Source organism: Streptomyces sp. iso_384 (assembly GCF_056172905.1).
This window is the reverse complement of record NZ_JBWBTT010000001.1, coordinates 6,070,477-6,128,147: the sequence shown is the minus strand read 5'-3', so window position 1 is coordinate 6,128,147 and position 57,671 is coordinate 6,070,477. Positions and strand designations below refer to the sequence as shown.

Sequence of the window (57,671 nt, the reverse complement as noted above, 5' to 3'; positions counted from 1 at the left end):
GCCGTCCGGAAGGTGCCACTGACCAGCCGGGTCGGCGCGTCCGGCGAGGCGTCCGCCGGGTCCACCGGCACCTCACGCGCCCCCTCGGAGCGGGGGAACAGCTCGTACCACGACCCGAACAGCGCCCGCTCGCGCTCCACCCGCACCGCCAGCGGCTTGGAGCGGGTGACCAGTTCACGCAGCGGATAGCGGGCGAGGACCGCGTCGGCGGCCGGGGTCAGGGCGGCGGCCAGCCGGGCGGCCGCCGGGTGGGCGGTGTCGCGCAGCGCGTCCACCGCGGCGAGCACCGCCTCGCGGCCGTGCTTCTTCGGCACGCCGGCGGCGGCCCGCTCCAGCAGCGCCGCGCCCTCGGCCAGCACCAGGTCCGTGTCGATGCCCGCCGGGATCTTGATCGCGGCGTGGTGCCGCCAGGTGGTGACCGGATCGCTCCAGGCCTCCACCGTGTACGTCCAGCGGCCCTCGGAGGCCGGGGTGATCTCCGCGCCCCACCGGTCCGTGCCCGGCGCCAGCTCGCGCATCGGGGTCCACGGTCCCACCCGTCCGCTCGGATCGCGCAGCACGACATTGGCGGCCACCGCGTCATGGCCTTCGCGGAAGACGGTGGCGGTGACCTGGAAGGTCTCACCGGCGACGGCCTTCGCCGCCCGTCTGCCGCAGTCGACGAGAGGACGGACGTCCAGGACGGGAATACGACCGATCATGGAATCACCTGAGGGCTGGAGGAGCTCGGCGTGCACGGGGGACGGCACGGGCGCGGAGGACCGACCGCGTGTGCCGCGAAGACGGGGATCTGTCCTTTGTAGCTGCTCAGCTGTCTGCTGACGGGCTGTGGGCATGGCCGCTCCTGTCCGCGTTCACTCGAATGGCACTCGAATGGGTGGGTCGCGGGGGTTTCGTGCATGTTTCGGGATGCACGGAGAACGTGTGCGGGCCGGGTCGTGCCGCGTACCGGGGAAGCCTTCCCCGCGTCCGCGGGTGGGAAATCCGGCGCCGTGTTAACTACTCGGTCGTAGCCAACCGCTCGGGAACCGCCGCGCGCGGCGCGCACGCCCCGGTGGGCGCGGGAACCCGAGGCGCCCCCACAGGTTCCGGATACCCGTTCGGCGGCGCCACACGGCAGCCTTCCCTGTGCCGGTGAGGTCCACAAGGCTGCGTACGGGAGAGAAATCGGCCAAACCCCCAGGTGAGCGGTGTGACGGAGGATCACGGGCGAGATGGATGAGGCGCCTGTGAAGCGCCTGCGGAGTGCTCACGGGGCGGCGCGCGGCGATCACTCGCGGACCTGGTGCGCCGTCCGCACGCCGTGGCAGCCCGCCACGGACGGCCGCTACCGTCAGGGGTGACGGAAGGGACGCACATCGTGGTGCGTCCGCTCGGATGCGCAAGCCCCCTGTAAAGGTGGAGTAGTGAAGGCCATTCGTCGATTCACCGTGCGTCCTGTCCTCCCCGAACCCCTCCGACCCCTCCACGACCTCGCGCGCAACCTGCGCTGGTCGTGGCACACCGAGACCCGTGAGCTCTTCCGGTCCGCCGACCCCGAGGGCTGGCGGCCCGCGGACGCCGACCCCGTACGGCTGCTCGGCTCGCTGTCCGCCGGGCGGCTCACCGAACTGGCCGGGGACGAGGCGTACCTCGCCCGCCTGGCCGAGGCATCCGCCGACCTGGCCGAGTATCTCCAGGGCCCCCGCTGGTACCAGGAACAGCGGGCCGCCGGAGCCGAACTCCCCTCCGCCGTCGCCTACTTCTCACCCGAATTCGGCGTCACCGCGGCGCTGCCCCAGTACAGCGGCGGCCTCGGCATCCTGGCCGGCGACCACCTCAAGGCCGCCAGCGACCTCGGTGTCCCGCTCATCGGCGTCGGGCTGCTCTACCGCCACGGCTACTTCCGCCAGACCCTCTCGCGCGACGGCTGGCAGCAGGAGCACTATCCCGTCCTCGACCCCAACGAACTCCCGCTCGACCTGGTCCGCGAGGCCGACGGCACCCCCGCCCGGGTGGTGCTCGCCCTGCCCGGCGGACGCTCGCTGCACGCGTGCATCTGGCTGGCCCGGGTCGGCCGCGTACCGCTGCTCCTGCTCGACTCCGACGTCGAGGAGAACGCGCCGGGCGAACGAGACGTCACCGACCGGCTCTACGGCGGAGGCAGCGACCACCGCCTCCTCCAGGAGATGCTGCTCGGCATCGGCGGGGTGCGCGCGGTGCGCACCTGGTGCCGCCTCACCGGCACCCCGGAGCCGGAGGTGTTCCACACCAACGAGGGCCACGCCGGCTTCCTCGGCCTGGAACGTATCCGTGAACTCATCCCCACCGGGCTCGACTTCGACGCCGCCCTCGAAGTGGTGCGGGCCGGGACCGTCTTCACCACGCACACTCCGGTGCCCGCCGGGATAGACCGTTTCGACCGGCAGCTGATCGCCCGCCACTTCGGCGACGACGGCGAGCTGTCCGGCGTCGGTGTGGAGAAGATCCTGCGGCTCGGCACCGAGACCTACCCCGGCGGCGAGCCGGAGCTGTTCAACATGGCGGTGATGGGCCTCCGGCTCGCCCAGCGCGCCAACGGCGTCTCCACCCTGCACGGGGCTGTCAGCCGGGAGATGTTCTCCGGGCTCTGGCCGGGATTCGACCCCGCCGAGGTGCCGATCACCTCCGTCACCAACGGCGTCCACGCACCGACCTGGGTCGCCCCCGAGGTGTTCCGGCTCGGTGCGGGCCAGGTCGGCGAGGGCCGCGCCCACCAGGTGCTGGCGGGCGGCCCGGTGGCCGACGAGACCTCCTCGCAGGCCGGCACCCCGCGCCGCTGGGACGCGGTGACCGGCATCGGCGACCAGGAGATCTGGGACCTGCGCCGGGATCTGCGCGGACAGCTGGTCACCGAGGTCCGCCGTCGCCTCTACGCCTCCTGGCGGCGGCGCGGCGCGGGCACCGCCGAGCTGGGCTGGATCGACGGCGTCCTCGACCCGGACGTCCTGACCATCGGCTTCGCCCGGCGCGTCCCCTCGTACAAGCGGCTCACGCTGATGCTGCGCGACCGCGACCGGCTGCGGGAGCTGCTGCTCCACCCGACGCACCCGATCCAGATCGTCGTCGCGGGCAAGGCCCACCCGGCCGACGACGGCGGCAAGCGGCTGGTCCAGGAGCTGGTGCGGTTCGCGGACGACCCGCGGGTGCGCCACCGCATCGTCTTCCTCCCGGACTACGGCATGGGCATGGCGCAGAAGCTCTACCCGGGCTGCGACGTCTGGCTCAACAACCCGCTGCGCCCGCTGGAGGCCTGCGGCACGAGCGGGATGAAGGCGGCGCTGAACGGCTGCCTCAACCTGTCGGTGCGCGACGGCTGGTGGGACGAGTGGTTCGACCCGGACTTCGGCTGGGAGATTCCCACCGCCGACGGCTCCGCGGTCGACGAGGACCGCCGCGACGAGCTGGAGTCCAACGCCCTGTACGCCCTGATCGAGGACCGGGTCGCCCCGCGCTTCTACGACCGGGGGGCGGAAGGGCTGCCGGACCGCTGGATCGAGATGGTCCGCTCCACCCTGGTCAACCTCGGTCCGCGGGTGCTGGCGGGGCGGATGGTGCGTGAGTACACCGAGCGCCTGTACGCCCCCGCCGCGCAGTCCCGCCGGGCCCTGGAGCCCGGGGCCGCGCGGGAGCTCGCCCGGTGGAAGGCCGAGGTCCGGGCGGCCTGGCCGGATGTCGCCGTCGACCATGTGGAGTCCGTCACCGACACCGCGGCGGGCGGCTCGGCGGAGCTCGGCGCCACCCTGGCGCTGCGGGTGCGGATCGCGCTCGGCGGTCTGGACCCGGACGACGTGGAGGTCCAGGTGGTCGCGGGCCGGGTCGACTCCGGCGACGCCATCGCGGACGCCCAGACCTTCCCGCTGAAGCCGGCGGGCGGTCAGGACCTGGAGGACCGCTGGCTCTACGAGGGCCCGCTCGCCCTGGACCGGACGGGACCGTACGGCTACACCGTGCGCGTGCTGCCCGCCCATCCGCTGCTGGCCACCAGCGCCGAGATGGGCCTGGTCGCGCTGCCGGCCGAGGCGGCGGGGGAGGGGGCGGGCGTGCTGCTGCGCTGAGCGCGCCCCGGCCGACCCGAGGGGCCCGGCACCCGTGCGGTGCCGGGCCCCTGTGCGTGCTGCGACGGGTTCCTTCGTGCAGTGAACGCAGAACCTTGACGTGTCCATGGAATGGCTTTACGTTCCTGACTCATCGCAGGGTTCATCATGCGGCCCATAGTTCACATACATGAACATCGTGAACTCCCGTGACCCTCCGTCACCACCTCGGTCGGGTCGGGCCGTCGAACCGTCACCGCACCGGAAGGCACCCCACATGCGCACCGGCACCATCCCCCGCGTCCTCGGCACCGCCGCCGCCCTGGCCGCGCTGCTCACCACGGCCCTCGCCGCACCGGCCCTCGCGGAGAGATCCCCGGGCCCGGCGAAGGCCCCCGCCACGGCCCCCGTCACAGCCGCCGCCCCGGCGAACTTCACCCACCCCGGTGTACTCGTCAGCCGCCCCCAACTGGACTTCGTCCGGGGCCGGGTGCAGGCGGGCGCGCAGCCCTGGAAGAGCGCCTACGACCAGATGATGGGCAGCAGGTACGCCTCGCTGACCCGCACCGCCAAGCCCCGCGCCGTCGTCGAGTGCGGCTCCTACTCCAACCCCAACCACGGCTGCACGGACGAGCGCGAGGACGCCATCGCCGCGTACACGCTCTCGCTGGCCTGGTACCTCACCCAGGACAGCCGGTACGCGCGGAAGGCCATCGAGATCATGGACGCCTGGTCCGCCGTGATACAGGACCACACCAACAGCAACGCCCCGCTCCAGACCGGCTGGGCCGGCTCCTCCTGGCCGAGGGCCGCCGAGATCATCAAGTACACCTACAGCGGCTGGCCGAACTCCGGCCGCTTCGGCACGATGCTCCGTAACGTCTACCTGCCGAAGGTCGCAGGCGGCTCCCACTCCAACGGCAACTGGGAGCTGTCGATGACCGAGGCGGCGATCGGGATCGCGGTCTTCCTGGAGGACCGCGCCGCCTATGACAAGGCCGTCGCGAAATTCCGCGGACGTGTCCCGGCGTACATCTATGTGACCGCCGACGGCTCGCTGCCCAAGGTCGCGCCGGGCAGCGGCCTCGACACCCGGGCCGAAGTCATCAACTACTGGCAGGGCCAGTCGACCTTCATGGACGGGCTCTCCCAGGAGACCTGCCGCGATCTGACCCACACCGGCTACGGCATCTCCGCCATCTCCCACATCGCCGAGACCAGCCGCATCCAGGGCCAGGACCTCTACCCGGAGGTCGCCGACCGGCTGCGGCACGCGATGGGGCTGCACGCCAAGCACCAGCTGGGCACGCCCGTCCCGTCCTCGCTGTGCGGCGGCTCGCTCAAGGACCACCTCGGGCCGATCACCGAGGTCGGCTTCAACGCGCTCGCCAACCGTCTCGGTTACGCGATGACCAACACGCAGACGCTGACCGAGCGGCAGCGTCCCGCCGGATCCAACAACCTCTTCGTCGCCTGGGAGACCCTGACCCACGCGAACAACCCCGCCTGACCCGGCGGGACGCGCCATGACGAACGGCCCGGGAGGGGGCGGAACCCCTCCCGGGCCGTTCGGTTCGGTGCGAGTGGATCAGAAGGTGAGCTTGAAGCTGTTGATCCGTCCGGTGTCCTGCCGTGCGACGTCCTGGACCTTCAGCTTCCAGACCCCGTTGGCCACCTCGGACGAGGCGTTGACCGTGTAGGTCTCCACCACGTTGTCCGCGGAGTCGCCGGAGGAGCGGTTCTTGAGCCGGTAGGTGGTGCCGTCCGGGGCCACCAGGTCGACGACCAGGTCACCGCGCCAGGTGTGCGTGATGTCCACGCCGACCTTGAGGGCGCTCGGCGCGTTGCCGGCCACACCGGAGACGGTGACCGAGCTGGTGACGGCCGCACCGGCGTCCGGGATGTTCACCACGGTGGTGTTCTCGAACACCTTGCCGCCCGGGTCGGGGTCGCCGCCGCCGGGGCGGGCGCCCACGTTGATGCCGGCCCAGGCGTGGGCCACGGCCGCGTACTCGGGGCTGGTGGCCCCGTACAGCTCACTGGCGACCGCGAGCGTGCCGGTGCGGGCGGCGGCGTAGTTGGTCGTCGAGGTGAACTTGGTGGTGAGCGCCTTGAACCAGATCAGCGACGCCTTGTCCCGGCCGATGCCGGTGACCGGCAGTCCGTCGGAGGTCGGGGAGTCGTAGCTGACGCCGTTGATCGTCTTGGCGCCGCTGCCCTCGGAGAGCATGTAGTACCAGTGGTTGGCCGGGCCCGAGGAGTAGTGGACGTCGACGTTGCCGATGCCGGAGTACCAGTAGTCCTTGGAGCTGCCGTCCCGGCTGGGCTTGTCCATGTAGCGCAGCGGGGTGCCGTTGCCGCGGATGTCGATCTTCTCGCCGACCAGGTAGTCGCCCTTGTCCTGGGCATTGTTCGCGTTGAACTCGACGGCGGCGGCGAAGATGTCGGACGTCGCCTCGTTGAGACCGCCGGACTCACCGCTGTAGACGAGGCGCGCGGTGTTCGAGGTGACGCCGTGGGTCATCTCGTGGGCGGCCACGTCGATGGAGGTCAGTGGCTTGGCGTTGCCGTCGCCGTCGCCGTACGTCATGCAGAAGCAGCTGTCCTGCCAGAAGGCGTTGACGTAGTTGTTGCCGTAGTGGACGCGGGAGTACGCGCCGACGCCGTCGCCCCGGATGCCGTTGCGACCGTGCACGTTCTTGAAGTAGTCCCAGGTGAGCGCGGCGCCGTAGTGGGCGTCGGCGCCCGCGGTCTCGGCGTTCTGCGGGGTGCCGTCGCCCCAGACGTCGTCCGGGCCGGAGAACAGCGTCCCGGTGCCGGAGCTGCCCCGGTTCAGGTTGTACGTCTTGTGGTTGCCGCGCGTGGTGTCGGTCAGGGTGTACGAGGGTGCGGTACCCAGGGTGACCTGGCCGCTGTACTGCGTGTTGCCGGTCCCGTTGTGGACGGCCTGCCACTCGTACAGCTTCTCGCCCGTGGTGGCGTCCGTGAGCACGTGCAGCTCGTTCGGGGTGCCGTCGTGCTGGAGCCCGCCGACGACGGTCTCGTACGCGAGCTGCGGGGAGCCGTTGCCCAGCCACACCACCTTGCGGGGGGCCTCGCTGGCCTTCTTCGCCTCCGAGCCCTCGGCCTTCGCCGCGCCGAGCGCCTGCTTCTCGGCCGCGGCCGGGGCCACGTCGGCGGTCAGGGCGACGGCCTTCAGCTGCGCGCTGGTCGCCCTCGACGCCTTGCTGACGCCCTCGGTCCTCCCGGCCGCGGACTCCTTGACCACGAGGTCGCCGCCGAGGACGGGGAGGCCGTCCAGGGTGCGCTCGTAGCGGGTGTGCGTCGTGCCGTCGCGGTCCTGGACGACATCGCGGACCACGAGCTTCTCGGTGGACCCGAGGCCGAGTTCCTTGGCGGTGGCCGCCTTGGTGGCGTTCGCCTCGCTGAGCAGCTCGGCGCGCTGGGCGGGCGAGAGCTTGGCGGGCAGGGCGCCCGGGTCGGCCTTGGTGCCGGCGGTGATGCCGCCGAGCGGGGCCGAGGCGGGTGCGGAGGTGGCGGTCGCGGCGCCGGACGGGACGGCGACGGCTATGAGGGCTGCTGCGGCTATCAGAGCGCCGGTCGCGGTGGCGCGACGGCTGGGCGTGGATCTCACGCGGACTCCTTCTGCGAGGGGGGTACCGGCGGCGCTGGACGGGCCGTCCGGACGGTGCAGGCGGTGCGCAGAACGGGGTGAAGAGTGTCAGCAGATGACCGTGCCTGTCAGGAGCGCGTCAATAACTTGGCCGATTCTCGTTCGTTGCCGGAAAGGTCATGTTCGTTAAGCGGACGTTTCGCCGATCATTGCCGCAGTGTTACCGGGCGTTGTGGAGCCCGGTATTCACCGGGTGGTCACAGGTTTCGTGCGCGACGGGCACCGCGCCGTCGCGGGCGGGAAGAGGCGTGATGACCGCCTGATGAGACGACGTCGGGTTCTGGCCAGATCCGCACGCCGGAATGCGCCGGTCCGTCAGGATGCGGCCCGGGGCGGAGCGGAGCGCTCAGGCGGTCGCGTCCGGCGGGTACACCGCGTCCAGGAGGTCGCGCACGAAGCGGTCGAGGTCGTCGAGTCCCGCCGCCGCGAGGGTGCCGGGGCCGTTCGTCAGCAGATGCGGGACCGCCGCGTGCAGGGCGAGGGTGACGACGGCCGCCCGCTGCGGGGTGACGGGCAGTCCGGCGGCGCGCTGGGCCGCCTCGAAGCCCGCGAAGTCACCCCTGGCCATCGGGTCGAGGATGCCGGAGAGCCAGGGCCGGCGGGTCGCCTCGGCCTGGAGCTCCAGCACGGCGAGGAGGCGGGCGCGGCCGGGCCCCGCGACGTTCTCCAGAAGCGAGCGGAAGAGGGCGGTCAGGCCCTCGCGGTCCGTCGGCCCCGGGCGGGCGGCCAACTGCGAGGTGAGCGCGACGTACTGCTCCAGGCAGCGCTCCGCCACCGCGCGGAGCACCGCGTCACGGGTCGGGAAGTAGTTCTTGGTGGTGCCGGGCGGCACCTCGGCGGCCCGGTCCACGGCCCGGTGGGTCAGCCCGCGCCCGCCGTCCCGGGCCAGCACCTCGATCGCCGCGTCCCGCAGCCGGTCCCGCCGGTCCGGATTCACGCGCGCTCCCTCACTCCCGTACCGAGGCCCCTGGCTTCCTCGCTCTCCTTGCCGATGCTACCCCAGCCGTGGTACCACGGATGTGGTGGTTCTTCTGTACCGGCCGGACGGGCTTCGGGAGTGCGACATGACGGGAACGGCGACCGTGGTCGGCGCGGGCATCGGCGGACTGGCGACCGCGATCGGACTCCGCCGCGCGGGCTGGAGCGTGACCGTGCTGGAGCGGCGCACCGAACTGGAGCGGTACGGTGCGGCCTTCGGCATCCATCCCACCGCACAGTCCGCGCTCGACCGGCTCGGTGTCGGCGACGCGCTGCGCGACCACGCCGTCCCCTACCGCGACGCGCACATCCGCACCCCGGACGGAACGTCGATCGCCCGCCTTCCGCTGGAACGCATCGAACGCAAGGCGGGCCGCCCCGAACTCCTCATCTCCCGCCCGTACCTGCTCGACGCCCTGCTCGCGGGCCTCGAAGCCTTCGGCGACGTACCGCTGAAGCTCGGAGAGCGGGTCACCGATGTGGACGCCCTCGCCGCCGGGCAGGACCTGGTGATCGGCGCCGACGGCATCCGCAGCGCCGTCCGCGCCGCCCGCTTCGGCGACCGCAGCGGCCCGCGCGCGGTCGGCACCGTCGCCTGGATCGGCATCGCCGACGTCGAGAGCCCGGTGCACGGCGAGACCTGGGGGAGCGGCCGCTTCTTCGGGCTGACCCCGGTCGAACCGGGCCGCACCAACTGGTACGCCACCGCCCCCGAGGCCACCACCGCCGAGGAGTTGCGCGTCTGCTTCGCCGGCTGGCACGACCCGATCCCGCGCATTCTGGACGCCACCGACCCGGCGGCCTGGATCCGCTACGAGATGCGCCACCTGTACCCGGCGCTGCCCTCCTTCGTCTGCGCCGGCACGGACACCGGGCCTGCCTCCGTCGCCCCCGTCGCCCTGGTCGGCGACGCGGCCCACGCCATGACGCCCAACCTGGGCCAGGGCGCCTGCACCGCGATCCTGGACGCGGACGCCCTGACCCGCGCGCTCGCCGCCGCACCCCCGGGCCCTGCGGGCGTCACCGGAGCCCTGCGCGCCTACGACCGTGAACGCCGCCGCAGCGCCCAGCGGACCGCCTTCGCCTCCCGGGCCCTGCACCGCTTCATGAGCACGGAACGCACCCGGCTGCGCAATGGGGCGGTGCGGCTGCTGCCGGGGTGAGGGGGACGCGCATACGGTCGCCCGAGCGAGGGCGCGCACCCGACGAGCGGGCGCACGCTCGCGTAGGGCGGGTCTCATCTGCGACGGCGGCGACGAGGACAGCGACCCCGTCGTCGACACGAACCTGCGGACCGCGCTCACCGGGCTGCCGTCCAAGGCCGTCGCGGGCAGCGGATTCCACGGCTTCCAGCTGAAGGTGACCAACAAGAGCGACCACGCCTACGACCGCGTCGACATCGGTGTCTTCGCCGCCAAGGTCGACAAGGGGACGTGGAAACGACTCCAGCAGTCACCTCACGCTCCAGTTCAAGGACCCGGAGACGGGCGTCTGGACGGACCTCGTCCTCGACGACGAGGACGAGACCTCCGGCTACCTCGGCTACACCTCCGTCCAGGCCGAGGAGTCCTTCTCCATCGACCTGCGGGTGAGCGTCGCCAAGAAGTCCCCGCCGCGCCCCAGCGGCGGATTCTTCAGCGAGTCCCAGCCGGACACCCCCTCGCGCCTGGCACTGGACGACGCTCTCGCCCGGACCGTCTACGCCAAAACCGCAGCCCTCCTCGGGGTGGCGCCCCTCACGAGGTAGGGCCGGGCCCGGAGCCCGGGTGTCACGCCGGAGTTGGGGCTGCCTCGTCCTGCGGGGTGCGCGGGCCGGGCACCGCGGCCCGGATGGACAGGTCCAGATCGAGGCGGCTGTTCATGTCCGGCTCGAACGCGAGATCCGCTTCACCCGGCTGCGGCAGAAGTGGCCCCGAAGTCCGTGACCGCTCGGCCCACCGAATGGCCATGGGCCGGAAGCTGGTTACCGTGCGGCGTCCATGCGCACAGATCCTTGGAACTGCGTATTCGGTGCGCATCTCACGGGTACGGTGCGCACCGAATCGCGGAACCTGCAGCCCCCCGCTCAGACCAGACTGTCCTTCCACGTCCGGTGCAGCCCCGCGAACCGCCCCGTCCCGCCGATCAGTTCGGACGGCGCGCCGTCCTCCACGATCCGGCCGTGCTCCATCACCAGCACCCGGTCCGCGATCTCCACCGTGGAGAGCCGGTGGGCGATCACCACCGCCGTGCGGCCGTGCAGCACCGTGTCCATGGCCCGTTGCACGGCCCGCTCGCCGGGAATGTCCAGGGAACTGGTCGCCTCGTCCAGGATCAGCACCGACGGGTTCGCCAGCAGGGCGCGGGCGAAGGCAACCAACTGGCGCTGGCCCGCCGAGATCCGGCCGCCCCGCTTGCGTACGTCGGTGTCGTAGCCGTCCGGCAGGGCGGCGATGAAGTCGTGCGCGCCGATCGCCTTCGCGGCGTGCTCGATCTCCTCGCGGGTGGCGTCCGGGCGACCGATCGCGATGTTCTCCGCGACCGTCCCGGAGAACAGGAATGCCTCCTGCGTCACCATCACCACGCCCCGCCGCAGTTCGGCGGTGTCCAGGTCGCGCAGGTCCGTGCCGTCCAGCAGGACCCGGCCCTCGGTCGGATCGTAGAAGCGGGCCAGCAGCTTGGCCAGCGTCGACTTGCCCGCGCCCGTGGAGCCGACGACCGCCACCGTCCGGCCCGCCGGGATGTGCAGGTCGAAGGTGGGCAGCACCTCGCCGCCCGTCCGGTAGGCGAACCGCACCCCGTCGAACGTGACCTCCCGGCCCGGGAGGTCACCGGAGCGCGGCGGCAGTTCCCTGGGGTGGTCGGTCTCCGGGACGTTCGGCGTCTGGGCCAGCAGACCGGCGATCTTCGCCAGTGAGGCCGCGGCCGACTCGTAGGAGTTGAGGAACATGCCCAGCCGGTCGATCGGGTCGTACAGCCGGCGCAGATACAGCACCGCCGCCGCCAGCACCCCGAGCGCCAGCGTGCCGTCCGCCACCCGGTAGGCGCCCCACAGCACCATGCCGGCCACCGCCGTGTTCGCGATCAGCCGCGAGCCGACGACATAGCGCGCCATCTCCAGGATCGCGTCGCCGTTCGACCGCTCGTGGCGGGTGTTCAGCTCGGTGAAGGCGACGTCGTTGCTCCGCTCCCGGCGGAACGCCTGGACCGGGCGGATGCCGTTCATCGTCTCCGCGAACTTCACGATCACCGCCGCGATCGCCGTCGACCGTGCCGTGAACGCGACGGACGCCCGCCGCCGGTACATCCGGACCATCAGATACAGCGGTACGAACGAGAGCGTGGCGATCGCGCCGATGCCCAGGTCCAGCCAGAGCAGCACCAGCGAGATCGACACGAACGACAGGACCACGCCGACCAGTTCCTGGAGCCCCTCGCTCAGCAGCTCCCGCAGCGACTCCACATCGGTCGTGGAACGTGAGATCAGCCGGCCCGAGGTGTAACGCTCGTGGAAGTCGACGCTGAGCGCCTGCGCGTGCCGGAAGATCCGGCCGCGCAGATCGAGCAGCACGTCCTGGTTGATCCGCGCGGCGGCCCGGATGAAGCCGTACTGGAGGATGCCCGCGCCGACCGAGCAGAGCGCATAGCCGACGGCGACCGCGATCAGCGGGCCGTAGTCGTGGTCCCGGAACGCCGGGACCCCGCTGTCGATCGCGTACGCCACCAGCAGCGGGCCCGCCTGCATCGCGCCCTGCTGGACCAGCAGGAGCAGGGCCGCCACCGCGACCCGGCCGCGCATCGGGGCCAGCAGCGAGAACAGCAGCGACCGCGTCGCCCCGGGCGGAGCGGGCAGGTCGTCCCGGTCGAACGGGTCGTCGGAGAGCGGCCGTTCCGGAGCGGGCGGGCTCTTCTTCCGCAGGCCGTCGTCCTCGGCCGCGGGACGTGAGGCGTCGTCGGTGGTCGTGGTCATCGGGCACTGCCCTCCTCGGCGGGGACCTGCCCGACGGCGGCCCGGTGGTCCTCGTGTTCGGCGCCCTCGCGCGTACGGGCCGGATCGCCGGGCTCGGCGCCCGACATCAGCCAGGCGTACTCCGCGTTGTCGCGCAGCAGCTCCTGATGGGTGCCGACCGCGGCGATCCGGCCGCCCGACAGCAGCGCCACCCGGTCGGCCAGCATCACGGTGGACGGGCGGTGCGCCACGACCACCGCCGTCGTCCGCTCCAGGACCTGCCGCAGCGCGGCCTCCACCAGCGTCTCCGTGTGCACGTCCAGCGCGGAGAGCGGGTCGTCCAGCACCAGGAAGCGCGGCTCGCCGACCACGGCCCGGGCCAGCGCCAGACGCTGGCGCTGGCCGCCGGACAGGCTCAGGCCCTGCTCGCCGACCTCGGTGTCCAGCCCGTGCGGCAGCTCGTGCACGAAGTCGGCCTGGGCCACCGACAGCGCCCGGCGCACCTGCGCCTCGTCCGCGCCCGCCGCGCCCATCGTCACGTTCTCGCCGACCGTCGCGGAGAACAGCGTGGGCTCCTCGAACGCCACGGACACCAGCTCCCGCAGCCGCGAACGCTCCATCGTGGCGATGTCCTCGCCGTCCAGCGTGATCCGCCCGCCGGTCGCCTCGTGCAGCCGGGGCACCAGAGCGGTCAGCGTCGTCTTGCCCGACCCCGTACCCCCGACGAGGGCCAGCGTCTCGCCAGGCCGGATGTGCAGATCGATCCCGGCGAGGACCGGCGGCGAGCCCGGCTCGGCGTCCGGGTAGCGGAACTCGACGCCCTCGAACACCATCCCGGCGGCGGTGGCCGGCGCGTCCTCGCGCACGGCGACGGCCCCGGGCTCCTCCGGGACGTCCATCACCTCGAAGTACCGGTCGGTGGCGGTCGCCGACTCCTGGCTCATCGCCAGCAGGAAGCCGATCGACTCCACCGGCCAGCGCAGCGCGAGCGCCGTGGAGAGGAAGGCCACCAGCGTGCCGGCCGACAGCGATCCGTCCGCCACCTGGATCGTGCCGAGGACCAGCGCCGCGCCGATCGCCAGCTCCGGGATGGCGGTGATCAGCGCCCAGATCCCGGCGAGCAGCCGGGCCTTGCCCAGCTCCGTGGTGCGCAGCCGGTGCGACAGCGCCCGGAAGGCCTGCGCCTGGCTGCGGTGCCGGCCGAAGCCCTTGACGATGCGGATGCCCAGCACGCTCTCCTCGACGACCGTGGTGAGATCGCCGACCTGGTCCTGGGCCCGGCGCGCGACCACCGAGTACTTCGTCTCGAACAGCGAGCACAGGATCATCAGCGGCACCGCGGGCGCCAGCAGCACCAGACCGAGCGTCCAGTCCTGGGCGAACAGAAGAACGAACCCGACGAGGATCGTCGTCGTGTTGACGATCAGGAAGGTCAGCGGGAACGCCAGGAACATTCGCAGCAGCATCAGGTCCGTCGTCCCGCGCGACAGCAGCTGACCCGAGGCCCAGCGGTCGTGGAAGGCGACCGGAAGCCGTTGCAGATGGCGGTACAGATCCGCCCGCATCGACGCCTCGACCCCGGCCAGCGGACGCGCCACCAGCCACCGCCGGAACCCGAACAGCAGCGCCTCCGCGATGCCCAGCAACAACAGATACAGCGCCCCCAGCCACACCCCGCCCGGATCGCGGTCGGCGACGGGACCGTCCACCATCCACTTCAGGACCAGCGGGATCACCAGCCCCAGGCAGGAGGCCACGACCGCCACGAAGGCGGCGGTGAACAGGCGGACCCGCACGGGTCGGACATAGGGCCACAGGCGCAGGAGGGAGCGCACGGCGGACCGGTCCGTGCGCTCTGCAGGCTTTTCGGGCATCAGGGCCGACCTTACGTTTCACCACTGACATCGGGCCTCCCAATTTCGGCCGGACCGGGCCCTCTTCCCCGGCCGGTCCGGCCGAACGCACCTCGGGCCGGACCTCCGGGTCGTACCCCCGTATCAACCGATCGGCCGATGCGCCGTCGAGCGTGACGGCGGATACCGCCCGGGCCCGTCCGCCGGAACCCTGGTGGGCATGGCAATCATCGAAGTCGACGGGGTACGCAAGACCTACGCGGGCCGTGCCGTGGTCGACGGCGTCTCCTTCTCCGTCGAGGAGGGCGAGATCTTCGGCATCCTCGGCCCCAACGGGGCGGGCAAGACCACCACCGTCGAATGCGTGGAAGGCCTGCGCATCCCCGACGCGGGCACCATCAGGGTCGCCGGGCTCGACCCCGTCGCCGACCACGACCGGGTGTCACACCTGCTCGGCGCCCAGCTCCAGGAGAGCGAACTCCAGGCCAAACTGACCGTACGGGAGGCGCTGGAGCTCTACACCGCCTTCTACCCGGCCCCCGCCGACTGGCGGCCGCTCGCGGACCGGCTCGGCCTGACGGACCGGCTCACCACCCGCTTCGGCCGACTCTCCGGCGGTCAGAAGCAGCGCCTGTTCATCGCGCTCGCCCTGATCGGCAACCCGAAGGTCGTCGTCCTCGACGAGCTGACCACCGGCCTCGACCCGCGCGCCCGCCGCGACACCTGGAAGCTCATCGAGGAGATCCGCGACGGCGGGGTGACCGTCCTGCTCGTCACCCACTTCATGGAGGAGGCCCAGCGCCTCTGCGACCGGATCGCCGTCATCGACCGGGGCAAGGTCGTGGCCCTGGACACCCCGGCGGGGCTGATCCGGCGGGCCACGGGCTCCACCGTCGTCTCCTTCGTGCCCTCCCGGGCGCTCACCGGCCCCGACCTCACCCGGCTCACCGCGCTTCCCGGCGTCGCGACCGTGACCCCGCCCGACCGCGAGGGGGCGCTCACGCTGCACGGCACCGACGAGACGGTCACCCCGTTCGTCGCCCTGCTCGCCGAACTCGGCGTCACCGCCCAGCGGCTGCGCATCACCGAGACCAGCCTCGACGAAGCCTTCCTCGACCTCACCGGACAGGACATCTGACATGCCGACCGAGACCACCACCGCACCGGCCACCGCCCCCGGGTCCCGCGTCGCCCGGCGACGCGGTCCCGCGGCCGCCGTCCTGATCGCTGAGACCCGGCTCTTCCTCCGCGAACCGGGCAACCTGTTCTGGATCTTCGCCTTCCCCTCCGTTCTTCTGGTGATCCTCGGCTTCATCCCCGCCTTCAAGGAGGCGCAGGACGAACTCGGCGGACGGCGCGTCATCGACCTGTACGTCCCCATCTCGATCCTGCTCGCCATGATCACGGCGGCGGTCCAGGCGATGCCGCCGGTCCTCACCGCCTACCGCGAGCGCGGAATCCTGCGCCGGATGTCCGCCACCCCGGTGCGGCCCTCCGCCCTGCTCTGTGCCCAGATCCTGCTGCACGGCGCGGCCTGCCTCGCCTCCGCGCTCCTCGTCACCGTCGTCGGCCGGATCGCCTACGGGGTCGCGCTGCCCGAACAGCTCCCCGGCTACCTGCTGGCGCTGCTGCTCGCCGTCGCCGCCGTGCTGACCCTGGGCTCCATGATCTGCGCCCTGTCCCGGACGACGAAGGCGGCCACCGCGTTCGGCACGGGCGCCTACCTCGTGATGATGTTCAGCGCCGGGGTGTGGCTGCCCGTCCAGACGATGCCCGACGCCCTGCGCCGCATCGTGGAGATCACCCCGTTGGGGGCCGCCTCCCAGGCGTTGGAGCAGGCCGCGTCCGGGAGCTGGCCGGGCTGGATCCACCTCCTGGTCCTCGCCCTGTGGACCGCGGCTCTGGGCATCGCGGCCGCTCGACTCTTCCGGTGGCAGTGACGGAGACTGCCCGCATGAAGCAGCCGCCCCGCTCCCCGTACCTGTCCGGTGCGACGGGGCCCCGCACGGTCGAGGAGCGCTGGGAGCAGTTCTACCGGTACGGGCCCTACGCCGTCCTCACCCTGTCCGTCATCGTCGGGGCCGTCGCCGCCGACCTGATCATGACCCGCACCGAGATGTACGTGGCCGGGGTCCTGGCCGTCGCGGCGTACGGGCTCCAGCTCTGGTGGGGCCGGGCCCGCCCGCGTACCGCTCCGGGCGCCCCGGCCGGGGTGGCCTACTACGCCGCCCGGACCCTCCTCGCCTTCGCCCTGTCCTGGCTCAACCCGTTCTTCGCGATCTACGCGGCGCTCAGCTACTTCGACGTCGAACCCCTGCTGCCCAAGCGCGCCGTCCGGATCGGGCTGCTCACCACCGCCGTCACCCTGGCCGGTTCGCAGAGCGGCGGCCTGCCGCCCGCGTCCCTGATGAACTGGGTCGCCTTCTGTGCGCTGTACCTCGTCAACGCCTCCCTCGCCCTCTTCTTCTGGCACCTCGGGATGCGGGAGGAGGAGAAGGCCCGCATCCAGGCCGCGACCATCGCCGAGCTGGAGCGCACCAACCTCCGGCTGGAGGAAGCCATGGCGGAGAATGCCGCCCTGCACGCCCAACTCCTCGTCCAGGCCCGCGAGGCCGGGGTCGACGACGAGCGGCGGCGGCTCGCCGCCGAGATCCACGACACCCTCGCCCAGGGCCTCACCGGGATCATCGCCCAGCTCCAGGTCGTCACCTCCGTCACGGACCGCGATCCGGAGACTGCCCGTGTCCACCTGGAGCGGGCCGCCGCGCTCGCCCGCCACAGCCTCGGCGAGGCCCGCCGCTCCGTGCACAACCTGGCGCCCGTCGCCCTGGAACACGACGAACTGGCCGGGGCGTTGAAGAAGACCGTCGCCGACTGGGCCGAACAGCACCGCGTCCGCGCCGACTTCACCGTCACCGGCACCGTCGAACCGGTCCACGACGAGATCGCCGCCACCCTGCTGCGGATCGCGGGCGAGGCCCTGGCCAACGCCGGGCGGCACGCCGGGGCCTCGCGGGTCGGGGTGACGCTGTCCTTCATGGACGACGAACTGACCCTGGACGTGCGGGACGACGGCCGCGGCTTCGACCCGGAGGCCGCCGCCCCGGCGAGCCGCACCGGAGGCTTCGGCCTCGGCGGCATGCGGACCCGCGCGGAACGCATCGCGGGCGCGGTCGAGGTGGAGTCGGAACCGGGCGGCGGCACGGCGGTGTCCGCCAGGGTCCCCCTGGTCAGGCAGGAGTCAACGACCCCGCGGCAGCCCCTGGTCAGGCAGGAGTGAGCCCCCGTACGGTGCCGTCATGACCGAGATCCCCGCCCGCGCCATCAGCCTCGTCGTCGTCGACGACCACCCGGTCGTCCGCGACGGACTGCGCGGCATGTTCGCCGCCGCCCCCGGCTTCGAGGTGCTCGGCGAGGCGGCGGACGGCGTGGACGCCCTCGCGGTCACCGAGCGGCTCGACCCGGACGTCGTCCTGATGGACCTGCGGATGCCCGGCGGCGGGGGAGTGGCGGCCATCGCGGAGCTGACCCGGCGCGGCGCGCGCTCGAAGGTGCTGGTGCTGACCACGTACGACACCGACTCCGACACCCTGCCCGCGATCGAGGCGGGCGCCACCGGCTACCTCCTCAAGGACGCCCCGCGCGAGGAGCTGTTCGCCGCCGTCCGGGCCGCCGCCGACGGGCGCAGTGTCCTGTCGCCCGCCGTCGCCTCCCGGCTGATGACCCGGGTCCGCACCCCCGCGGCCGGCCCCGCCGAAACCGCGCTGTCGGCGCGCGAGCGCGAGGTGCTGGTCCTGGTGGCGCGGGGCACCACGAACCGGGAGATCGCCGCCGAGCTATTCATCAGCGAGGCGACCGTGAAGACCCACCTCACCCACATCTTCGCCAAGCTGGGCGCCAAGGACCGGGCCGCGGCCGTCGCCGTCGGCTACGACCGGGGCATCCTCGGCTGATCCGGGCTCCTCCTCACTCCGCCACCCGGAGCAGCAGCACCGAACGGGCCGGCACCGTCACCTCCGTACCGCCGTCGAGGACCGTGCCCGGGGCCTCCGCCTGGTCCTCCCGTGAGGTGTCCAGGACCAGTTCGTAGGCGTCCGCCCACGGCGCGCCCGGCAGTTCGAAGGTGACCGGCTCCGCGCCCGCGTGCAACACCGCCAGGAAGCTGTCGTCGGTCACCGGCTCGCCCCGCGCGTCCCGCCCCGGAATGTCCCGGCCCGAGAGGTACAGCCCGAGCGTGGCCGCCGGTGCGTACCAGTCGCCCTCCGTCATCTCCCGGCCGTCCCGGGCGAACCACGCCAGATCCCGCAGCCCGTCCGGGGCCTGCGCCCGGCCCGAGAAGAACGCGCGGCGCCGCAGCACCGGATGGGTCCGGCGCAGCGTCAGCACCCGGGCCGTCAGCTCGGTCAGCTCCCGCCACTCCGGCCGCTCCAGCAGCGACCAGTCCACCCAGCCGGTCTCGTTGTCCTGGCAGTAGGCGTTGTTGTTGCCACCCTGCGTCCGGCCCATCTCGTCGCCCGCCACCAGCATCGGCACCCCGGTGGACAGCAGCAGCGTGGTCAGCAGGTTACGGAGCTGGCGGCGGCGCAGCGCGTTGATCTCCGGATCGTCGCTCTCGCCCTCAGCCCCGCAGTTCCACGCCCGGTTGTCGTTCGTCCCGTCCCGGTTGCCCTCCCCGTTCTCCTCGTTGTGCTTCTGCTCGTAGGAGACCACGTCGCGCAGGGTGAAGCCGTCGTGCGCGGTGACGAAGTTGACCGAGGCGTACGGGCGGCGGCCGCCCCAGGCGTACAGATCGCTGGAGCCGGTCAGCCGGTAGCCGAGATCCCGTACGTCGGGGAGCGCGCCGCGCCAGAAGTCCCGTACGGCGTCGCGGTAGCGGTCGTTCCACTCGGTCCACAGCGGCGGGAACGCCCCCACCTGATAGCCGCCGTTGCCGACGTCCCACGGTTCGGCGATCAGCTTGACCCTGCGCAGCACCGGGTCCTGGGCGATCACCGCGAGGAACGGCGAGAGCATGTCGACGTCGTGCATCGAGCGGGCCAGCGCCGCCGCCAGGTCGAAGCGGAAGCCGTCGACGCCCATCTCGGTGACCCAGTAGCGCAGCGAGTCGGTGATGAGCCGCAGCACCTGGGGCTGCACCACGTGCAGGGTGTTGCCGCAGCCGGTGTAGTCCGCGTAGCGGCGGGGGTCGTTCTGGAGTCGGTAGTAGCCCCGGTTGTCGATGCCGCGCAGCGACAGCATCGGGCCCAGCTCGCCCGCCTCCGCGGTGTGGTTGTAGACGACGTCGAGGATCACCTCGATCCCGGCGTCGTGCAGCGCGCGCACCATCCGCTTGAACTCGCCGACCTGGCCGCCCGCCGTGCCGGAGGCGGAGTAGTCGGCGTGCGGGGCGAAGTAGCCGATGGAGTTGTAGCCCCAGTGGTTGTGCAGCCCGCGCCGCAGCAGATGGTCCTCGTGGGCGAACTGGTGCACCGGCAGCAGCTCGACGGCGGTCACCCCGAGCCGGGTCAGATGTCCGATCGCCGCCGGGTGCGCGAGACCGGCGTACGTGCCGCGCAGCTCGGGCGGGATGTCCGGGTGGAGCTTGGTGAAGCCGCGCACATGCAGTTCGTAGATGACGGAGTCGGCCCACGGGGTCTTGGGCCGGCGGTCCTCCACCCAGTCGTCGTCATCGTGGACGACCACACCCTTGGGCACGTACGGGGCCGAGTCCCGGTCGTCGCGCACGGTGTCGGCGACATGCTGGTCCGGCCAGTCCCGGACGTGCCCGTACACCTCGGGCGGCAGGGTGAAGGTCCCGTCGACCGCGCGGGTGTACGGGTCGAGCAGCAGCTTCGCCGCGTTCCAGCGGGCCCCCGTCCACGGGTCCCAGCGGCCGTGCACCCGGTAGCCGTACCGCTGACCGGGCCGTACGCCGGGGACGAAGCCGTGCCAGATCTCATGGGTCAGCTCGGTCAGCGGGCAACGGGTCTCGACGCCCCGCTCGTCGAACAGACACAGCTCGACCGCCTCGGCCCCGCCCGCCCACAGCGCGAAGTTCGTCCCCGCCACCCCGTCCGGCCCGACCCGGAAGCGGGCCCCCAGCGGCATCGGGGCCCCGGGCCACACGGCGGGCGCGGCCGCCCCCGACCGTACGGCGTCGGCGCGCTGCGCCTGGGCGACCTCCGCCCGCACGGCGGCCACCGCGTCCGGATCCCGCACCGCCTCCTGACCCCGCACCGGCTCCTGGTCCTGTACTGCCTCCTGCTCGGCTGCGCTCGACACCGTGCGGCCTCCCGCGGCTCGTGGGACGGGCACCTACGAAGGGGCGCGCGGCGTCCCGGCCGCGGCCCCTTTCAGGTAGTCCTCCCCTCTGTTCTGCCCACCGGGCGGCCCGCACTCACGTTTCCCCCGACCGGCCCTGGTCGTTGGGGGAGCGTGAACCACACAGCGAAGAGCGCACGGGCCGGCTCGGCCGCCGTGCTGACATGGGCAGGACTGCTGACCGTGCTGGCCCTTCTGACCGGCTGCACCGACACCCGGGAGGCCCTGCTCAACGGCAAGGCGCGATCCTCCGGCGACGCGATCAGCGTCTTCCCGGAGAACGGCGCCAAGGACGTCGACGAGGAGACCCGGATCGTGGTGAAGGTCCCCGACGGGCGGCTGGAGAGCGTGAAGGTCATGCGGATCGAGGACGCGCAGCAGCAGACGGTGGCCGGGCGCATCGCCGAGGACGGGCGCTCCTGGGCCCAGGAGCCCAAGGTGTCCCGGCTCGCCCTTGCCGCGAAGTACAGCATCGACGCGGTGGCCGTGGACGCACAGGGGCGGCGCTCCGCCCGGCACGCCACCTTCACCACGCTCGTGCCCGAGCACCGCTTCATCGGCTACTTCAAGCCGGAGAACCGGTCCACCGTCGGCACCGGCATGATCGTCTCCTTCTCCTTCAACCGGCCCGTCGCCGACCGGGCGGCGGTCGAGAAGGCCATCCGGGTGACGTCCGATCCGGTGGTGGAGGTCGCCGGTCACTGGTTCGGCAAGGACCGGCTCGACTTCCGCCCGAAGACGTACTGGAAACCCGGCACCGAGGTCACCGTCGACATCGGACTGCGGGACGTCGAGGGCGCCCCGGGGGTCTACGGCAGTCAGGACAAGACCGTCGTCTTCACGGTCGGCCGTTCCCAGGTCTCCCGGGTCGACGCGGAGGAGAAGACGATGGAGGTGCGCCGCGACGGAGAGCTGGTGGAGACGGTCCCGATCACCGCGGGGGCCCCGAAGACGACCACGTACAACGGGAAGATGGTGGTCACCGAGATGCACGAGGTGACCCGGATGAACGGGGCGACCGTCGGTTTCACGGACAAGAAGGGCAAGGGCGAGTACGACATCAAGGACGTACCGCACGCGATCCGGCTGACCGAGTCGGGCACCTTCCTGCACGGCAACTACTGGGCCGACGAGTCCGTCTTCGGCGAGGAGAACGTCAGCCACGGCTGCATCGGGCTGCGCGACGCCAAGGGCGGCAGCGGCTCCGCTCCCGGCGGCTGGTTCTTCGACCGGACCCTGATCGGCGATGTGGTCGAGGTGGTCAACTCCAAGGACAAGAAGGTCGCACCGGACAACGGGCTCAGCGGCTGGAACCTCGGCTGGAAGAAGTGGAAGGCCGGTTCCGCCCTGCGCTGAGGCCCCGCCGAGCCCGCGACCGCTCCCCGTACCCGGGCATCCAGGCATCCGGGCGTCCGGGGCATCTCCTCCGGCCGCCCCCTCCGGCCTCCCCCTCCGGCCGGCCCCGGCACCCCGCGCCACCTGCGCAGCTCCCCGAGCAGTTGGGACGGAACGGTGACATTCCGGAGGGAGTTCATCCCGGTCGCGATGTGATTATCTTGCGGCGGCGCGCTTTTTCTGCGCGCGGGGGTGCGGGCCATGGCGGGGCCAGGCCGTGCGAGGGGAGACGACCACAGTGAACGGGCAGCCGATATCGGGGGCATCGGCCGGGGCGAGCGGGAAGCGGCGCGGCGGGCCGGGGCTTCTGGCCCTGGTTCTGGGCGCACTGCTGTTGCTGGTGACGGCGTGCGGCGGCAGTGCCGACGCGGGGGACAAGAAGAGCCCTGCGGGCGGTACGAAGAAGGAGGACACGACCGCCTCGCAGGCGGTCGTGACCATCGCGCCGAAGGACGGCGCGGAGTCCGTGGCGACCAGCGGCGCGCTGAAGATCGGCGCCACGCAGGGCAAGCTGACCACGGTGAAGGTCGCCGACCCCAAGGGCAACGAGGTCGCGGGCGAGATCGCGGCCGACGGCGCGAGCTGGGCGCCGGAGCGGCACCTCGCCGCCGCCACCAAGTACACGGTGCACGCGGTAGCCAAGGACGCCGAGGGCCGTGAGTCGGCGAAGGACACCACGTTCACCACGCTGGTGCCGCAGAACACCTTCATCGGGCAGTACACGCCGGAGGACGGCTCGACGGTCGGGGTCGGCATGCCGGTCTCCATCCACTTCACCCGGGGCATCACCGACCCGGCCGCGGTGGAGCGGGCGATCAAGGTGACGGCCGAACCGGCCGTCGAGATCGAGGGCCACTGGTTCGGCAACGACCGCCTCGACTTCCGCCCGGAGAACTACTGGGCCGCGGGCACCAAGGTGACCGTCGAGCTCAACCTCGACGGCGTCGAGGGCCGGCCGGGTGTCTACGGCAAGCAGGCCAAGACGGTGAAGTTCACCATCGGCCGCAGCCAGGTCTCCACCGTCGACGCGGACACCAAGCGGATGAAGGTGGTCCGCGACGGCAAGCAGATCAAGGACATCCCGATCTCCGCGGGCGCCCCGGCGACGACCACGTACAACGGGCAGATGGTCATCAGCGAGAAGCTCAAGGTGACCCGGATGAACGGCGACACCGTCGGCTTCGGCGGCGAGTACGACATCAAGGACGTGCCGCACGCCATGCGGCTGTCCACCTCGGGCACCTTCCTGCACGGCAACTACTGGGGCGCGTCCTCGATCTTCGGCAACACCAACACCAGCCACGGCTGTGTCGGTCTGCGCGATGTGCGCGGCGGCTACGACAACCAGACGCCGGCGGCGTGGTTCTACAACAAGTCGATGATCGGCGACGTGGTCGTCGTGAAGAACTCGAAGGACAAGCAGATCGCCCCGGACAACGGCCTCAACGGCTGGAACATGGACTGGGAGGAGTGGAAGAAGTAACCCTCTTCCTCTCCTGAACGACCCGGGCGGGCCCGGTGCTGTGACCAACGGCACCGGGCCCGCCCGCGTTAGCGGTGGTTAACCTCTTGGCATGACTGTGACTCTCGAAGTACGCGACGGCGTCGGCACCATCCAGCTCGACCGGCCGCCCATGAACGCCCTGGACGTCGCGGTCCAGGACCGGCTGCGGGAGCTGGCCGAGGAGGCGACCCGGCGCGAGGACGTGCGCGCCGTGATCCTCTACGGCGGCGAGAAGGTGTTCGCGGCGGGCGCGGACATCCAGGAGATGCAGGCGATGGACCACACGGCGATGGTGCTCCGGTCCAAGGGCCTCCAGGACGCCTTCACCGCCGTCGCCCGCATCCCCAAGCCGGTCGTCGCCGCCGTCACCGGTTACGCGCTCGGCGGCGGCTGCGAACTGACGCTCTGCGCCGACTACCGGATCGCCGCGGACAACGCCAGGCTCGGCCAGCCGGAGATCCTCCTCGGACTCATCCCCGGCGCGGGCGGCACCCAGCGCCTCGCCCGGCTGATCGGCCCCTCCCGGGCCAAGGACCTCATCTTCACCGGCCGCATGGTCAAGGCGGAGGAGGCCCTGACGCTGGGCCTGGTCGACCGGGTGGTCCCGGCCGCCGAGGTCTACGAGCAGGCGCACGCCTGGGCCGCCAAGCTGGCCAAGGGGCCCGCGCTGGCGCTGCGCGCGGCCAAGGAGTCGATCGACGCCGGACTGGAGACGGACCTCGACACCGGGCTCACCATCGAGCGGAACTGGTTCTCCGGACTCTTCGCCACGGAGGACCGCGAGCGGGGGATGCGCAGCTTCGTCGAGGAGGGGCCGGGCAAGGCCACGTTCCTCTGATCCGTAGTCAGATGGCCGACGGTCCCTAGTCGGATCGGGGCGGCCGGTAGTCGGGTCGGAGGGCCCCGCTTTCGGGAGTTCATCCGTCAGAGCGGATTATCCGGGCCTTAAGGCAACCTTAAGGCCCGGTGCCGCCGTCGGCCGGGCAACCCTCGCGGGGTGGTGTATCGCCGCAGGTCACCGTGGCCCTTCCGGGTTCTCTTTTGCCAAAGGCATATGCCGAAAGCCTTCTGCGGAATGAGTTGTTCCGGGCTACGGATTCCTGCGGAACGGCCCCGGAGGCCGATCTGTGCGGCCATGATGGTGGGCATGGCGGGCCTGGAGGGTGTGGATCAGCCGCGACCGCGCAGCAGCGCGACGGCGGCACGCAGTTCGTCGACCATGGACGACGAACAGGCGTTCAAGGCGCTGGAGTTGTTCGGAAATCCGACCGAGGGGGAGGTTCGGCTGCCGTCCCGTCCGGAGTCGGCGGCGACGGCCCGTCGGCTCACCTCCTGCGTCGTGCTCCGTCAGTGGGCCCTCTCGCCGCAGACCGCGGAGTACGCGGTGCTCCTGGTCTCCGAGCTGGTCGGCAACGCGGTGCGCCACACCGGGGCGCGGGTGTTCGGGTTACGCATGGTGCGCCGGCGGGGCTGGATCCGCATCGAGGTGCGTGATCCCTCGCGTGGACTGCCGTGTCTGATGCCGGTGCGCGAGATGGACATCAGCGGCCGGGGGCTCTTCCTCGTCGACAAGCTCTCCGACCGCTGGGGCGTGGATCTGCTGCCGCGCGGCAAGACCACCTGGTTCGAGATGCGGATCTCCGACCGCTGACCCGCTGATACGCAGAAACCCCCGGTCGGCCGTGGTGCGGCGCTGCGAGGGTTTCTGGCGGGGGCCGTGACATGGGGGGTGTGTTCACGGCCGCTCAGGACGACCTTGGCCCGGGTCAATGGGGGTCGTGGATCCGACTATGGCAGATGGGCGACCCCGGTGCCAAAGCGACTTGTCGGAATATTTAAGGAACAAACGGGCAACTTCAGGTTGAATCGCAGGTGTGCTCGGTCACTTGCCTGGTTTTCTATGCATTTTTATGGCGTCGCTTGAATGATTCATTGATCATCTACTGAACTGCACAATCACCTCATTTCACCCAATGCGCCCCTACTGTGTCCCGGGAATCGGTGGAACCCATGGAGCGTGAGGTGGTCGGGCATGGACGGACGCAGGGCTCCGATGGGCCGCCGTGACGCGCTGGGCGCGGGGGCCGGGGCGCTGGCCGCCGCCCTCGCCGTCGGATGCGCCCGGAGCGACCGGGCGGCGGGCGGAGCCGCCGGTCCCGCCGTGCTGCCGGAGGCGGCTCCGGCGGCCGCGCCCGCCCCGCGCCGCTTCCCCGGTCTGCCCTTCCGCGTCGCCCACGGCCCCCGCGACCTGCCCCGCGTCGCCCTCACCTTCGACGGGCGGGGCGACCCCGGCCTCGCCCGCACCGCACTCGCCCGGTGCGAACAGGCCGGGGCGCGCGTCACGGTGCTCGCGGTCGGCACCTGGCTCGCCGAACACCCCGGCCTGGCCCGCCGGATCCTCGACGGGGGCCACGAGATCGGCAACCACACCGAGCGCCACCTCGACCTCGCGGCCCTGGACGAGCGCGCGGCGTACGAGGAGATCGCCGCCTGCGCCCGGCGGCTGCGCCGGCTCACCGGGTCCATCGGCGGCTGGTTCCGCCCCTCGCCCACCGCGTACGCCTCCCCGCTCGTCCAGCGCCTCGCCCAGCGGGCCGGCTACCCCCACGTCCTCGGCTGCGACGTGGAATCGCTCGACCACGCGGCCACCCGCGTCGCCACCGTCACCCGGAAGGTCGCCGGGGAGCTCCGCAACGGATCGGTGGTGGAGCTGAGCCTCGGCCGCCCGGTCACCGTCGACGCGCTGCCGCTGCTCCTCGCCGAGATCGGCCGACGCGGGCTGCACGCGGTGACGGCCACGGAGTTGATGGGCCGCCCGGCCACCGGCGTCACCCGGACGGCCCGATAATCTGACCCCTGACATTCGGCATCACGAAGGGGCGGAACAGTGGCGGACATCGAGTCGGCGCGGACGGCATTCGAGCGGTTCGACCAGAACGGCGACGGCCTCATCACGGCCAACGAGTACAAGAGCGCCATGGCCCAGCTGGGCGACCCCTTCGTCACCGAGACGGTGGCGCAGGCGATCATCAACGCCCACGACGCCAACGGTGACGGCCTGCTCACCTTCGACGAGTTCTGGGCCTCGCAGAACAAGGCCTGAGCCGCCGTGCGGCGGCGGCCGGCCCCGCGCCGTCGGGGGCCGGCCGCCGACAGGCCCGGTGTCCCAGGGCCCCATCCGGGTGCCTTCGGGCCCTCGCGCCCGCCGTGCGCGGCTTGCTGTGTCTTTGTCCACCGGCGAGGATCGGGCCGTGATGTTCTCCGGACCCCCTGCCGACCCGGCCGCGCCCGGCACGGCTCCCGGGCCGACCGCGCCGCCCGGCACACCTGCCGCCGTGGCCGCACCGGGGCCGACGGCCGGCGCGCCGTTCGGCGGCGAGATATCCGACGGGCCGTCCGTCCGTCCCGCCGGGCGCTCGTGGACGACCCCGCTCCTGCTCTGCGCCGTGGGCGCCCTCGCGCTCCTCGTGGCCCTGCTCGGCCCCGGCATCGCGGCCCGCGGCACCGGGGAACTCCGGATACCCGGCGCGGGGCTCACCACCGTGCTCCGCACCGTCCTGTTCGCCGCGCTCGCCCTCCACCTGGGCGAACTCCTCGGCCCGCAGCTCGTCCGGCCCGTCCGGGGCCGTCCTCGTACCGCCGTACGGAGCTGGGCGGTGCTCGCCTCGCTCGCCGGTGCGGCCGCCGCGGCCGGGCAGATCGTCCGGCTCGCCGCCGTCAGCGACCTCGGGATCACCGAGACCTACGGCACCCGCGAGGGCGGACTGCTCCTCCTCATCGCCAACGGCCTGGTCCTCGCCGCCCTCTGCGCCGCGAGCAAACGCCCGGCCCTCGCCCTCGTCCCGCTCGCCGTCGTCATCGGCGCGGAGGCCCTGCGCGCGCACCCGGAGGCGTACAGCCCCGAGTTCGGCGCCGCCCTCACCGTCGTCCATCTGACCGCCGCGTCGCTGTGGACCGGCGGTCTGCTGTACGTCCTGCGCACCATGTGGCGCTGGCGCGGCTCACCCGTCGCGGCCCGCGCGCTCCTCGGCCGGTACGCGCGCCTCGCGATCTGGCTGTACGTCGCCCTCGCCGCCACGGGTACGGCCTCGACCCTGCGCCGGCTGCCGCTGGACGTGGTGTTCGCCTCCGCCTACGGGCGCACCCTGCTGGTCAAGCTGGCGCTGATGGCCGTGGTCAGCGCGCTGGCGGTGGCGGCCCGGCGGCGGATGCTCCGGGACGCCGACCCTTCGGTCGCGCATCTGCTGGCCCGCCGTGAACAGGTCGTGCTGGGCCTGGTCGTGGTGGTCTCGGCGATCCTCACCGTGGTCCCCGACCCGCACTGGATCTCGCTGCGCCCTTAGGAGCCGTTCCGGTACGGCTCCCAGCCGCGCAACTCGTCGTCGCGCGGGGCCAGGACGAGGGCCGGAGCTTTTGGGCCGAAGACCGTCACCGGCCTCCGCGCGTCCCAGGACGGCCACCTCGGGTCCCCGTCCGTCGCGAAGTCCACCCACGCCCGGTGCATCGCGTCCGCCAGGTCCTGCGGGGCGTCGGGGCCGGTCAGGGCCTTCGTGTCGGGGTGGGCGAGCGTGTCGAAGACGAAGCCCAGCTCCAGCGCGTGACAGGCGCCGAGCCGCTGTACGGGGGTGGGCCAGCCGAACTCGTACACGTACGTGGAGCCGGGCGCGTCCGTCCGGGCGTCGGCCAGCCGGTTGAGCGGGACCCGCAGCAGCAGGTCCGTCGCGAGCGCGCCGAGCAGTTCGCCGGGGGTGGCGTCCGGCCGGTTGGCCCGGTAGACGCGGGCGGTGGCGTTCGGTACCCCGAACTTCAGCAGGGCCAGGCGGAGCCGCAGCCGGCCGATCCTCTCGGTCAGGCCGCCGGGCACGAACCAGAGCCGGTACTCCTCGGTGTTCGTCCCCATCAGCAGATCGATCCCGGCGGACGCGCCCGCGTGCAGCGCCGCCACGGGGTCCTGGGGCAGCAGTTCGCCGTCCACGACCACCTGGAAGGAGTTGCGGCCGGTCAGTGGGTTTCCGCCGCTGGTCACCTCGGTCTGCGCGGTCAGCAGGGCCTCCGGGTCCACGGCGGTCAGCGCGGCGGCCGTCGCGGGCACTCCGACCCGCTTGGCGATCAGCTCGGTCGTCCCGCGCGCGGCGGCCGGGGGCAGGGCGGCGGGCGCCCCGCTCTGGAGCACCGCCCGCCGCAGCAGCCCCGCCGACCGGGGTGCGGCCAGCAGGGCGGCGATGGAGACCGCCCCCGCCGACTCCCCGGCCACCGTCACCCGGTCCGGGTCGCCGCCGAACGCCGCGATGTTGTCGCGCACCCACTCCAGGGCGGCCAGCTGGTCCAGCAGCCCCCGGTTGGCGGGCGCGTCCGGGAGGACGCCGAAGCCCTCGACGCCCAGGCGGTAGTTGACGGAGACGAGGACCACCCCGTCCCGGGCGAACGCGGCCCCGTCGTACACCGGCACCGCCGAGGAGCCGTGCACCAGCGAACCGCCGTGGATCCACACGAGGACGGGCAGCCCGGCCGCACCCGGCGCGGGCGTCCACACGTTGAGGTTCAGCCAGCCGTCGCCTGCCACCGCCGGATCCGGAAGCAGCCGGTCCAGCGGCGGGGCGTAGGGCCGCTTGGGGGCGGTGGGCCCGTACGCCACGGTCTCGCGCACGCCGGTCCACGGCTCCGGCGGTCCGGGCGCGCGGAACCTCCGTACGCCCACCGGCGCAGTCGCGTACGGGATACCGCGGAAGACCGCGACGCCCCGCTCCACCGCACCGCGCACGGTGCTCACCCGCGGGGCGGCGCCCGCCACGATGTCGGACATGGTGCGTGCCAACCCCTCTCGCGGTGCGGTGACCCGGACGGAGCCATCCATGCCCGCGAAGGGCCGTCCGTGACACCACCCGGACGGCTGGACCGGCCGGTGTCCGCTTGGTGTCCGGAAGGTGTCAGGCGGGGCCCGGGAGGTGATTCCCGGGCCCCGCCGGAGGGAGGCGCGCCTCAGGCGGCGAAGTACCGGGACAGTGAGTCCCGTTCGTCCAGCTCCACCAGGTCCGGACGGGTGTAGCGCTCGGCGCGCGCGTGGTAGTCGAAGTCGCCCCGGACCAGCCCCCGGTAGTCCTGGACGCAGCGCTCCAGGGCCGCGCGGGTCGGCCCGGTGATGCCCGCCGCCTCGATTTCCTCGATCAGTTCCTTTTCCGCCCGCACCACCCGTTCCGCTATCCGGGCCAGCTGGATTCCGGCCTCGTCGACGGCTTCCTGGAGGGTCGAACCCCGGTCGCGCTGAATCAGCCGTACGGCGTTGTGCTCGTAGCCGAGAGCGGCTTCCTTCTCGAAGGAGCAGATGTCGTTGCAGAGCCCCGAATGATCGGTGACCGCGTTCCGCAGGGCGATATACGCGGGCAGGCTCCGGGCGGAATCCGGGAGATCGATTCCGGCGGTGATCTCATGCAGACAGAGAAATGGCTGCATGGCGACCGAATCCCGCCGGTGCTTGGCGAATTCGGCCCGGCTCGGCACCTGTCCGGCGGCCCGCTCGACGGCCTCGGCGTAGTACGTCCACAGCCAGGCGGCGGTGTCCCGCCGGAACTGCCGGTTCCACTGCGGCGACCGCCCGCGGCAGGTCCGCTCCCGCAGCCCGGCCAGCGCCCGCTCCATCGGTCCGTTCGGCGCGGCCCCGTCGAAGACGTCCACCAGGCGGGTGATCGCCCGCTCGCACATCAGCGGATCACGTCCGGCCGGGCCGTCGTCGAACTCGTCGTCCACCAGGAAGGCCCAGAAGAGCCATTGACAGAACAGGTCGAGATGCTCCTGCGTGGCCTTCGGGAAGATCAGGGATATCCACAGTTCCGGACGGGTCCGGATCATTTTCTTGCGGGCCGGTACGGAGAGATCGAGACCTTCGGATTCGGCCCATTCCCAGGCGGCCCCACGCGTTTCCGCCAGGCCTGGATTACACCCAGCACTCCGGAACGGCATGTGAAACGCCGGTAACGTGATCTGGCTCATTGCTGCCCCTCGTCTGATGAATACGGGCGGACGATGTGAACGACGCATTCCGGGTGATCGAGCAAGGGACCGGCCCGCCGGGAAGCGGCGGCCGAGAGCCCGGGGGGGCGGGCGACGGGGCGACCGTACGAGGTGGGAGGGCCACAGCTGTCCTCCTTCCTCCGCCGGGTGCCGGGGCGGCCGGGGCAGGTTCGGTGAGCCGGTGGGCGGGCGCGTCACCATGTGTAATGCCCAGTCAACCCCCTGTGGGGGTGCCGAGGGAAGCCATGTGTGACCGAAATTGTTTGATCGGCAGGAACTCTCTGACCATTACTGGGTAGTTGGTGAAGTCGTGGGCTCTCCGCGACGGCAGTGGCTCAAGTGCGCCGGAAGAACTCGACCTCGCCGAGCGCGATCGGCCGCCCCTCGCCCTGTCCGGCCGCCTCCCGCAGCACCAGCCGGACGGAGACGACATCGCTGATGCCCGTCCGTACGGTCTGCTTGCCGGGCTTGTCGTTGAAGGTCACCGCCTTCTCGTGGACCGTGCCGTCCTTCGTCTCCACGATCAGATCCGCCCGGGTCGGCCGCGCGCCCTGCCGGAACTCCTGCGGCTCCTTCGACACACCGGTGTGCACCACGACGCCGACCAGCCGGAACGGCGTCCCGAACGAGCAGGTCAGCGACGCGCCCAGCTCGGGCGCGCCCCAGTACTTGTTCGTCAGGCCGTCGATCGCCGCGCTCGCCGGGTGTCCGGGCGCCGCCGCGCTCGCGGTCACCCCGGTGGGGCTGATCTCCGCCGTGCCGCCGAGCTTGTCCCGGACGTCCTCGTAGACGTAGCGGCCCAGCGGGAAGAACAGGAAGCCCGCGACCAGCAGCCCGGCCACGGCCAGGACCAGCAGCGTCCGCCGCAGCGCCCGGCCCGAACCGCCGCGCACCCGGCGGCGGAACGGCCACACCGTGCGCCACCACGGCAGGGCGGCCGGCGCCTCCTTGGCCTGCAGGGGCGCGGCGCACCGGCGGCAGAACTTCCGCCCCGGCAGGTTCGGCGTACCGCAGGCCGGGCAGGGCGGGCCGTCCGGAGTCTCCTCCTCCGCCACCGGCCGCACGACGGGCCGCCGGGTCACGGGCCTGGCCGGCTGCACCGCCCCGATCGGCTCGTCCGCGTCGGTCGCGGATCCGGATGCTGTTCCCGGCGCGGTCGGCCCGGGCACCGGTGCGGACGCCGGGATTCCGGGGCGTACGGGAGCGGGCCGCACGGGCCGTACGGGCGGCACGGGCGGCACGGGCGGTGCGGGTGACCTCGCCGGTACGGGTGCCGACGCCACCGGGGGCGTGGTGGGCTGCGGTGGTACGGGGGTGGGTGCGGCGGGCCGGGGTGGCTCCGGCGGCTGTTCGGGGCGCGCGGGGGTGGGGCGTGGCGGAGCTTCGGGACGCGCGGGCGGCTCGGGGTGATCGGAAGAAGCCGCGGGTGCGGGCGCCTGCGCAGGTGCGGGCGTCGACGGAGGCGCCGATGCGGGCGCGGGCGTGTGCGTCGGCGGACCGGCAGGATCCGGTGCCGGCGCCGGCGTGGACGCGACCTCTGGCTCCGGGGCACGCACCTCGGCCGAAGGCGGCACCGCGACCGAGGCGTGCGGCTCCGCCGAGGGCGGCTGCGCCACCGGGGTTCCCGGCTCCGCGACCGGGGTGCGGGGCACCGCCACCGGGCGCTCCGGCTGCACCACCGGGACGTGCGGCACCGCGACCGGGCCCTGCGGCTCCGCCGAGCGCGGCTCCGCCACCGGGCGCTCCGGCTCCGCCACCACGGCGCGCGGCTCCGCCGCCGGGGCCTGCGGCACCGTCAGGGGCGGCCGCGCCACGGAAGGCTCCGCCTCCGGCTCCGGCCCGCGATCCGGCTCCGCCACGGGAGCCTCAGCTTCAGGACCCGGCCGCAGGTCCGGATCAAGCTCCGGACCCGCGGCCCGCGTCCGCCGTACCGGCTGGGAGGACCAGCCCAGGTAGCTGCCGCAGTTGCCGCAGAAGTCGTCGGTCTCGCCGTTGGCCGTACCGCACGCCGGGCACGAACGCATCGCGTCAGCCTCCTGTCTGTTCGGGCTCTTCGGGCGGGCCCGGCAGGACCTCCACCCGGCAGGTGAGGTGGACGGGGCACGAGGCCGTGACGACGTCCAGGACCCGGTGGGCGTCCACCGGGGCGTCCGCGCGCACCGGCCATACCCGGACGAGCAGTTCACCGGTCGGCGGCGGCGGGAGCGCCGCGCCCGGCTCGGCCGACCAGGTGGCGCCCCCGCCGTCCCGGACGTCCGCGTGCACCTCGCAGACCAGCCGCAGCCGCTCGACGAGACCCCGCCGGGTGCCGCGCCACCGGTGCAGCTCGACGGCGCGCGCGACGACCGCCCGGCGCAGCTCGACCGGCCACGCCGGATCGGTCTCGACGCCCACCCACGAGGCCAGCCAGGGCAGGAAGTCGGCCGGGGCCAGCGCCGGGTCGACGTAGGCGGGCAGGTTGTCCAGCGTGGACAGGACCGGCGCCAGCACCGTGTCCAGGCCCGCCGTGAACCGCTGGGCCAGGTCGTCGTCCGCGTACAGGGCGGGCAGCAGTTCGCCGATCGGGTAGCGGCTCGGCAGTCCGGGTATCGCGGCCCGTGTCATACGCCCTCACCGGCCCCGTTCGCGGTGACCACCACCTGGTGCTGGTGCGAGAAGACCAGGGCCCCCGGCGCGACGTCGACCCGGTCCACCGCCGCCCCGCGCCGGCCGGTGATCGGGTCCGCCGGGAACAGCCGGACGTCCTCCACCAGACCGGCCCCCTCCACGCTCTGGAGCACGGCGAAGACCTCCCCGTACTGCACGGGCCTGCCGAACGGCCACCCCCGGCCGTCCGCCCCGCCGCGCAACGGGTCGATGTGCCGGAACAGCGCCTCCAGCGCCTCCGCCCGCACCCGGTCCACATCGCCCGGCGCCGCCACCAGCCGGGCGACGACCGTGACGCCCTGGTAGGCGGGCGGCTCCACGATCAGCCGGGTGCCGACCAGACGCCGTTCGTCGAGCCGTTCGGTGACCGCGGCCAGCACCTGGTCCGAGGGGATCAGCTGCTCGAAACGGAGATGGCCGTCCTCGTCGGCGACCGCGTCGGGCACCACCAGCACCCGTACCGCGCCGGCCTCGCCCGCCACGGCCGGCACACACCGCACCCGGCGCAGCGACGGCGCGGCCTCCCGGGCGATGAGCTCGTAGTCCTCGGCCGTCACCGCCCGCTCCTGCACCCGCAGGATGTTGGGCGCGCGCACCTTCGCGTTCTCCACGGTCTCGCCGTCGACCCCGCCGGTCGCCGCCTCGCGGTTGTTCACGCCCGCGACGTACGGCACCGAACTGCGCAGCACGGAGATCGCGCCCCGGGCGACGTTCCCCGCCGCCCCGCCACCGGTCCGGTAGCGGGGGACGCGGAGCTGGGCGCCCTTCTCCGGCACCGCGCCGTACGCGCGCATCGTGCCGTCCGGCTCGCGCACCTCCGGCGGGAACGCGAACTCCCCGGAGACCGCGTCGATCCGCACATGCCGGTCACCGGGCCCGGACGCGCCGAAGTGCTCGACCGGGGTCCAGATCTGCCAGCCCTCGTCCGCCGACACCTGGACGACCGGCGGCTCCCCGTCCAGCAGCAGCGGCGCCCGGCTCACCGAGAACCGCTGCCCGGCGACGCCCTCCGACACCCCGAGCGGCACGTCGACGACGGTCTCCGCGTGCTCCGCGGCCACCGTGCCGCCGACCGTGAACACCTCGGCCTCCCGGATCGTCGGCGACTCCGAGTAGAACGGCTGGCCCGGCTCCGGAGCGGTGACCCGGCAGCGCAGCCACCCCGCCCGGGTGCCCGCCACCACGGACGCGGTGTGCCCGGCCGGGACGAACACGACGACCTCCCCGGGCCGGTTCAGACCGCCGGTGCTGTCGGTGCCGGTCGCACACATCACCCAGCGCGCCCCGTCCCACGCCTCCCACACCAACGGCGGCTGACGCGGGTCGACGCCCACGCCCTCCACCCGGCTGTCCAGACGGACGGCGACGATGCAGCGCGGTACGGCCGTCGGCAGGCCGAACAGCAGGGCGTCACCGGGCTCCGGCCGGTTCTGGAAGCACGGGATGTCCTTGCCCGCGCCGAGCGGCGCGGTCCGGTCCGTCTGCTCGCCCGACACCGGCGCGGTGACCAGCCGGACCAGCGAACTCGGCACGATCGGCAGGTCGTCGGCGGTGGAGAACACCACCGGCTCCTCGGCCTCCCCGCGCGCGGTCGCCACCTCCGTACCGGAGGGCAGGTGCACGGTCTCCGGCTGCGGCGCGGACAGCCAGAAGTCGATCTCGGCCCGGGCCACGGTCGGCGGGAACAGCGTCACACCGAGCAGGTCGAGGAAGGCCGCGTAGTTCTTGTCCGGCACCCGGTTCAGCCGGTAGAGCAACTGGTCGACCAGGTAAGCGAACGTCTCGATCAGCGTGACCCCGGGGTCCGACACATTGTGGTCGGTCCACTCGGGGGAGCGCTGCTGGACGTACCGCTTGGCCTCGTCGACGAGCTGCTGGAAGCGCCGGTCGTCCAGATTGGGCGAAGGCAGGGCCATCAGCGCATCCCCGCTTCCTGGGAGGTCTCCGCGGCCGGACCCTCCGACGACGGGATCGTGTAGAAGGGAAAGACCAGGTTGCGCAGGTCGTTGGTGGCCCGCACGGTGTAGTGCACGTCGATGTAGAGCGTGCCCTCCTCGATGGCGTCGAACGCGATCACCACGTCCGTCACCTCGATGCGCGGCTCCCACCGCTCCAGCGAGGTGCGGACCTCCTGTGCGATCCGCCCGGCCGTCGCCCCGTCGCCGGGCGCGAAGACGTACTCGTGGATACCGCAGCCGAACTCCGGGCGCATCGGCCGCTCGCCCGGCGCGGTGCCGAGGATCAGCCCGATCGCCTCCTCGATCTCCCGGTCCCGCTCGACCAGCGCGATCCCGCCCGTCGGCCCGACCCGCAGCGGGAAGCCCCAGCCGCGTCCGATGAATCCGCCGCCGCTCACATCGGGCCCCCGATCAGGACGTTGAACGCACCGCTGACGATGGGCGCGCCGCAGGTGGTCCTGTCGCCCATCCGGGCCGCGGGCAGTCCGCCGATGAGCACCGCACCGCCGATCGCGGCGGCGGGGTTGGGCATGATCACGTTGCCGGGCCCGAGCGCCGCGTGCGGGGGGATGACGCACCCGTGCAGGCTCCCGGTGACGGCTGCGGGCCGGCCGCCGATGAGCACGGTGGCCACGGCCACCGCACCCGGGGGCGGGGTGGCGATGAGACCGCCGTGGGCGGTGCTGTCGCCCGTGCGGGCTGCGGGGGGCATGGCCGGGGTTCTCCTTGCTGTGGCGGAAACGGACTGCTGTGGACGGGGACTTCGGGGAATAGCGGGGCCGAGCGGGTCGGCGGGCGGTCAGTTGATCTTGATGAGTTTGGCCTTGAGGACCGCGAGCAGTCCGCCGTCGACCGTGACCCCCGTCTTGCCGTTGACGGTCACCGAACGGCCCTTGATGTTCACGTCGCCGGTGGCGCCCGCGTCGAGCGTGATACCCGAGGCGGACAGCGTCACCGAGCTCAACTCCCGCGTGCCGCCGCGGGCTTTCACGGTCAGGGTGATCTCGCCCTTCTTCTCGTCGAGGACGACGTCGAGCCGCTTGTCGCCGGTGGCGATACGTACGCCCGACGGGCCGCGCGGGGCGTCCAGCAGCTCCAGCCGGTTGCCCGAACGTGACACCAGGGAACGGCGGTTGACCGTGCCGCTCGTCGGGTCGACCAGCGGGACGTCGTGCGGCGATGGCTTGTCGACCCCGTTGTAGAGGCCGCCGAGCACATACGGGCTGTCCAGCAGCCCCTGCTCGAACCCGACCAGCACCTCGTCGTTGACCTCGGGGCTGAACACCCCGCCGCCGCCCTGGCCGCCCCACTGCACGGTGCGGACCCAGTCGGTGACGTACGTGTCGTCGAGCCACGGGAACTTCAGCCGCACCCAGCCGCGTTGGCCCTTGCCCTCCTCGCGGATGTCGGTGACCACCCCGATCGCCAGACCGGGCATCCGCGGTCCGCGCGAGGGGGCGTTCCCGCCGGCGGTCAGCCCGGCCATCGAACGGTCCGGCGAGGCGCTGACGATCACCGTCGTACGGTAGCCGGTGTCCGGTTCGAGGACGTGGTGCGCGGCGGTGGCGGTGTAGCGGCCGGAGAACGCGGGCCCCACGTTGCCGAGGGCCACCGGCAGACCCGCCCGCAGCTGGGGGTTCCCGTAGGCGACCGCCTCGACCTCACCGAAACCGGCGCTGACCGACGCCGCGAGCGCACCGGCCACGGCCCGGGTCTCCGCCTGGGTGCGGTACGGAGTGTCGGCGATCGTCGTACGGGAGCCACCGGAGCCGAAGATCTGCGCCGCCGTCGACGGGCTCATCCCGGGCACGACGGTGTCGCTGCGGACGGACTGCTGCCGGGCCACCAGCCGGGTCTTCGTGTCGACGTTCCAGCCGCGCACCTCGACACTGTCCGCCCCGTCCGCGCCGGTCAGCACCGCACGCAGGGCCAGCAGATTGTTCCCGTACTCCAGAACCATCGGGTCGCGCGCGGCGGACGTCGAGGGCGAGGGGGCCGAGGAGGCGGGGTCCGGCTTGGTGAAGTGCAACAGGCCCTTGTCGTCCACCCGTACGGTCGCCCCGCTCTCGGCCGCCAGATGCTGGAGGAACTCCCAGTCCGACACGTTCGGCTGGGTCAGCTGCTTGTACGTGATCGACGCGGCCTCGATCCGCCCGCAGGCCAGACCGGCCCCGGTGGCGACCTTGCGGACGATGTCCGCCGTCTTCATGTTCCGGTACGCCACGACCTTCCGGCCGCGCTGGAGCCGGTGCGCCTTGGAGAACGCCCGCACGACGGTGAACGATCCGGTGGTGTCGGTGTCCAGCTCGATCGCGGTGACCTCACCGGTGAACAGTCGCTCGCGCGCCCGGTCCTGCACGGTGACCACCGAGATCTTCAGCGGGGTGCCCATGCCGATGCCGGTCTTGGTGAGGAAGGTGTGGTCGGGGTCCCGGTACATCAGGACGGCGGTGTCCGGCAGGCCCACGTTCTCGTCGACCACGCAGCTCACCAGCTGGGTGGCCCAGACGGCGGGCAGCTCGGCCGGCGCCTCGACGATCGGGTCGGCGGCGAAGGAACGGCCGGGGGCGTCCTTTCCACTCATCGGCTCTCCTCCGCCAGGTGGTCCTCCCGCCCGGGCACCAGGAGTTCCCGGCCGGGCGTCAACTGCATCGGGTCGTCGATGTCGTTGGCGTACGCGATGGTCCGCCAGGCGGTGGCGTCGCCGTACTCCCGCCAGGCCAGCAGCGGCAGGCTGTCCCCGGCCACGACCCGGTGGGTGCGCCGCGCCTCCTTCGAACCCGAGGTGGGGTTCTGGCCGGCCGGGTCGACGCTCGCCTCCTCGATCGACAGGGAGCAGGTGGCGCGCAGCGGCTTCCCGTCCACGTCGAACAGCGTGTAGGAGACGGAGAGGTTGGAGAGCACCCCGTCGAACGACGTCGTCTTCGACGTCCCCCAGTCGAACCGCACCCAGGGGCTGGCGGGTGTCTTGCGGGCCAGGCTGCTGGGCGTGGGGACACAGGCGGTCATCAGCTGCTCCACCGCCTTCTCCACGGAGTTGTCGTGGGTGGCGGTCGCGTCGAGGAACACCTCCAGCGACAGGGCCCGGGGCCCGCTGCCGACGAACTCGGGCAGCGCCGACTGCCCGGCCATCCGGGACGGAGTGCGCCGCCACTCGGTGCTCTTGCTCAGCGACAGCTTCGCGGGGTTGAACTGCAACGTGAGCCGGGCGAGCGTGCCGCCCGGCTTGGCGCCGACGGTCGACGGCGGCTCCATGATGGTCAGCTGGGCACGAGCGCGGCTCGCACGGAGAGCGGGTGACATTGCGTTCCTCCTTCCTTCGTCCTGGTCTTCGCCTCGGTCGCGGTCCCGCCGGGGGCGGTCAGGACGGCTCCAGGCCCTCGTGCGCGATCTCCAGGGTCTCGATCGCCGCCTGGGAGTTGGCCGGGTCGAAGGACGGCCCCTGCCAGCGCACCGGCACGATGCCGTGGACCTGCCAGCTGATGATCCGGCTGAGATCGGGGCGCAGCGCCACGATCTCGCCGTCCTTGGGCTCGACCCGCTGGATCGTCTCGTTCAGCCAGCGCGCGATCTTCATCGTGTCGGCGGTCACCGGCCGGGTCAGCGTGATGTTCGTCCAGGTGATCCGCCCCGGCAGCTGCCAGGTGAACCCGTTGTTGCCGCCCTCGGCGTACGTCTCCATCTCCACCTCGGCGCCCAGACCGGAGCAGGTGTGGAACGCGCCCAGGTCGCTGCCGCCGATCGCGAGCTTGAAGAACACGCTCGTCGCGAAGATGTTGTCCGTCATGCGTCTCTCGTCTTCTTCTCTGCTGTCGGTCGTACGGGTCGTGCGGGGGCGGGGGGCAGTCACGGGTGCGGGCTTCGGCGACTGGCGCGTCGCGGCGTCAGCGGCGGCCGTCGTGCAGCCGTCCGCTGCGTTCCCGGCCCCGCCGCAGATCGGCGCGGATGAGCCGGCTCACCGGGTCGAGGAGCCGGCGGGCCAGCTCCTCGATCTCCGTACCGCTCAGCCGGTTCGCCGGAGAGGCGTCGGGGGCGTCCTCGGCCGCGCGGCCCGCCCGCTGCACGGTGGGCCTCGCCGGGGCGGCCTGCACGGGCACCCCGGTGATCCCGGCGTTCGCCGCCGCACGCTGGACCGCCTGCGCCCTGCTCTCCGGGCGACCCGCACCGGCGGCCTGCGCGGGCGCGCGGGGCGGCACCCGTACGGAGAGCCCCGGCGGCGCGGCGGGCGCGGCACCGTCCACGGGGGCCGGTCCGGCGACCGGTGGACCGGCGCCGTCGGGCACCACCGGCATCGCCAGCCGCTGCACGGGTACGGCGTCGGCTCCCGGCTGCGCGGCCCCGGGCGGATGCGGCCGGACGACGGGAACACGGCGTGGGCCGGGGGCGGTTGCGGACGCCGATGCCGCGGCAGGCGTCGACGGTGCTGACGGCATTCCCGGCCGGGCGGGCCGGGCGTAGGGGAGCGGCGCGGCGGGTGCGGACGGAGAGGTGGCGGTGCGTTGGACGGCCGGGGCGGTGGTGTGGTGTGCGGGGCCCGGGTGCGGAGCGGAGGGGACGGGCGAGAGTTTCGTGGTCTGCCCCGACCGTCGTACGAGTCGCTGGAGCACGCCACCGGGCGGAGTCGGGGCGGGGGCCGACGCGTTGGCGGTGATGCCGGCGTTGGCGGTGGGCCGGGGGGCGTGGCCGGGTGCGACGCCGCCGCCGCCCCGGTGAACGGGGTTGGTAGTCGCGGAACGCTGGACCGGGGCACCCGGCACCGCACCGGAAGGCGCCGGCTGCCGGGCGCTCGGCGGGTTTCCGGTCCGGGCGTCGGCGGGGCCCGGCTGCGGTACGTCACGCCGCCAGGTGGCCGCGACGACCGGGCGGGCGGTGCTGCCGCCCGCCGCAGCCGCCGTCGGCGGTGCCGAAAATCCCTCGGCGGAACCGGTGTTCACCGTCAGGCGGCGTTCGGTGAGCAGGGCCCGTGACCGCTGGACGGTGGGCGGGAGGGACAGCGACGGTGCCGTACCGCCGGAGCCCTGCGCCGTCGCCCGGTCCCGGGCGACGGGCCGGATGCGTACCGGGGGCGGGGGAGCGCCGGAGGAGGTACGGGCGTGGCCCGGGGCCGCCGCGCGCTGGACGGCGCTGGCTCCGGGCGAGGACGAGACGGGTGCGGCGGGCGCGCCGGGAGTGGCGGGCGCGGCGGAAGCCGATCGCACCGGCATCGCGGCGGACGGGCCCTGCGGCGCGGGTGCGTGCGCCGGAACGACGGGCCCGGGACCCGCGCCCGTCGCCGGTCCGTGGCCCGGGGCGCGGAGCGGGTCAGGCCGTGTCCCCGGGGACGTACGGTCGCCGAGCAGCGGTGCGTCGCCGCCGAGCCGGGCGGTCGGCGGCAGCGAGGGAAGCGGCGTGCCGATCCCGCCCCGCACCCGGGCCCGTGAACCGCCGGAGGCGTCGGGCCGGGATGCCGGGGAGGTGGTGGTGGGCGTCACGCCGTCCGGGGCCGGTGCTCGCTGCACGGAGGGGGCGGGTCCCGACGGCGTGGACGGCCCGGACGTCCGGGCGGATGGGGACGGCCGGGCCGACCGCGACGACTGGGTCTGCTGGGACGACTGCGTCTGCCGGGACGGCTGAGATGTCCGGGGCCGGGAGTCCGATGACGAGGTCCGGGGCCCGGAGTCCGTTGCCGGCGACGGCTGTTGCCGAGCCGACGCCTTCGCCTGGGCCGAACCGGCTGCGGGCCCCCGGGGCGTCGCGTGCGGCGTGGCCGGAGGGCTCGGCGGGTCCGTCGCCTGGCGCTGGAGCATCGGCATCTCCGCGGCCGGGGGCGCCGACGCGGGCGCGGACGGTACGACGCCCGCCGGACCGCTGTCGCCGGCCGGCCTGGCTCCGTCGGGCAGCGCGCGCAGAGGCTTGCCCAAGGCCGGGCGCACCACCTCGGCGGCGGGCAGGCCGGAGGCGCGGTCGGGAGACGGTGGTTCCGGAGCCGTACGGTCCGGAGCGCTCGGCCGCTCGGACACGGCTCGCTGGACGGCGGCGGCCGGAGCAGCCGCAGCCGAAGCCGGAGCGGAAGGAGCGGCCGAAGGGGCGGCAGGACCGGAAGGCGTGACGGGCGTGGCGGGTGCGGCGGGCGGTAGCCCGGCGATCTGCCGCAGCGGCATCGAGGGGCGTCGGGCGACGATCAGCGGCGGGGCGATCCGCTGCGGACGTACGGCCGCAGGCCGGGCCCGGTACCCGGAGTCCGGTCCGTCGCCGGCGGTGGTGTGCGGGTCGCTCACGCGAGCCGCCCGGGACGAGGCCCCGGAGCCGGCACCCGGAGCTACGGACGAGCCGGACGGACCGGAAGAACGCGATGCCCCTGAAGCCCCGGACGTCCCCGAGGACTTGGACGAACCGGAAGCCGCCGGCCGATCGGCCGACCCCGACCGGTCCGGCGAACCCGACGACGACCCGCGCGCGGCGGACGGGGCAGCCCCGGCCGACCGCTGGACCGCCGCCGACCGCTGGACCGACGGCGCCCCAGGACCCGGCTTCCCCGACCTCGTACCGGAACCCGACCCCGAACCCGCACCGCCGCCGGTCCGGCTGCCCCGGCCCGCGGCCCGGTTCGCCGAGGCGGACGGCAGGCCCGGCGTGGGCTCGGCGGGCTCGTCGGCTTCCTGGGGCCGGACCGCGCGCAGCAGCAGCGGTCCGCCGGGTGACGCGGTCCGGGCGCTGCCCGGGCGGGCGACGCCGTGGATGAGGCCGACCGGGGCCGACGGCAGGACGGAGTGGCCGAGTTCGCCGCCGAGGGCCGGGTTCTGCCAGGAGGCCAGCCGGGACCGGAACCGCAGCCCGTCGCTCACGCCGATCGAGGACCGGGCGACGGTCACCGACGGCGGAGCCACCCGCCGCCACCCGCCGTCCCAGCCACCGCCGTCGCCCTCGCCGGAGGCCGGGGCGGGGGAAACGGGAGCAGCGCCGGAGGCCGGGGCGGACACGGAGGCGGGTACGGCGGTGCCGCCCGCGTCCCGGTCCGCGTCCCCGCCGGACCGCCGCCGGTCCGTCCGGCGCAGCCAGTCGCCGAGCCCCACACGATCACCCGCCTTCGTTGACGCGGGTGTTGATCCGCGCTATCTCCCGTACCCACTGCTGACGTTCGCCGTGGGTGAGGTCGAGAATGTCCTCACGCTGCCAATGGAAGTGGTAGGCGACGTACGCGATCTCCTCCCGCAACCGGGGAAGCGCGTACGTCACGATTCCCCCAGGCGCCCACCCGAGAGGTCCACCTCGAACGCCCCGTGGCACAGCGGGCAGGTCACCGCGGCATGCGTGTGGCCCTCGCTGTTGATCCGCCGGTAGAAGTCCTGGAGGAACGCCACGTCGGTCGCGTACATCCGCTCGACGATCCCGGCGTGCACATCGGTGATCGGGCCGAGCTGGGTGATCACCTGGCTGAGCAGCACCACGGACAGGTACGCCGGGTTCTCCTTCACCCGCAGGTCGATCTGCGGGCGCAGCTCGTCCCGGGCCGTCGCCAGCCGCATGGTGCCGCTCCGGTGCACCTGGCCCTCGTCGTCGACGTACCCGCGCGGCAGCTCGAAGGCGAACTCCGTCTGCAGCGTCTCCCGTTCGCGGGGGCGGGCGGGCGCGGGAGCTGCGGCCTCCTCGCGTGCGGCGGGCGCGGCGGCGAGGGTGTCGAGGACCTCTTCGAGGCCCGCGCCCGGCGTAACGGTCCGGCGCCTCATTCGACCACGATCTCCTCGAAGGTGATGGTCACCGTCTCGGTCGCCGCGCTGGACTCGCCGGCCTTGAGCGAGGGGCCCTCCCACTTGGAGGCCCAGCCCTGCATCAGCTGGATGCGGCGGACGGTCTCACCGGTCGAGTCCTTGATCTCGATCGTGAGGTTCTGCCGTGCGGTGTCCACGGCCCCGTTGTTGAGGGTCTCCTTGATCCAAGTGGTGAACTCGCTGCTCTTGTCGAGGCCGCGGGTGATCGTCACCTCGCCCGCCTGGCGGGCGCCCGGCTGCTTGCGGATGATCTGCTTGCCCTCGGCGGTCACCTGACGGACCTCGACGACTTCTTCCTCGACGGTCATGCCGCTGATCTCCTGGATGGACTCCACGAGATAGCCGCCGAGCTGAACGCCGAAGACGTGGGTGGAAAGAGCGTCGCCCTCTGCCATGACTGTGTGTCACCTGTTCTGATCGGGAAGGGAAGTGATGGGGTGGGGGAGGACCGCGAAGGTCACTCGTCGACGAGGCTGGTGCTGTCCGAGAACTGCGAGAGACGGAAGATCACGAACTCCGCGGGCTTCACCGGGGCCACCCCGATCTCGCAGACGACCTGACCGAGGTCGATCGACTCCTGCGGGTTGTTGCTCCGGTCGCACCGGACGTAGAACGCCTCCTCGGCCGTACGGCCGAACAGTGCGCCGCGGCGCCACTCCTCGGTGAGGAAGGCGGTGACGTTGCGCCGGATGCTCGACCAGAGACGGTCGTCGTTCGGCTCGAACACCACCCACTGGGTGCCCAGGAGGATGGACTCCTCCAGGTAGTTGAAGAGGCGGCGCACGTTCAGGTAGCGCCAGGCCGGGTCGGAGGAGAGGGTGCGCGCGCCCCAGATGCGGATGCCGCGGCCGGGGAAGGCGCGGACACAGTTCACGCCGATCGGGTTGAGGAGGTCCTGCTCGCCCTTGCTGAGGCGGATCTCCAGGTCCACCGCGCCGCGGATGACCTCGTTGGCCGGGGCCTTGTGCACTCCGCGCTCGCCGTCGCTGCGCGCCCAGACGCCGGCCACGTGACCGCTCGGCGGTACCAGGGAGTTGCGGCCGCTCGCCGGGTCGAAGACCTTGACCCACGGGTAGTAGAGGGTCGCGTAGCGCGAGTCGTAGCCGGCGTCCTCGTTGCGCCAGGTGCGGACGCGCTGGGCGTTCATGCCCGGAGGGGTGTCCAGGACGGCGACCCGGTCGCCCATCTGCTCGCAGTGCGAGATGACCGCCAGCTGCACGGTCTTGACGCCCTCGGCGTCGATGTCGCCGCGCTGGAAGGCGCTCATCAGGTCCGGGACGGCGACCATCGTGATCTCGTCGATCGCTTCGAGACCGGCGAACCCGGTACGCGCGGAGGCGTCGCCCACGTACTCGGAGGCGTCGATCCGGGCCACACCGGAGCCGGTGCCGGGGGCGCCCGCGGCGGCGAGGGCGACGGTCTGCTTCTCGGGGCGGCTCTGGGCCGTGCCGGGCTGCTCGGTGACCTGGACGAACTTGGAGTCGCGGGCCTGGGTGACCAGATAGCCCTTGACGTTCTTGCGGGTGGATACGTCGTACGTCTCCACGGCCTTGCCGCCCTGGCGCACCAGCAGCCGGAAGCGGTCCTCCGGAGGGTTCTCGCCCTCGGCGTCGGCGATCTCCACGGAGAGGCCGTCGCCCGTGCCGGGCTTGGCGGCGACCAGGAACCCGCCGAGCGCGACGGCGGCGGGGGCCGGGGCGACCGCGCCCTGCGCCGTGCCCTCCGAGCCCTGCGCGGGGCCGCCGATCCGCACGATGTAGGCCGCTCCGCCGCCGTTGGCGAAGAAGCCGTACACGGCGTGCGTGAGATAGGTGTCGGCGGTGAAGGTGCCGAACGTCTGGACGTACTGGTCCCAGTTGGTCACCAGCGTCGGCTGGTGGAAGGGGCCCGTTTCGGCGAAGCCGACGAAGGCTGCGACCGCGGTGCCGACTCCTTCGATGGGCCGTGCTCCGGACTGCACCTCCTCCACGTAAACACCGGGGGTGAGGTACGACGGCATGCTCGCTCCTTCTGGACGGTCACTCGATCACTGTCCAGTCTTGACCGGCCGCCGGGCGGAGAGTAGGTCCCAGAGTCCCGGACGCGGGGCAATGAGGCTGCCTTTCCGGGCCCTCGTACCCAGGGGAACACTGCCCTTGGCGGGCCGGCCGGAACGCTCTCCCTGTTTGCGGACGGCGACCCGTATTCCACCGGCCGTGTGAAGAGAGGGAGAACAACGCGTTACGGGACATCCCGAAGCAGTTTCCCCTGTCGGGGGATTGGGCGAAAGGGCGGGCGGCGCGCCGGGGAGCCTATGTGGTTGGTATCTCTTTTTCTCGGTAAACGCCGGAAGGCCGGCAGACGTCCGGGGTCACCGGGGAAACGCGCCGAGGTGATGCGATTCGGCCAGAATGCGCCGAGAAGGTAGGGGAATCCGGTCGGATGCGGAGGGCGGAAGCGGGCACGGAGACGCTCCGAACGGGCACCCCGCATCCACCCCCGAACCGTCAGAACCAGTCCTGAGCAGGGCCGTTCGTGCCCGCGGCCACCGGAGGCGGATATTCTTCCGGTGCTGTCGCCGCCGCGGGCGACCGAACTGGTAGAGATCTTTGGCGTATTTGGGAGGGTGAATCCGCCACCACCCGGCACGCCGGGTTTCCTCTCGGCCGGGTTTCTGCTGTTGTCTCGTCGACAGGCAAGCAGAGCGCTCGGCGTCACTGTTTCCTATCGTGCGAGATCGCTCAGCACGCCACTGACATTCAGAACCTGATGGCATCCGGAAGCCTGTGTTCCGGTGGCCGGGGTGCCGGGCTTGGCACAGGTGACGGAAGCGGTGACGGTGGCGTTCTCCGGAACCTGAATGGGGGTGACCCAGTGATAGTCCTGGTTGCGGAAGGTTTCCAGTGCGATGGTCGTGATCTTGCGCTCTCCGAAGGAGATCGTCACGACGCCTTCGTCACCCTGGAAGTTCGCCACCACGATGTCGGTGACGCCGAACACCTTCCCGGCCGGAACCTTGTAGGCCCGCTCCTCCGTGGCTCCCGCCCGCGTCTGCACGTCGATGGTCTCGGAGGCCTGCTGACCGCCGCCGACCCCGCCACCGCCGCTGCCGCCGCCGGAGCCGCCCGGTCCGGAACCGCCCGTACCGGGGCCCGTTCCGTCCGGACCGGTGCCCTGGCCCTGACCGCCGCCCGGATTGTCCGCACCGCCCGGCGGGGTCGACCCCTGTTCCTTACCGCGCTCGGTCTCCTCCTGCGCGGCCTTGGCCCCGGCCTGCTTGGCCGTGCTCTGTACCGCGGGCCGCACCAGGGCGAACCACGCGAGCAGCAGGGCCAGCAGCGCCGCCAGCACGATCAGCAGCCACTTGGGCAGCACCGGTATCTGGGCGAACTCCCCGGGCAGCGGCTCGGATCCACCGGGCAGCTCGTCCTCGGCCTCCCCTTCGGCGCCCTCGGTCGCCCGGACCTCGAACGGCCAGCTGACGGGCTCGCCGAACCAGATCAGCTTGCGGGCCCGGACCTTCAGCCGGACCTCCGTCGACTCGCCCGGCTCCAGCCGCTTCTTGTCCGGCGTGAAGGTCAGCCGCAGATCCTCGCCCGCCTGCTTGGCCGCGAGGGCCACGTCGACCGGGGTGTTCCCCTTGTTCTGCACGGCGGTACGGAAGCGGGCGCCCAGCCAGCCCCGGCGGCGGCGCGGTTCCAGCTCCGTACGGAGCTCGTGGAAGGGCTCCACGGTCACCGTGGACTCCGGAACCACCACCGACTCGGGCCGCTCCGCGGGCAGCACCCGTACGGCCAGCGGGGTTTCGCCCGCCCGGACCTCGTGGGAGCGCGGCGGGGCGAAGGTGAGCGTCACCGTCTCGGAGGTGCCCGGGTACAGCGACACACGTGCCGGCTCGACCGTGCTCCAGGCGGCACAGTCGCCGACCACTTCGAGTGTGTAGGCCTCGACGATGTCGCCGTCGTTGCGCACGGTCAGGGTGGTCGTCGCGGTACCGCCAGGCGACACCGTCACCGTGCGGCTTTCGAGTTCGGCAGATGTGGTCACTCTGCGACGGTAGGCCGCCCGCACCGCTCGGCAGCAGAGACGCGAGGGCAACAAGCGGGCAGGGGTGGTGCCCCGAGGGCCCACCGGCACGGTGTCCCCGCGCCCCCACCACGAGCCCGCGCGCCCTGCCCGGGCCGACGCAGGCGATACGACGACCGGCAGACAGCGCCAGCAGGCATATCGGGCTGAAGTACCTGAGGAAGACGGGCACGGAACGATGACGACGATCACGGACACGACGAGCACCACGATGAACAGCGCGACGGGCGGCACGGCCACGCGCGGGCACTACCACAGGCCCGACGCATCGGGCCGCCGTACGCCCGCCTCCGGAGGAGCGCCGGGAGGCAGGGTCTCCGTGGCGGTGTACGCGGAGGACCTGATCCTGCAGACCGGGATGATCCACCAACTGCGCGTGCGCCCCGAGATAGAACTGCTGCCGGAGGACGAGGCCGACCGCGCCCAGGTCTCCCTGGTCGTGGTGGACATGGTGGACGATCCCACCGTCCAGCTCCTCCACCGCCTCCAGCGCAACACCGCCACCCGCACCGGACTGGTCGTGGGCTTCTTCGAGTCGGGCGCCCTCCAGACCATGATCGAGTGCGGTGTCGCCGCCGTCCTGCGGCGCGGCGAGGCCGACCAGGACCGGCTCGTCCACCTGGTACGGGCGATGGCCAACGGCGAGGGCGTGCTCCCGGGCGATCTCCTCGGCAAGCTCCTCGACCACGTCAGCTCCCTCCAGCGGACGGTCCTCGACCCGCGCGGGCTCACCCTCTCCACGCTCACCGCGCGGGAGGCGGAGATGATCCGGCTGGTCTCGGAGGGCTGCGACACCGCGGAGATCGCACAGAAGACCTCGTACTCCGAACGCACCGTCAAGAACGTGCTGCACGAGGTCGCGACCCGGCTCGAACTGCGCAACCGGGCCCACGCGGTGGGCTATGCGATGCGGCACGGGCTGATCTGAGGGGCGGGGGCGGGGCGGCCGGGGGCAGGTGCCCGGGCTGCTCCGCCGCCGCACTTCCCCGGAAACGGCCCGCCCGCCGCCGCAAAGGGCAGCGGTCCCTTCCCCCGCTCCGGGTACTCGCGGCCTGTTCTTCGCACCCGCGCGCGGGCGAGGCTGGCCGGTGGAGAGTCATCGACAGACTGTGAGGTGGGCCGTGACCGGCACTGCTGGCCCGGCAAAGCATTCCCGGCTGGGCCGACTGACCGGTGCGGTGGTGCTGTTGGCGCCCCTGCTGCTGGTCGGCTCGGCCGCCGCCCCCCACGGGGCGGGCCAGGCCGTCGCCGCCCCGGTGGACGCGGATCCGCTCCAGGCGGGGCGTATCGCCTTCGCCGGTACCGAGCACCGCAGCCTGGGGCGGGCGAACGACACGGACACCACCGATCCGCTGTTCGGCGACGGGCCCGCCCACTACGACCAGGACCCCTCCGCCCGCGGTGACGTCCTGGTCTTCACCAGCCTGCGCGACAGCGCCAAGCCCCAGGTGTACGTGCGCGGCGCGGACGGGTCGGTGCTCCGGCTCACCACCGACCAGGACGCCGCCCACCCCGAACTCTCCCCGGACGGCCGGACCGTGGTCTTCGACTCGGCCGAGTCCGGGCCCGGCGGAACGGTCCAGCGTGACCTGTGGTCGGTCGGCGTCGACGGCTCGAACCTGCGGCGGCTCACCGACACCCCCGACAACGAGGAGTCCCCGACCTGGTCGCCGGACGGCACGAGGATCGCGTACGCCTGCGACGGCGACGCCGTACGGGGGTGGCAGATATACGAGCGGGCCGTCGACGGCGGTCCGCAGACCCGGATCAGCGACGGCCCGGCCGGTGACGCCACCGAGCCGTCCTGGAACCCGGTCGACGACGAGGCCCGCCGGGGCCTCGTCGCGTACACGCTCACCACCGATCCCGACCCGGACGTCGACGACGGCACCGAACTCCGCGCCACCCAGGGCCTCGGGACCGACCGGCCGCTGCTGGCCGGTGCGCACGCCGAGTGGGGCACCCGCTCGGCGTCCTGGCTGCCCGACGGCAACGACATCGTCTTCCTCAGCCCTTACCACACCTGCGGATGCGACGACTTCGACCATGTCTACCGGGTGACCGCCTTCGAGGGCGACAAGCCACCGGACCAACTGGTCAACGAGAACCGCGAGGTGGGGCCGCCCACCTGGTTCCCGCCCGCCGGGACCGTCATCGTGCCCCGGATCACCGCGAAGCAGGACGGTCTGCTGTCGGCGGCCCACATCGTGACGCTCCAGGACGTCCGGCAGGACGGCTCCGACCCCCGCGACCTGCACCTCACCATCCTCAAGGAGGACCCGGCGGCCCGCACGAACGAGGACCCCGCCGTGAACCCTCTGTTCCGGCCGGCCGACGGGTACGACCCGTGGCACGAGCGGCAGAACTACACACCCGACGGCCGGCGCATCGTCGTCACCCGCTTCGAGGACTCCGACGCCGGGCGGATCGAACGGATCTGGATGGCCGACGCCGACGGGACGAACGCGGCGGTGCTGCCGCTCGCCGGGCGGGGCCCCAATGACTGGGACACCGACCCCACCTTCTCGCCCGACGGCACCAAGCTCGCGTTCACCCGTACCTCGCCCGGCGGCGTCGGGGACGCGTCGGGGCCGGGCCGGATCCTCATCGCCGATGTCGCCACCGGCGCGATCCTCGACGAGATCCGCCCGCCCGAGGGCCGCCAGGCGGGCGACGACGCCCAGCCGACCTGGTCCTCCGACGGCGTGAACCTCGCCTTCACGCGCAAGGAGGTCATCGACGGCAACGGCGGCAACAAGCACATCTGGGTCGTGCCGGTGGCCGACCTCGACCGGCAGCGGGACCTGAGCGCCACCATCTGCCCCGGCGACTGCGACGTCATCGACGACAGTCCGGCGTTCTCCCCGGACGGTCTGAAGGTGGCGTTCAACCGCAAGGACGGCGGCGGCCGGGTCAACGAGCAGGCCGGCGTCCTCATCAAGCCGCTGCGCGGCGGCGGCTGCCGGGTCGTGCTGCCCTCCGTCCAGAAGGACAACCCCGCCGGCTGCGACCTGCCGATCCCCGACACCACCGCGACCGGCCCCCACCAGCCCCGTGACGTGGCCTGGTCGCCCGACGGCTCCGAGCTGCTGTTCACCTCGCGCCGGGAGCTCGCACCGAACTCCATGGAGCAGCTCTCCGTACTCGACATCGCCTCCGGCGACCTGGCCCCCGTCGACAACACGCACGACGGACGGCAGAAGGAGCCCGCCTACCAGCAGTCGGTCGACCTGGCGCTGACCGCACCGCCCACCGCCCCCGCGGTGGAGGTCGGCTCGTCCACCGAGGTGACGATCACCGTCGCCAACCGGGGCCCCTCGCCCTCGCCCGGCACCACCCTCACCGTCGACGCCCCGCCCGGCGTACGGCTGGAGGAGCTGACCACCGACGCCGGAACCTGCGCCGCCGGAACGCCCCAGTGCGACCTCGGCATCGTCCCGCCCGGCACCGATGTGACCGTCACCGCCCGGCTGACCGGGGTGACCACCGGCGACCAGCGGATCAACTGGTCCGTCACCGGGGCCGTCCTCGACCCCAACCCCACGGACAACGCCACCGGAACGACCGTCCCCGTCGAGGACGTGCCGCCGCCGACCCCGAGCCCCACGCCCACGACTCCCGCCCCGACCCCGACGACCCCCGACCCCACGCCCACCCCGACGACCCCCACCCCGCCGCCGACGACCACGCCGCCCCCGCCGCCGGCCCCCGCGCCCCCGCCGCCCGCGCCCGAGGCCGGGTCCGGCGTCACCGTGCGGGCCCAGCCCAGCCCTGGTTACGTCGGCGGCAAGGTCGTCGTCACCTACACCGTGCGCAACGGCAGGAACGCGCTCGCCACCGGACTCCGGCTGAAGCTCGGACTGCCCGCGAACATCCCCGCCGGACCGTCCCCCGCGGGCTGCACCGGCGGCACCTGCACGCTTCCCGACCTCGCACCGGGCGCGTCCACCGTGGTCAGCGTCGTCCTCTCGCCCGACAAAGCACTCCGTACGACGATCACCGCGTCGCTCACCACCACGGGCACCGACGCGAACCTCCGCGACAACGTCTCCCGGATCCCGCTGCGCATCCTCCAGCCCCGCATCATCGCGGTGCCCAAGGTCGGCAAGCCCGGCTTCGTCACCTCCGTACGCGGCAAGGACTTCCCGCCCGGCGCGCCCGTCACCCTGAGCTGGAAGCCCGGGATCACCGCGGCGGCCGCCCCGACCCGGCCGCTGGGCGACGGCACGTTCATCGCCCAGCTCCTCATCCTGGCCAAGGACGAGACCGGGCCGCGCGACATCACCGCGAAGGGCCCCGGATTCAGCCCCGTGAAGACGGACTTCCTCGTGGTGCTCGGCACCATCACCCCGCCCGACGAGGTGATCCGCCGATGATCCACGAGGTCGACGAGGGGCTGCGGCTGCTGCTGGCCGAGGCCGGTCTGGAGGACAGCGGCGTCGAGCTGGTCTTCGACGCCCCGACGAAGGACTGGTCCGCCCGCCGCAACGCCCCGACCGTCAGCGTCTTCCTGCACGGCATCCGCGAGGACGCGGGCAGGCGGCGCACCGGTACGGCCGAGGTGCACGACGGTGAGGGCGTGGTCACCGGCTGGCGGACCCCGCCGCGCTGGTTCGAGCTGACCTATCTGGTCACCGCCTGGACCAACCGCCCGCAGGACGAACACCGTTTGCTCTCGGAGGTGTTGCGCACCCTCGTCCGCTCCGATGTGCTGCCCGCCCGGCTGCACACCGGCAGCCTCGCCGAACTCGGCCTGACCGTGGAGCTGGAGGCGGCCGGTCCCGGCGCAGGCGGACCGTCCGCCTCGGACGTCTGGTCCGCGCTCGGCGGCGAGCTGAAGGCCGCGATCGACCTGCGGGTCGTCGCACCGCTGGCCGGCGAACGCACCCCCGCGGGCCCGCCGGTCACCGAAGGACTCGTGATGAAGGCCGCACCGCACCTGAACGGCGACGACGGCGACCCCGGCCGCCGGCTTCGCTACGACGGGGCGTCCGACCCCGGCGCGGCGGGCTTCGCCGCACCCCGTGAACGGCGACTGCCGCCCGGCCGGCGCAGGCGGGGGAACGCGGCACGATGACCCTGGCACCACAACAGGCGTACGAGCAGAGCCCCTTGGCCGAGGTCGGGGAGCTCTGGGAGCGGCTCGGCCGGATCGAGCTGCGGGTCCGGGAAGCCGTCGCGGCCCGCCGGTCCGTCGACCCGGACCCCGACGACCCCTACCGGGGGCAGTACCTCACCCCCGAGGCCGCGGCCCGGATCCTGGAGACCCGCGACGCGTTCACCCCCGTACCGCCGTACGAGGACGGCACCCCGGCGGACACCCCTGCCGGGAGCCGGCTTGGTCAACTGGCCGAGCGGTTCGGCCTCGTGCCGCTGGACGTCGAACTCCTGCTGGTGTCCCTGGCCCCGGACATCGACCCCCGGTTCGAGCGGCTGTACGGCTACCTCAACGACGACCTCACCCGGCGCCGGACCACCATCGGCCTGGCCCTGGAACTCTGCGGGCTGCCCGCCGCGGGCTCCGGACGCTTCCGGTTCTCGCCCGCCGCCCCGCTCGTCGCGGGCGGTCTGCTGGAGATCGCCGAACCCGAACGACCTCTGCTCTCACGGCTGTTGCGCGTGCCGGACCGGGTCACCGCGCATCTCCTGGGCGACGACGAGACCGACGGCCGGCTGCGCGGGCTCGTCCGGGAGGCCGCGCCACCGCCGGAACCGGACGAGCGCCCCGAGGTCCCCCGGATCGCGGCCGCCCTCGGCACCGGCAGCGGTCTGGTGCACCTCCTCGACCGGGGCGGCGACCCGGGCGGCCTCGCGGTCCAGGCGCTGCACGCCGCCGGCCGGCGCCCGCTGGTCGTCGACATCGCGGCGCTCGCCACCGCCACCGAACCGGCCCCGCTCGTGAGGGCGTTGGCGACCGAGGCCCGCCTCGGCCGGGTCGGGGTGATCCTCGGCCCGCTGGAAACGCTCGCCCCCGAACGCCCCGAGGGCGCCCGGGTGCTCGGCTCGCTCTGCGCGGCGCTCGACACCACACCCCTGATCGCGTACGGCAAGAAGACCTGGGACCCGCTGTGGACCGCGGAGAGCCCGGTGCCCGTCACCGTCCTGCCGCCCGGACCCGACGGCGCGGCCCGGCAGTGGCGGCGCGCGCTCGCCGAGGCGGGCCGGGCCGTCGGCCTGTCCGCCGCGCACGCGACCGCCGACGACGCCCTGATCGAGGCGGCCGCCGCCTACCGGCTCGACTCCGGCCAGCTGCGCAGGGCAGCCACCGTCGCGTCCCGGCTCGCCGTCCTCGGGCCCCGGCCGGTGACTCCGGAGGACCTGCGCACCGCGGTCCGCGCCCAGAACGGCGCGGGGCTGGAACGGCTCGCCCGCCGCATCGAACCCGCGGTCGGCTGGGACGACCTGGTGCTGCCCCCGGCGACGCGTACGCAACTCTCCGAACTCGCCCTGCGCGCCCGCCACCGCGAGACGGTGCTCGGGCAGTGGCGGATGCGGCCGGGCGGCGGCCGGGGCCGAGGCGTCATCGCCCTGTTCGCCGGGGAGTCCGGCACCGGAAAAACCATGTCCGCCGAGGTGATAGCCGCCGAACTGGGCATGGAACTCTACGTCGTGGACCTCTCCACAGTGGTGGACAAGTACATCGGCGAGACCGAGAAGAACCTGGAGCGGATCTTTGTCGAGGCGTCCGACGTCAACGGCATCCTGCTGTTCGACGAGGCCGACGCGATCTTCGGCAAGCGGTCCCAGGTCAAGGACGCGCACGACAAGCACGCCAATGTGGAGTCGGCCTACCTCCTCCAGCGCATGGAGTCCTTCGACGGCATCGCCGTGCTCACCACCAATCTAAGGGCCAACCTCGACGAGGCGTTCACCCGCCGCCTCGATGTGATCGCCGAGTTCCCGATGCCCGACGCCGAACAGCGCCTGGCCCTGTGGGACCGCTGTCTGGGTCCGGCGATCCCGCGCGACCCCGGGCTCGACCTGGAGTTCTGCGCGAACCGCTTCGAGCTGGCCGGCGGCTCGATCCGGGCCTGCGCGGTGACCGCCGCCTACCTCGCGGCCGAGTCGGGGACGCCGCTGGACATGGACCAGCTCGTCACGGCGGTGCTCCAGGAGTACCGCAAGCTGGGGCGGCTGGTGCTGGAGAGCGAGTTCGGCCCGTGGCTGGCGAAGGAGCGGGCGCGCGCCGGGGGCGAGAGGGTCTCGGCCGCGGAGTGACCCGCCCCCGGCCCGGAACCGGATCACATACGAGCGCCCCACCGGGCGGATCCGGCGGGGCGCTCGTGCCGCTGCGCGGCCTGATCCCGCGCGGGGGCCGGGCGCCGGCTCGTACGGGGAGCGGGGCCCGTACCCGTACACCGTCAGAACGCCACCGCGTCGCGGATCAGCGGGCAGGTCATGCAGTGCCCGCCGCCCCGGCCCCGCCCCAGCTCCGCGCCGACGATCGTGATGACCTCCACCCCGGCCCGCCGCAGCAGCGCGTTCGTCTGGGTGTTCCGGTCGTAGGTGAAGACGACCCCCGGCTCCAGGGCCACCGCGTTGTTGCCGCTGTCCCACTGCTGGCGCTCCGAGGCGTAGACGTCGCCGCCCGTCTCGATCACCCGCAGCTGGGGCAGGCCCAGCGCGCGGGCCACGACCTCGGTGAACGGTGTGGCGCCCTCGTCGGTGATCGCGATGCCGGGCGCCCGGTCGGAGGGCCGCAGCGAGAACGTGTGGACGTCGTCCATGATGCGCGGGTACAGCGTGACGATGTCCCGGTCCGCGAAGGTGAACACCGTGTCGAGGTGCATCGCCGAGCGCAGCTTCGGCATTCCGGCGACGATGACGTGCTCGGCCGCCCCCTTCGCGAACAGCGCCGCCGCGACCTGGGTGATCGCCTGGCGGGAGGTCCGTTCGCTCATGCCCATGAGGACCACGCCGTTGCCGACCGGCATGATGTCCCCGCCCTCGAACGTCGCCCGGCCCCAGTCCTTCTCGGGGTCGCCCCACCAGACCGTGGAGCCCCGGAAGTCGGGGTGGAAGGTGTAGACCGCCTTCATCAGCAGGGTCTCGTCGTGCCGGGCGGGCCAGTAGAGCGGGTTGAGCGTCACCCCGCCGTAGAGCCAGCAGGTGGTGTCCCGGGTGTAGAGGGTGTTGGGCAGCGGTGGCATCAGGTACTCCCGCGCCCCCGTGCCCTCCCGGGCCAGACCCACGTACGCGGAGCGGAACTCCTGCGGAAGGTCGGCGATGGCCAGACCGCCGGTGAGGTGGTCCGCCAGCCGGCGCGGCGTCAGGGAGTCGAGGAAGGCGCGGGTGTCGTCGACCAGGCCGAGACCCACCTCGTTCGCGTCGATCTTCCGGTCGAGCAGCCAGGACCTGGCCTCCGGGATCGCCATGGTGGCGGCGAGCAGCGCGTGCAGTTCGACGACCTCCACCCCCCGGTCGGTGAGCTGGGCGACGAAGTCGGCGTGGTCCCGCTGGGCGTTCTCCACCCACATCACGTCGTCGAACAGCAGGTCGTCGGAGTTGGTCGGGGTCAGCCGGCGGTGGGCCATGCCGGGGGCGCAGACCAGGACCTTGCGCAGCCGCCCCACTTCGGAGTGGACGCCGAGGGCGGAGGCGGGGGCGGTAGGTGTCACGGTGGGCCTTTCACTCGGTGGGGGGACGGCGCGGTGAGGAGCGGGCGCTCAGAGTTCGATCCAGCCGGCGGCCAGGGCCGCGATCCCGACCGCCGCGCCGATGACCGACACCGCGCAGATGACCGCCTCGCCGGGGGAGAAGAGCCTGCGCCGCTGCTCCCTGCGGGACTTGACGAAGAGGAAGGTCGCCGGGGCGTAGAGGATGAGCGAGACGAGGACGAACTTCGGCCCGGCCGCGTACAGCAGGAACGCGGTGTAGAGCGTCGCCACGACGGCGACGACCAGCTCGCGCCGGGTGGAGCGCCCCACCGCGCCCCAGCGCCCCGGCCGGGCCGCGACCTTCACCGCGAAGCCGGCGGCCAGCAGGAACGGGATCAGGCTCAGCGCGCTGGTCAGATCGAGGGCGAAGGTGAACGCGTCGTCGGAGCAGCGCGTCACGACGAGCACGATCTGGCTCAGACACGTCGTCAGGAGCAGCGCGTTCTCCGGTACGTCGGCTGCGGTCGACTGCCCGAGGAAGCGGGGCATGTCCTTGTCCTTGGCGGCGACGAAGAGGACCTCGGCGGCCATCAGGGCCCAGGCCAGATAGGCCCCGAGCACGGAGACGATGAGGCCGACGCTGATGAAGACCTTCCCCCATGTCCCGACGGCCGACTCCAGCACCTCGGCCATCGAGGGCTGCCGCAGCTCGGCGATCTCGGCCATCGGCAGCAGTCCGTAACTGACGATCGTGACGGAGGCGAAGACGGCGAACACGCTCAGGAAGCCCAGGACGGTGGCCCGGCCGACGTCCTCGCGGCGCTTGGCGTGCCGCGAGTACACGCTGGCCCCCTCGACGCCGAGGAAGACGAAGACGGTCGCGAGCATGGTGCCCCGGACCTGGTCGAAGAGGGTGCCGGCCTCGTCGGTCCCGCTGAAGTTTTCGGCGAAGACGGACGGTTCGAAGTAGAAGAGCGTCAGCACGACGAAGAAGAGGATCGGCACGACCTTCGCGACGGTGACGATCCGGTTGATCGCCGCCGCCTCCTTCACGCCCCGCCGGATCAGCAGGAAGAACCCCCACAGCCCCACCGAGGAGACGACCACCGCCGTCACCGTGTCGCCGTCGCCCAGCGCGGGCGCCACCGCGCCGACCGTCGACATGATGAGCACCCAGTAGGTGACATTGCCGACGCAGGCGCTGGCCCAGTAGCCGAAGGCGGAGAAGAAGCCGAGGTACTCGCCGAACCCCGCCTTCGCGTAGGCGTAGACCCCGGCGTCCAGGTCCGGCCGCCGCACGGCGAGCGCCTGGAAGACGAAGGCGAGCATCAGCATGCCCGTCCCGGCGACCGCCCAGGCGATCAGGGCCCCCGCGACCCCGGTCTCCTGCGCGAACCGCCGCGGCAGCGAGAAGACTCCGGCCCCGACCATCGATCCGACCACCATCGCGGTCAGGGTCGGGAGCGTCAGTTTGGCGGCCGGTCGCGGCGGGGCCTCGGCATGGCTCATGGTTTCCCTCGTCTATGCGGTCATCGGCCAACCAGGGAAAGCTAGCAACATATCGGGCGGTTTGTCCCTTAATGGGGGGCGATGGCGCGACCGGGGGCCGCTCGCCGGTCTCGCGAGCGGCCCCCGGCCGGTTCTGTGAGGGGTATCCCGTTGGCGCCTCGTCGGTGCCTAGTTGGTGTTGAGCGCCAGCCCGTAGTGGCGGAGGGCGTCGTCGAGCGGCTGGAAGTAGGAGGAGCCGCGCGAGTTGACCCCGCCGGTGCACTTCTGGTTGGTCGGGCCGCCGGAGGTCATGCCCTGGGCCTGGTTTCCGGAGATGTACGCGCCACCGCTGTCGCCGCCCTCCACGCAGACGCTGGAGGTGGCGAGGCCGCTGACGACGGTGTCGGGGCCGCCGTTGAGGTCGACGTAGGTGACGGTGTTGTTGTACGAGCCGATCGTGCCGCAGGTCCAGCCG

The 57,671-nt window shown here is 72.7% G+C and carries 44 protein-coding genes (2 of these 44 only partly in view); 19 read left to right on the top strand and 25 right to left on the bottom strand.

The features are described from left to right. Positions 1-701: the 5' portion of an alpha-1,4-glucan--maltose-1-phosphate maltosyltransferase gene (locus AC0VY3_RS27370; protein ID WP_475550831.1), read on the bottom strand. 1,318 nt of this gene lie to the left of the window's left edge; only the first 701 of its 2,019 coding nucleotides appear in the window; it begins with the start codon at positions 699-701; its stop codon lies beyond the left edge, outside the window. Between the two features lie 705 nt (positions 702-1,406). Between AC0VY3_RS27370 and glgP the strand changes: the two genes are divergently transcribed. Further along, complete coding sequence (glgP, locus tag AC0VY3_RS27365; protein WP_475550830.1) at positions 1,407-4,076, top strand: alpha-glucan family phosphorylase; 2,670 nt, start codon at positions 1,407-1,409, stop codon at positions 4,074-4,076. A 256-nt stretch (positions 4,077-4,332) separates the two neighbouring features. Then, on the top strand, positions 4,333-5,565 hold the full coding sequence (locus AC0VY3_RS27360) for an alginate lyase family protein (RefSeq protein ID WP_475550829.1): 1,233 nt from the start codon (positions 4,333-4,335) through the stop codon (positions 5,563-5,565). 78 nt (positions 5,566-5,643) lie between these two features. Here the strand turns inward: AC0VY3_RS27360 and AC0VY3_RS27355 are convergent, their stop codons facing one another. Together AC0VY3_RS27355 and AC0VY3_RS27350 are read right to left on the bottom strand one after the other, a co-directional pair. After that, the gene (locus AC0VY3_RS27355; RefSeq protein WP_103509900.1) at positions 5,644-7,689 is read right to left on the bottom strand and encodes a M4 family metallopeptidase; all 2,046 of its coding nucleotides are present in this window, start codon (positions 7,687-7,689) and stop codon (positions 5,644-5,646) included. A gap of 385 nt (positions 7,690-8,074) precedes the next feature. Continuing rightward, positions 8,075-8,665 (bottom strand): TetR/AcrR family transcriptional regulator, encoded by a 591-nt coding sequence (locus tag AC0VY3_RS27350; protein WP_475550828.1) that lies wholly within the window; start codon positions 8,663-8,665, stop codon positions 8,075-8,077. Between the two features lie 127 nt (positions 8,666-8,792). On the opposite strand from AC0VY3_RS27350, the gene AC0VY3_RS27345 reads away from it, so the two are divergent. Next, positions 8,793-9,869 (top strand): FAD-dependent oxidoreductase, encoded by a 1,077-nt coding sequence (locus AC0VY3_RS27345; protein WP_475550827.1) that lies wholly within the window; start codon positions 8,793-8,795, stop codon positions 9,867-9,869. 239 nt (positions 9,870-10,108) lie between these two features. After that, positions 10,109-10,453, top strand: a complete 345-nt coding sequence (locus tag AC0VY3_RS27340) for a hypothetical protein (RefSeq protein ID WP_475550826.1) — start codon at positions 10,109-10,111, stop codon at positions 10,451-10,453. Positions 10,454-10,771: 318 nt separating this feature from the next. Here the strand turns inward: AC0VY3_RS27340 and AC0VY3_RS27335 are convergent, their stop codons facing one another. Then, entirely contained in the window at positions 10,772-12,655 is a 1,884-nt protein-coding gene (locus tag AC0VY3_RS27335) for an ABC transporter ATP-binding protein (protein ID WP_103509903.1), read from the bottom strand. Beyond that, positions 12,652-14,508: an ABC transporter ATP-binding protein gene (locus tag AC0VY3_RS27330; RefSeq protein ID WP_242741082.1), complete on the bottom strand. Its 1,857-nt coding sequence runs from the start codon at positions 14,506-14,508 to the stop codon at positions 12,652-12,654. Before AC0VY3_RS27330 ends, AC0VY3_RS27335 begins: the two co-directional genes overlap by 4 nt. 199 nt (positions 14,509-14,707) lie before the next feature. On the opposite strand from AC0VY3_RS27330, the gene AC0VY3_RS27325 reads away from it, so the two are divergent. From AC0VY3_RS27325 to AC0VY3_RS27310, 4 genes are read left to right on the top strand one after another with little or no spacing between them, the layout of a single operon-like run. Further along, positions 14,708-15,625, top strand: coding sequence for an ABC transporter ATP-binding protein (locus tag AC0VY3_RS27325; protein ID WP_475550825.1), 918 nt, complete (start codon positions 14,708-14,710; stop codon positions 15,623-15,625). A 1-nt stretch (position 15,626) separates the two neighbouring features. Beyond that, positions 15,627-16,427 (top strand): ABC transporter permease, encoded by an 801-nt coding sequence (locus AC0VY3_RS27320; RefSeq protein ID WP_103509905.1) that lies wholly within the window; start codon positions 15,627-15,629, stop codon positions 16,425-16,427. A gap of 14 nt (positions 16,428-16,441) precedes the next feature. After that, on the top strand, positions 16,442-17,767 hold the full coding sequence (locus tag AC0VY3_RS27315; RefSeq protein ID WP_475550824.1) for a sensor histidine kinase: 1,326 nt from the start codon (positions 16,442-16,444) through the stop codon (positions 17,765-17,767). Between the two features lie 19 nt (positions 17,768-17,786). Then, complete coding sequence (locus AC0VY3_RS27310; protein ID WP_103509907.1) at positions 17,787-18,440, top strand: response regulator; 654 nt, start codon at positions 17,787-17,789, stop codon at positions 18,438-18,440. A gap of 13 nt (positions 18,441-18,453) precedes the next feature. On the opposite strand, the gene glgX is transcribed toward AC0VY3_RS27310, so the two are convergent. After that, positions 18,454-20,748, bottom strand: coding sequence for a glycogen debranching protein GlgX (gene glgX / locus AC0VY3_RS27305; protein ID WP_475550823.1), 2,295 nt, complete (start codon positions 20,746-20,748; stop codon positions 18,454-18,456). 153 nt (positions 20,749-20,901) lie between these two features. On the opposite strand from glgX, the gene AC0VY3_RS27300 reads away from it, so the two are divergent. The 7 genes from AC0VY3_RS27300 (at position 20,902) to AC0VY3_RS27270 (ending at position 28,029) form a co-directional block, all read left to right on the top strand. Beyond that, positions 20,902-22,143: a L,D-transpeptidase gene (locus tag AC0VY3_RS27300; protein WP_475550822.1), complete on the top strand. Its 1,242-nt coding sequence runs from the start codon at positions 20,902-20,904 to the stop codon at positions 22,141-22,143. A gap of 277 nt (positions 22,144-22,420) precedes the next feature. After that, a complete protein-coding gene (locus tag AC0VY3_RS27295; RefSeq protein ID WP_475550821.1) occupies positions 22,421-23,665 on the top strand; it encodes a L,D-transpeptidase in 1,245 nt (414 codons plus the stop codon). A 91-nt stretch (positions 23,666-23,756) separates the two neighbouring features. Further along, positions 23,757-24,524, top strand: a complete 768-nt coding sequence (locus tag AC0VY3_RS27290) for an enoyl-CoA hydratase/isomerase family protein (RefSeq protein ID WP_475550820.1) — start codon at positions 23,757-23,759, stop codon at positions 24,522-24,524. A 297-nt stretch (positions 24,525-24,821) separates the two neighbouring features. Continuing rightward, the gene (locus AC0VY3_RS27285; RefSeq protein ID WP_242741074.1) at positions 24,822-25,337 is read left to right on the top strand and encodes an ATP-binding protein; all 516 of its coding nucleotides are present in this window, start codon (positions 24,822-24,824) and stop codon (positions 25,335-25,337) included. Positions 25,338-25,718: 381 nt separating this feature from the next. After that, positions 25,719-26,534 carry a polysaccharide deacetylase family protein gene (locus tag AC0VY3_RS27280; RefSeq protein ID WP_475550819.1) on the top strand — a complete coding sequence of 272 codons (816 nt, stop codon included), beginning with the start codon at positions 25,719-25,721 and terminating at the stop codon, positions 26,532-26,534. A gap of 39 nt (positions 26,535-26,573) precedes the next feature. Next, complete coding sequence (locus AC0VY3_RS27275) at positions 26,574-26,789, top strand: EF-hand domain-containing protein (protein WP_103511083.1); 216 nt, start codon at positions 26,574-26,576, stop codon at positions 26,787-26,789. Positions 26,790-26,940: 151 nt separating this feature from the next. Beyond that, positions 26,941-28,029 carry a CopD family protein gene (locus AC0VY3_RS27270; protein ID WP_475550818.1) on the top strand — a complete coding sequence of 363 codons (1,089 nt, stop codon included), beginning with the start codon at positions 26,941-26,943 and terminating at the stop codon, positions 28,027-28,029. Here the strand turns inward: AC0VY3_RS27270 and AC0VY3_RS27265 are convergent. The 16 genes from AC0VY3_RS27265 to AC0VY3_RS27190 all read right to left on the bottom strand — a co-directional run bounded on the left by AC0VY3_RS27265 (position 28,026) and on the right by AC0VY3_RS27190 (position 47,039). Then, positions 28,026-29,489, bottom strand: coding sequence for a carboxylesterase/lipase family protein (locus AC0VY3_RS27265; protein WP_475550817.1), 1,464 nt, complete (start codon positions 29,487-29,489; stop codon positions 28,026-28,028). The genes AC0VY3_RS27270 and AC0VY3_RS27265 overlap by 4 nt on opposite strands. Positions 29,490-29,665: 176 nt before the next feature. Continuing rightward, the gene (locus tag AC0VY3_RS27260) at positions 29,666-30,532 is read right to left on the bottom strand and encodes a terpene synthase family protein (protein ID WP_475550816.1); all 867 of its coding nucleotides are present in this window, start codon (positions 30,530-30,532) and stop codon (positions 29,666-29,668) included. 497 nt (positions 30,533-31,029) lie between these two features. Further along, positions 31,030-32,718 (bottom strand): zinc ribbon domain-containing protein, encoded by a 1,689-nt coding sequence (locus AC0VY3_RS27255; protein ID WP_475550815.1) that lies wholly within the window; start codon positions 32,716-32,718, stop codon positions 31,030-31,032. A gap of 4 nt (positions 32,719-32,722) precedes the next feature. After that, entirely contained in the window at positions 32,723-33,298 is a 576-nt protein-coding gene (locus AC0VY3_RS27250) for a phage tail protein (RefSeq protein ID WP_103508286.1), read from the bottom strand. Then, positions 33,295-35,256 (bottom strand): putative baseplate assembly protein, encoded by a 1,962-nt coding sequence (locus AC0VY3_RS27245; protein WP_475550814.1) that lies wholly within the window; start codon positions 35,254-35,256, stop codon positions 33,295-33,297. The genes AC0VY3_RS27250 and AC0VY3_RS27245 overlap by 4 nt, the downstream gene beginning before the upstream one ends. After that, positions 35,256-35,696: a GPW/gp25 family protein gene (locus AC0VY3_RS27240; RefSeq protein ID WP_030079090.1), complete on the bottom strand. Its 441-nt coding sequence runs from the start codon at positions 35,694-35,696 to the stop codon at positions 35,256-35,258. Before AC0VY3_RS27240 ends, AC0VY3_RS27245 begins: the two co-directional genes overlap by 1 nt. Continuing rightward, positions 35,693-36,010 (bottom strand): PAAR domain-containing protein, encoded by a 318-nt coding sequence (locus AC0VY3_RS27235; protein ID WP_103508283.1) that lies wholly within the window; start codon positions 36,008-36,010, stop codon positions 35,693-35,695. The genes AC0VY3_RS27240 and AC0VY3_RS27235 overlap by 4 nt, the downstream gene beginning before the upstream one ends. An 87-nt stretch (positions 36,011-36,097) precedes the next feature. Further along, positions 36,098-37,882: a VgrG-related protein gene (locus tag AC0VY3_RS27230; protein ID WP_475550813.1), complete on the bottom strand. Its 1,785-nt coding sequence runs from the start codon at positions 37,880-37,882 to the stop codon at positions 36,098-36,100. Then, the gene (locus AC0VY3_RS27225; RefSeq protein WP_030079084.1) at positions 37,879-38,601 is read right to left on the bottom strand and encodes a CIS tube protein; all 723 of its coding nucleotides are present in this window, start codon (positions 38,599-38,601) and stop codon (positions 37,879-37,881) included. Before AC0VY3_RS27225 ends, AC0VY3_RS27230 begins: the two co-directional genes overlap by 4 nt. Positions 38,602-38,659: 58 nt before the next feature. After that, positions 38,660-39,085 carry a phage tail protein gene (locus tag AC0VY3_RS27220; RefSeq protein ID WP_030079082.1) on the bottom strand — a complete coding sequence of 142 codons (426 nt, stop codon included), beginning with the start codon at positions 39,083-39,085 and terminating at the stop codon, positions 38,660-38,662. 97 nt (positions 39,086-39,182) lie between these two features. Next, positions 39,183-42,350 (bottom strand): hypothetical protein, encoded by a 3,168-nt coding sequence (locus AC0VY3_RS27215; RefSeq protein WP_475550812.1) that lies wholly within the window; start codon positions 42,348-42,350, stop codon positions 39,183-39,185. A gap of 4 nt (positions 42,351-42,354) precedes the next feature. Continuing rightward, complete coding sequence (locus AC0VY3_RS27210; RefSeq protein WP_003966147.1) at positions 42,355-42,513, bottom strand: DUF6760 family protein; 159 nt, start codon at positions 42,511-42,513, stop codon at positions 42,355-42,357. Then, positions 42,510-43,004 carry a hypothetical protein gene (locus AC0VY3_RS27205; protein ID WP_103506914.1) on the bottom strand — a complete coding sequence of 165 codons (495 nt, stop codon included), beginning with the start codon at positions 43,002-43,004 and terminating at the stop codon, positions 42,510-42,512. The genes AC0VY3_RS27210 and AC0VY3_RS27205 overlap by 4 nt, the downstream gene beginning before the upstream one ends. Next, positions 43,001-43,441 carry a phage tail protein gene (locus AC0VY3_RS27200; protein ID WP_007457189.1) on the bottom strand — a complete coding sequence of 147 codons (441 nt, stop codon included), beginning with the start codon at positions 43,439-43,441 and terminating at the stop codon, positions 43,001-43,003. Before AC0VY3_RS27200 ends, AC0VY3_RS27205 begins: the two co-directional genes overlap by 4 nt. Positions 43,442-43,503: 62 nt before the next feature. Then, entirely contained in the window at positions 43,504-45,045 is a 1,542-nt protein-coding gene (locus tag AC0VY3_RS27195; RefSeq protein ID WP_475550811.1) for a phage tail sheath family protein, read from the bottom strand. Positions 45,046-45,749: 704 nt separating this feature from the next. Continuing rightward, on the bottom strand, positions 45,750-47,039 hold the full coding sequence (locus tag AC0VY3_RS27190) for a COG1470 family protein (RefSeq protein ID WP_475551740.1): 1,290 nt from the start codon (positions 47,037-47,039) through the stop codon (positions 45,750-45,752). Positions 47,040-47,289: 250 nt separating this feature from the next. Between AC0VY3_RS27190 and AC0VY3_RS27185 the strand changes: the two genes are divergently transcribed. From AC0VY3_RS27185 to AC0VY3_RS27170, 4 genes are all read left to right on the top strand, one after another. After that, positions 47,290-48,039: a helix-turn-helix transcriptional regulator gene (locus AC0VY3_RS27185; RefSeq protein ID WP_475550810.1), complete on the top strand. Its 750-nt coding sequence runs from the start codon at positions 47,290-47,292 to the stop codon at positions 48,037-48,039. Between the two features lie 193 nt (positions 48,040-48,232). After that, positions 48,233-51,487, top strand: a complete 3,255-nt coding sequence (locus AC0VY3_RS27180) for a hypothetical protein (RefSeq protein ID WP_475550809.1) — start codon at positions 48,233-48,235, stop codon at positions 51,485-51,487. After that, on the top strand, positions 51,484-52,188 hold the full coding sequence (locus tag AC0VY3_RS27175; protein ID WP_103507444.1) for a Pvc16 family protein: 705 nt from the start codon (positions 51,484-51,486) through the stop codon (positions 52,186-52,188). The genes AC0VY3_RS27180 and AC0VY3_RS27175 overlap by 4 nt, the downstream gene beginning before the upstream one ends. Continuing rightward, entirely contained in the window at positions 52,185-54,329 is a 2,145-nt protein-coding gene (locus AC0VY3_RS27170) for an AAA family ATPase (RefSeq protein ID WP_475550808.1), read from the top strand. Before AC0VY3_RS27175 ends, AC0VY3_RS27170 begins: the two co-directional genes overlap by 4 nt. A gap of 143 nt (positions 54,330-54,472) precedes the next feature. Here the strand turns inward: AC0VY3_RS27170 and AC0VY3_RS27165 are convergent, their stop codons facing one another. The 3 genes from AC0VY3_RS27165 to AC0VY3_RS27155 all read right to left on the bottom strand — a co-directional run. Beyond that, the gene (locus tag AC0VY3_RS27165; protein ID WP_103511981.1) at positions 54,473-55,729 is read right to left on the bottom strand and encodes an arginine deiminase; all 1,257 of its coding nucleotides are present in this window, start codon (positions 55,727-55,729) and stop codon (positions 54,473-54,475) included. A gap of 48 nt (positions 55,730-55,777) precedes the next feature. Continuing rightward, the gene (locus tag AC0VY3_RS27160; RefSeq protein ID WP_475550807.1) at positions 55,778-57,217 is read right to left on the bottom strand and encodes a basic amino acid/polyamine antiporter; all 1,440 of its coding nucleotides are present in this window, start codon (positions 57,215-57,217) and stop codon (positions 55,778-55,780) included. A gap of 168 nt (positions 57,218-57,385) precedes the next feature. Next, positions 57,386-57,671: the final stretch of a S1 family peptidase gene (locus tag AC0VY3_RS27155; protein WP_475550806.1), read on the bottom strand. It continues 914 nt past the right edge of the window; only the last 286 of its 1,200 coding nucleotides appear in the window; its start codon lies beyond the right edge, outside the window — the gene reads right to left on this strand; the stop codon is at positions 57,386-57,388.

Bases quoted from the DNA above. Each gene is read 5' to 3' on its own strand.
- AC0VY3_RS27360 (WP_475550829.1), top strand. From the start codon at position 4,333: ATGCGCACCGGCACCATCCCCCGCGTCCTCGGCACCGCCGCCGCCCTG.
- AC0VY3_RS27280 (WP_475550819.1), top strand. From the start codon at position 25,719: ATGGACGGACGCAGGGCTCCGATGGGCCGCCGTGACGCGCTGGGCGCG.
- AC0VY3_RS27175 (WP_103507444.1), top strand. From the start codon at position 51,484: ATGATCCACGAGGTCGACGAGGGGCTGCGGCTGCTGCTGGCCGAGGCC.
- AC0VY3_RS27285 (WP_242741074.1), top strand. From the start codon at position 24,822: ATGATGGTGGGCATGGCGGGCCTGGAGGGTGTGGATCAGCCGCGACCG.
- AC0VY3_RS27330 (WP_242741082.1), bottom strand. From the start codon at position 14,508: ATGCCCGAAAAGCCTGCAGAGCGCACGGACCGGTCCGCCGTGCGCTCC.
- AC0VY3_RS27225 (WP_030079084.1), bottom strand. From the start codon at position 38,601: ATGTCACCCGCTCTCCGTGCGAGCCGCGCTCGTGCCCAGCTGACCATC.
- AC0VY3_RS27245 (WP_475550814.1), bottom strand. From the start codon at position 35,256: ATGGCCCTGCCTTCGCCCAATCTGGACGACCGGCGCTTCCAGCAGCTC.
- AC0VY3_RS27310 (WP_103509907.1), top strand. From the start codon at position 17,787: ATGACCGAGATCCCCGCCCGCGCCATCAGCCTCGTCGTCGTCGACGAC.
- AC0VY3_RS27205 (WP_103506914.1), bottom strand. From the start codon at position 43,004: ATGAGGCGCCGGACCGTTACGCCGGGCGCGGGCCTCGAAGAGGTCCTC.
- AC0VY3_RS27260 (WP_475550816.1), bottom strand. From the start codon at position 30,532: ATGATCCGGACCCGTCCGGAACTGTGGATATCCCTGATCTTCCCGAAG.
- AC0VY3_RS27170 (WP_475550808.1), top strand. From the start codon at position 52,185: ATGACCCTGGCACCACAACAGGCGTACGAGCAGAGCCCCTTGGCCGAG.
- AC0VY3_RS27255 (WP_475550815.1), bottom strand. From the start codon at position 32,718: ATGCGTTCGTGCCCGGCGTGCGGTACGGCCAACGGCGAGACCGACGAC.
- AC0VY3_RS27230 (WP_475550813.1), bottom strand. From the start codon at position 37,882: ATGAGTGGAAAGGACGCCCCCGGCCGTTCCTTCGCCGCCGACCCGATC.
- AC0VY3_RS27160 (WP_475550807.1), bottom strand. From the start codon at position 57,217: ATGAGCCATGCCGAGGCCCCGCCGCGACCGGCCGCCAAACTGACGCTC.
- AC0VY3_RS27270 (WP_475550818.1), top strand. From the start codon at position 26,941: ATGTTCTCCGGACCCCCTGCCGACCCGGCCGCGCCCGGCACGGCTCCC.
- AC0VY3_RS27235 (WP_103508283.1), bottom strand. From the start codon at position 36,010: ATGCCCCCCGCAGCCCGCACGGGCGACAGCACCGCCCACGGCGGTCTC.
- AC0VY3_RS27320 (WP_103509905.1), top strand. From the start codon at position 15,627: ATGCCGACCGAGACCACCACCGCACCGGCCACCGCCCCCGGGTCCCGC.
- AC0VY3_RS27220 (WP_030079082.1), bottom strand. From the start codon at position 39,085: ATGACGGACAACATCTTCGCGACGAGCGTGTTCTTCAAGCTCGCGATC.
- AC0VY3_RS27315 (WP_475550824.1), top strand. From the start codon at position 16,442: ATGAAGCAGCCGCCCCGCTCCCCGTACCTGTCCGGTGCGACGGGGCCC.
- AC0VY3_RS27290 (WP_475550820.1), top strand. From the start codon at position 23,757: ATGACTGTGACTCTCGAAGTACGCGACGGCGTCGGCACCATCCAGCTC.
- AC0VY3_RS27265 (WP_475550817.1), bottom strand. From the start codon at position 29,489: ATGTCCGACATCGTGGCGGGCGCCGCCCCGCGGGTGAGCACCGTGCGC.
- AC0VY3_RS27325 (WP_475550825.1), top strand. From the start codon at position 14,708: ATGGCAATCATCGAAGTCGACGGGGTACGCAAGACCTACGCGGGCCGT.
- AC0VY3_RS27185 (WP_475550810.1), top strand. From the start codon at position 47,290: ATGACGACGATCACGGACACGACGAGCACCACGATGAACAGCGCGACG.
- AC0VY3_RS27345 (WP_475550827.1), top strand. From the start codon at position 8,793: ATGACGGGAACGGCGACCGTGGTCGGCGCGGGCATCGGCGGACTGGCG.
- AC0VY3_RS27200 (WP_007457189.1), bottom strand. From the start codon at position 43,441: ATGGCAGAGGGCGACGCTCTTTCCACCCACGTCTTCGGCGTTCAGCTC.
- AC0VY3_RS27195 (WP_475550811.1), bottom strand. From the start codon at position 45,045: ATGCCGTCGTACCTCACCCCCGGTGTTTACGTGGAGGAGGTGCAGTCC.
- AC0VY3_RS27335 (WP_103509903.1), bottom strand. From the start codon at position 12,655: ATGACCACGACCACCGACGACGCCTCACGTCCCGCGGCCGAGGACGAC.
- AC0VY3_RS27250 (WP_103508286.1), bottom strand. From the start codon at position 33,298: ATGACACGGGCCGCGATACCCGGACTGCCGAGCCGCTACCCGATCGGC.